This is a genomic window from Legionella santicrucis, from assembly GCF_001468135.1.
Classification (GTDB): Bacteria; Pseudomonadota; Gammaproteobacteria; order Legionellales; family Legionellaceae; genus Legionella; species Legionella santicrucis.
Genome location: NZ_LNYU01000091.1, coordinates 341,193 through 394,077, shown reverse-complemented (window position 1 = coordinate 394,077; position 52,885 = coordinate 341,193). Strand labels below are relative to the sequence as shown.

Sequence of the window (52,885 nt, the reverse complement as noted above, 5' to 3'; positions counted from 1 at the left end):
ACAAACTCATTGTTAGAGCAAACCAAATTGCTTGGCAGGAGCTCAAAAATATGACCGCTTAAAACTGAGTGTGCGTAACATGAGTAAAGAGGCAAGCTTCTTTTCTGTCTCTTGTAGCCTTGCTGCCACGTCACGAATATTGTCATTAAACTGGCTGGCAATGGCTTCATTAAGATTATTAGGATCAACTTTCTTTTCAGTAATGTTTTCAGTGTGATGCCCATTTAGCAAAACCAATGTCGTTACTGCAATAACCGATCCTGTCAGAAGTTTTAAACCAAGGTGTTTTTTCATCGTACATACCCTCGACTGGCGTTAAAAGCTTCATGGAAAGGTCTATCAGAGACTAAAAATACCGTCGTCGTATCCTCTTTACCTCGTGGTCCTAGCGTATTGGTGGGATAGAAACTTGCTGTTTGCCAATGACCCACCATGCGTCTTGGGTCGACAATCACTTCTTTATTAAGTAGATTTTTTAATTCAATTGCAGTGACGTAAAAGGTACTTGCATGCCAAGAAATAAGTGGTCTTGCTTCAATGCTGACACCATAAAACAAAGGGATCTGCCGCCGAGTTTGCATGGGCGTTCGGTTAACGCCTTCGGGGATAACTAGTAGCCTCTCAGGTGAATATAATGATTGAATAGCAAAACGTGTTAACGAGATGGCATTAATGTCATAATCACTATTATTATCAGATGCAGGCTCGGTTTTTTCTTCTAACATTATCTCGATAGGAAGATTTGTGCTTTCTGACTCATCAGCTGTAAGGGAGAGGATGATGACATCACCCTCTGGCATTAATTGGACTAATAAACGTTGCTCAGCAAAAGCGTTTTTTGCTCTGAGATAAAGGGTATCTTGAACTTTTAAAACAGCAAGTTTGTCTGATGCTTCACTGTCAACAATACTGATTGCTTGAGGAAAATGAACCATGCGCTCTTTATTAAGTGTGAGGTTAACAGTAATAGGTTCTTTTTCCCAAAGCACATGCTCTGATTCAAGACAATACGCATGACAGCTACAAAGGAAAGTAAGGAGATAAGCGAGTTTTTTCATGGTGTTTTTTCTCCAGAAGAGGACGCTAATAAATCACGCACTAAATTTTCTGGTTGGCTGTAGCCATCCAGTGCTAGTTGAAAGGGATTTTGTAAGCGCGATAAAGTGACTTTGACGACACGAACATGGTAGTCGACGATTTTGTCTGCTATGACCATAGGATTATCGTCATTAATACGCTGCGTGATACGCAAAACCACATGGACTTCCCACGTGTTTTGACCTAATACTTTGACATCACTGTCTTCCATAAATCGATAAAGACTGGCGGTTTGCGAACGGTTAAACAATTGTGCTTCTTTGTATTTTGTAAGCGTTTGTTCCATCAAATCTTGATGTCTAGGAGTAAAGAAATAATGATATCCAGCAAGATTGGTTGCAAATTCATTCACACCTGATTTAGACCAAGTATTCAGCGTGGGAAATAAAGAGGCGACAAAACCCTGCACATATTCTTTGGAAATTTGACCTTCTTTTAATAATCCACCGTCTTGAGCCATGCTGGGGGTTAGCCAAAATTCATAACGATTGGGAAGGCTTGCAATGGTGAGCAACAATCCAAAAACAATCAGTGTAAGAATTGCGATAAATGTCAGCAATAATCGATTTATATGATGGAGACTATCGATACGTTTCCAATACTTAAACATGCTTTTCACCTATGATTGCTGCCATTTGCCAAAGACCTCGATGATGCAAATAAGGGGAGCGCTTCAAACCATAATGAGACAAGAGGAGTATCCATTTTTTCATTAAATATCCATGAGGTTTACCCGCTTTGATTCGAGCTGCTTGTCTAGGGCAAATGGTGATAGACACAATAAATCCTACGACAAATCCTATACATGCTAAGGCAAGTGGATAGCCCACAATAAACCCTAACAAAGCAAAGGAAATGCTAATTATAGGAGTTGTGATAACAGCGATGTAAAACAACTCCCTAAGGCTTAATCCTTTATAAGCCTCATAATCATGGGATAAATAACGAGAAGAAGGTTGCTGCATGATGCTCTCCTATATCTTAAATTTGGTGATCATGGTGTATCCGACATATCCCGCAACAATACTGATTGCAAGATAGGTGATCCCCATTACTGCAAAAGTACCAAACGCAACCATAGAGCCTTCGTTTTTCTTTGATTCTTCAATCCCATGCTGAACGGTAGTGATGAACTTAATAAAGCTGATGACTGCAGTAATAAACAGCAACAATCCCAAGCCTTGTTTCACATAATTGCCAGTAACGGTCATTAAGCTTTTATTCCCATCGCTGATATCATCCGCATTGGAAATTTTAGGAAACCAACTATCAGCCCATAATGCTGGCGCATAGTTGAGAGCCATAAACCCTGAGGCAAGTCGTGTAGTCCATTGGGTAACAGTTGTTTTAAGTGTTGACATGGTTAATTCCCCTTTACGATTAAAATCAAAATAAATAAGCAAAGTCCTATGACAATGCGGATAAGTCGAGAGCCGAGATGAATGAGAAAAGCGTTATCACTACGCTCTTCTTTTCCCATAAAATGATTTACTGCCCACATGGTCGCGAGAATGACTAGAGCAATGGCTGCAAATCGAATAAAGCTAGAGTAAGTTGCCGCACTGATATTGCCTGAAGCATAGCGAAAACTATCTGCAAATTGTTTGGCTATATCTGCTTTGCTCATGTTTATTGGCCTATAAAATCAAGTGCTAAGGGCTTGATGGTTTTGGGCGCTATGGCTGGTTTATTGATGTAATCAATCAAAGCATTTCTAATAGTGAATAAATCACTACGAAGACCAGAATGTTTTTTTCCATCAGTACCTTCAAAGCTTTCGATGTGTAATTGGATGCGCATATTAGGTTCAATTTCAGTCTGTGCTTCATCCAGCAGAGGCATGATGGCATTGATTTGATTGATGATACGTACCAAGGTTTGATTTAATGCGGTTTCAGATGCAAAACTTGATTGAAAACTCAGAATCAGCAAGCAAGTAAAAATAAATCGTTTCATATGTTCTCCTTACAAATATTTTTTAAAGCGACAGGCAGTGATAGAAACCATCACACTCAGCACAATGCTAAGTGGAACAAACAAAATGGCTGGGTTAATGCTTATGGGAAGGGCAAGCCAAACAGCTAAAATCCAAATAAATCCACGTTTGAAAAAACGATTTACTTGATGAAAAACGTAGGAAGATTCTCGTCCTAATGAGTAAGTGCGTATGGCGCGCTGATTAAGGCCATCTACAAGTCCAGCGGTCATGGTTAATGTGAATAAGGGTATAGCTGCGATTAAGATACTGAGCTTGATGATCATTAATTGAGTGGTTAAACGTATCAATGTCCAAAGTTGCAAGCTGAATAAATAAGCGTCTGTTAACGCTGGCGGCAATGAGGTTTTTATCTGAGTGAAATCGATGCTGGATAAATATTCAGTTGGTAAAACAGGGTGATACACTACTATCAGTTGGGTTTGCTCGCGTAATAATTGATTGATGACATGACAAGTTTTTTCAAATCCGAATAAAGTCCAGCGAGTCATTGTCCATGCCAATAACAATAACCAACCTAAAAAGAGTATGACAAACCAACTCATGATAAATCGTTTAGATTGCTTACGATTAGGCACTGTCATTGCCACACCTCACCCTGATAAACAATCAATGGGTAGTGACTAGAACCAATCAGATTTAATAGGTCATCAATATTTGCTGGCAGCAATGGCAGACCAGCTAAGGCTTGTAGCGCTTCAAATTGTTGGTGATCTTTGATATTGGTGATAAATCCAATGGCCTGATATTTTTTCAGTACATCAAGATGTTTCACTAACCAATTTTTTGAGTCGGCATCTCCGCCAATAATAAAAATGGTATTGGAAAATGCTAAACTATCTGTTTTATGTCGAGTCACAGTGCCTGGGGTTGCTTGACTTTTAGCGGGTAGACGTACATCAGTGGCTTCTTTTAGTGATAATGACTCTTGAGTAAGGGATTCTATTTCATAGATTTTATAGGCATAACAAGAGAACACCATCAACATACTTAAAGTTATGCTAATAACTTTAAGTATGTTAAACCCGTTCGCGGTGAGGAGGCGCAAATCGCCGTCTCGAACCGCCTTCACTAACATACCTTGCATATTAAAACCTCCCTATATCAACAATATGAGCATCGCTCTGATTAGCCAAAATCAATAACGGCGTTGCTTTTTCTGCGATACTAAGCGCTTGAAAATTCATCTCCCCATGATTTAAGGAGACATGCCCTTGGCTTACTAATTGTCTTGGAATTTGTTGAAGATTAGCCCACTGTTGAATGGCTAATTCATCAGCATCAATCAACATGATATGCAGTTGGGTATTAGGTGTTTTTTCAATGGCATCAATCAGCTGAAGAAGAATAGATTTAACTGAATCGTATGGTTTGATAAATAAATAAAGACGATCACCTACTGTTAATGTGACTGGTTGATGGGCATACGGAGAATAAGGGCTAGGGTCAAAATCACCTACAACTGGAACATTAGCAAAAAAATTATTATAGGCTTTGTGAAAAGCATTGTTCCAAGCAATGTTTTTTGTGACCTTTTGAGCCTCTTGTTCAGCAGCTATCATTGCAAAATGATTACGCTCAGCCTCATCACGTGCATTAATTCCTAAGATATCTAATGGGGTTAGCCGTAATCCTTTGTAATACACGCCACTTCGATTTTGCATCAGTATCACATAACGTTTTTCTTCGTCTAAGGTAAGCCCCCAGATTTTAGCTTCATGCAACTGTTGTTCATTTAACCTGATAGTCTGAATATCCTCATAGATGTCATCATCATTGTTGCTAAGGCCAGTACGAGCAAGTGTCTCATCAGCAAGTATTGAAGATTGCAGATGTTTTTCTTGAAGCATGGGTATTGCGAACTCAGCATGTCCTATGGATGTTATTAATAAGGCAATCAAGCTTATGGTGGGCTTATGCATCTTGTTCACCTTGGGCTTGAGCAAGAGCAACTTGTACATGCTCTTCTTTGTCATTGATAAATTCGGCTTGTTGTTTACTGAAATCCAAATGGGTAACGGTCCATCCTGCCAGTGTGTCGCCTTTTTCTAATGGAATGTATTTGTAATCATAGGTAACTGTTACCACACTGATTTGCTGAATGCTATCGATACTTACCAGAGTAAATGGTAGTGCCGTTAGTGGTAGGTATTTCACTGGATGCTGTTTATCATCCAAAGACTTGATGACCTTTTGTATGGAATCTAATTTATCATCCAGAGAAGTACGGTTTTCAAGCAGCAGTTGATTAATGGCATTCTCATCTTGTGGTTTTAATCCTTTGACCAGAGCTGCTAGGGTACGAATATCTTGGTTAATTGCTGTTAAATCTACTTTTTCCGTAGGTTTAGTAGCTTCATGATGAATTTTATCTAAATAAGTACGAACCTCTTGAAGTTGTGCTGTGATACTGCGTTCTTGAATAAATAATTTTCCTAGTAATACCGTGAGGCTTATTATAAGGACTGAATAACAGATGAAGAGAAATTTAGTTTTCATGCTTTTCTCCTAAAATTAACTTCGCGCAATAGTTGGTCTTGTCCTAAGGTAAATACAGATTTACCCACCAATACCTCCAGACCGTCCTTAACGGTCAGTGGCCCAAGGTTGCGATTCACTTGCGGGATGGGTTGTTTTAAAACAAGTTTTAAGCTGTCAGATTGTTTGTTTGTGGGAGCTAAGTGAAAACCTGAGTATTGCAGCCAATAGAGCAGCGCTTGTTCTATCGTTTGAATATCTTGAGAAAAATGAATTTGTTGAACTGACAACAAAGGATTGATTTGTGCCATTGAGGGTTTATTCTCTACAGTGGCATAACGGTTCACTTGCGTAACATTGGCGGCATTTGCAATCATCGTGAGGCCCATTAAGCCAATGAGTGATAATTTATACATCGATACTCCTTAAAGGGCTTGCGCATTGAAGCCCTGATGCTGATTACTTGTTGTTTGAATCTGGATTTGTTTGTTTGCGTATAAAAATCTCTTTTCTATCAACATCCACATGTTCTGGTGCCGAAAATCCTAATGCCACATTCCCTCTACGGGCATAAATCACCCTCACTTTAATTCGGCCATTGTCTAACCAAACTTCTTCATTTTTACGACGAGTTAATACCAACATCTTTGTTCTCCAGTTAACGAGGGTTCATGTTTAAAATGTGTTTTATTTTTTGCAGATTGAACTCAACCACTTTAGGGTTAGCCTTTTGATACACTTCTTTTTTCACAACAAACTGTCTGTTGCTAATCGCTTTACAGCAATCTACAAATTCAGGAATCGTGGGAGGGTGCTTACGGCTTATCGAACAAGTTCGCACGGCTTCCATGATGATAGGTTCTTGAAATGGATGTAGCGCTTGTAGCCATTCCTTTTTGGCAAATTCCAAGTATTCAGATGACTTAAAAAGCGTTCGCCAAAGATGACCATAAACAACAGAAAACTTTGCAAACATGCTATCAATAAGTGCAACGTGCTGTTTATTCATAATGGGTTTCTCCCGCGGATAATCCTGCTTTGCATGATTCCCAGAGGAAGTCGACAGGTTGTTGTTTTGGATGATGTCCTTGATTGATTTCATGATTATTCTCCTCTAGTACACTCACATCGATTTCATCTTCCCAGCAATGCTGAGCAAGCCAATTGGCTGGAAATTTCCATTTTGGGATCCATAGCCCTCGACTTTTTAAAGCGGTCGTAGCTTTGGTTTGTTCTTGAACAGCTTTGATGATGCGTTGAAAAAGTTCTTCTGATGGTTGGAGCTTTAAGAACTCTTCCCATGCTTTTTGTTTAGCATTCTTTTTGGGGTAAGCTTTCCAAAACGCCTCAAATTGCGCGCTCACACAAACAAGATCTTTTTCAGACTTCTGAGGTATGGCGGCTTGTGATGAGAAGGTGCTGGTGCCTTTTTGATTGTCTAGCTTATTCTCTCTTGAAAATACTGGTGTTTCAGCATGTTGATTTGAGGCTTGATAGACTGGTGGATTAGTGGCTGCTTTATTTTGGGCAGAATTATCCCCTAATACTAATAGACAGCGAATGATCAATTTCCAGTCTTGAGATTCAATATGAATAATTCCGATTCTCTCTAAACTTCTCAGAGCACGACGAATTTGATCTTTACTTGGACTACCACTTTGTATCCCTGGGTGTGGTTCAATATAGAGCTCTTCTGCAATCGATTGATAACTTATCCCTCTTTTAACGCCGACTTTAGCCGTTTGATAGTCGACATAAGGTCTAAGTCCTCTTAGGTAAACCAGTTGTTGTAGGTAGGGCAATCCGCTTAATGCCGACAGTTCCCTGTGATTTATTATCATGTTTGTCATGTCTGGTTGTTATCCTTAATATCAATTGGTTTCCGATTTGTTTTTGTTTGTGTTATGATGAAACACAACGATAGATATAGGAGAATTTTTAAAACGGTAAATTCTTTTTAATCATCAAAATAAAACAATTCGTTTTAATTTGTCTTAGAATATAAAACATATTGTTTTATGTCAATGGATTTTTTAACTATTATTAAAAAAGAGTTAGCATGGATCTAAAAACAGAAATCGGTAATCGTATTACCCAATCCCGAAAAGCATTGGGCATCACCATTAAAGAGCTCGCAGCAAGAACAGGCACGCTTTCAGCCGCTAGAATTAGCAACTGGGAGCAATGCACCCGAAGCCCTGGCCCATTAGAAGCTAAGCTTCTTGCAGATCAGTTAAACGTGTCTGCCTCCTACTTGTTGTGCTTAACCGATAATCCTCATGGTGAACTCCACACCAATAGAAAAGGTGCGAGACAGATCCCTGTCCTCTCAATTAAAGAAGCGATTCATGCTCAAGAAATCATAACAGGCGGTGCAAATCCAGATGCAGAGCAGCGCATAACCGTTGACGAATTTAATAAGTCGCTTGCTAGCACCGATCTTTTTGCTGTGATGATTGAAGACAACAGCATGCAACCTGATTTCCTGGAAGGTAATATAGTCGTGGTAAACTCCGATTTATCTCCTAAACCGGGGGATGTTGTCCTAGTCTATTTAGTTGAGAAAAAACAAACTGTGTTGCGGAAATATCGCGAGACACAAGACTGCCTATATCAATTACTTGCAAGCAATGAACTGTGGGCTATGTATGAAGTGAAAGATGTTAAAGATGCAAAGATATTGGGGATAGTGGTTGAGCATAGGCGCTATTTTTGATCGACATACGTTGCTTGAAATATATGAGGTAGCATGATGGACACAGTTTATGAAGAGTTAAAAAAAACTAGAAGAATCTTTGTGGCTAGAAGAAACACGATTTGATAACGAATATATGGATAAAGTTCTTGATGCTTCTTTCTTTGAATATGGTAGATCTGGAAAAATCTACACCAGAGATGAAATGATGTCTCATCTTCATCAAACAATAGGTGCGAAAATTCCCCTAGAAGACTTTAACGTGCATGATATTTCAGAACATGTAAAACTGGTGACTTATATAAGTGAAGTAGGTTCGGAAAAACTGCGTGCTAACCGAAGCTCTTTATGGGTACATGAGAAAAGGAGTTGGAAGCTAAGATTTCACCAGGGGACCCCTATTGAGTGAAATGAAACCCACGTAAAGAACAAGAGGAATAGATGTTAACAATCGACTACCTAAAAAATCACTCAGACAGCATTGGGGCGCTTGCCAAGATATGGCATGAAGTACTTGGTCAAATTTGGGCACCTGATGTACCCATTTCACGCGTGGAAGAGAATTTGAAAAACCATTTAAACATGGAGCAATTACCGCTTACGTTTGTTGCTTTCCATCAAAATCAACCTGTTGGTATGTGCTCTTTACGTATTAATGATGGTATTCGTCCCGATTTAACTCCCTGGCTGGGTTCCTTGGTAGTATCGCCACACTATCAAAAACAAGGCATTGCACAAATGCTGATTGATAGAACCAAAGAAAAAGCCTTACTGATGGGATATAAAACCCTTTATTTATTTGCTTTTGATTCAACCATTCCTGATTATTACCATCGCTTAGGGTGGAACAAGATTGGAATGGACGAATGTCGAGGCCATCCTGTCACTGTGATGGAGCACTCACTATGAAAAAACTCGGTACCTATCAAAGTCTATGTACAGAAGTATACGATCTCAGCAAACCGACGGCCCCTCAAGATGACTATTCTTTTTATCGTAGTTATGCAATGGAGGCGAACGGTCGCATTTTAGAACCTATGTGCGGCACAGGTCGATTTCTGTTACCCCTTCAAGAAGAGGGCTTTGATGTTTACGGTTTTGATGCAAGTGAAGCAATGTTAACGAGATTAGATGCTAAAGCTAAGGATATGCAGATTAAGCCTAATGTTGGACATGGTTTTCTAGAGGATCTCAGTCAATCGCAAACATATAAACTGATTTTTATCCCCACTGGCTCTTTCGGTCTTATCACAGGCTTAGAAGATATCCAGAAATCAATAAAAGCCGTTTATGATCATTTGGATAATCAAGGATGTTTTGTCTTTGAAGTTGAAACGCAATATGCAGTTCCAAAGGAACTCAACGTATGGCGTGGTTCAAGGTGGCGTTTACCAGATGGAAGAAAGATTTTGCTGAGCCAATTAGCGATACTCGATGGTGAGATTTGCTATTCTTTAGGCAAATATGAGTTAGTAGAGCAGGTATCTGTCATTCAAACAGAAATTGAGGAATATCAAATCCGCATTTACTACGATACTGCTTTTTTGACTAATCTATTGTTTTCAGCAGGTTTTAGTGAGGTGCGACAAGTAAAGGCATTTGACAGGACTAAGTCACCAGATGAAACAGATGAGAGCATTGTTTTTGAATGTAGAAAATAATATTTGTATTCTGAATAACTTAAAGCAAGCTTAAAAATAGAGTGATGATGAAAATATCTACAAAAAATGCGCCTCATTTCAGATGGGGGCAAGATTGTGATGGGTGGTGGCTGAAAAACGAAGGTCATTTTACGGTAGTGTATGAAATCATGCCTGCAGGTAGCGCTGAGTTAAAGCATTATCATCTAGAGACTGAACAGTTCTTTTACTGTTTGCAAGGGCAACTAACCATTGAGTTGGACAGTTTTAGCGAAACACTACAAGCACATCAAGGTCTAACGATTAAAGCGAATATACCGCACCAAGCCAAAAATAAGTCTGGTAAACCTTGTGTTTTCTTGGTGATATCGTCGCCCAATTTATCAGAAGGTAGGATAAATCTTGCGGAGAAATAAGCAAGCGCTTATTAACATTTTGACTGTCATTGTTCTATCCATGCTCTCAATTTTGCAGCAAATCGCCCTTGTCGACTCAATTGTAGAGAAGCAAAAGATTCAACACTTTTTATCAACCGGTATTCACCCAAAACAGCATGTATTGCCCAGCATCGATTGATGAGGTCAATGATATCCACTATATGTTGAGAGGATTCTAGACCGAGCCATTTTTTAAAACAGGATGCCTGCAACTGATTATATTGTTCCTTGGTCAGTTTTAAATATTCTGTAGTGCGAAACAGACAATTGTGAAAAGAGAAGAAGGGATGAGTAATGACAACCTCACCTAGATCAATCAAGGTAGTTTGGCTCGTTTTTGGATTGATCAATATATTTTTATCATGAAAATCAGCATGGCCGAAGGTATCTGGAATATTGTATTGTGCTAATTGCTCACAAATGGCTACCAGTTTTTTATCTAAAGTTTGCAGTTGAGTGATTTCCTCTGAAGTTAACCCGTCGTTTAGCAAGAGTTCTTTTTCATTCAATAACTGGCGATAGAGGGTTGGTAATTGGCATAAGCGCCAATCAGGAACCCCTAATGTTAAAAAGAGCTCGATGTTATCAGCCGATTGCATTTGCAGATCGGTATAATGTTGCAGTGTCTGGATTAAAATATCTGCATTAAAGCCTTGTTTGAATACATCATGAAGAGGAATGCCAGCATCTTGCATTAAAAAGCAATGATGCTCGGTGTTCTCTGCCAAAACCTGTGGAACATGTGCCTTAAATTGTGTTGCCAAGAGCTTGATAACCTGAGGCTCTAAAGCCAAAGCTTGTGGCACTTTTTTAAGATATACCCAACCAAGATCGGTATGAAAACGATATACTTTAGACCACGCCGTTTCCAAAACGATTTCTGGGATGGGGGTTTTAAGAGGGTATCCTAAATCATGTAAAGCTTCAGTCGCCCATTGGATATGATTCATGTGTTTTGCCTATATATGAAATAGGTTATTAATACTCGAAAGATAAAGCCCTAAATCAAAGAAGCACTCAATTTAGCAACTTCTATTGCCAAATCAGGAGAGCTACCATCCTCCAAATGCCAGGCAGCTGATAATCCTGCATAGGCTAATATCCAGTGCAGAAATAGATGATAATCTAAATCTGCCTCCGTGGCGATAATTTTAGCCTGCCTTTCCAATCTTCCAGGCACTAATGCACAAGTATAATCAGGATTACATAAGATATTGGCATAATCATAATATCTATTGCCTAGTAAGCCTTTAGGATCGATCGCTAGCCAACCGCTATCCCCAAAGTCTAATATATTTTGATGATGAATATCCCCATGTAATACCCTTGTTTCGCTTTGTTCTTCTAATAGTTTTTGAGAGGTTATAAGCGCTTGATGGAATATGCCCCCATGTTGTTTTGCAGCTAGCTTTAAGCTTCTAAACCATAAAGATAGAGGAACTATGTTATCAGGTAATGGTCGGTGAGTGACAGCATGTAATTTCTTAACAACTGAACAAATAATAACACTCGCTTCATCATCCTGATTATGTTTAACCATGTTAAACAAAGAGAGAGTTCCAGTAGCACGCGCCATCAGGATAGCAGTATCATCACTAAGCAGCACTTTTGCGGCCCCATGACCATTCCACCAGCGCATCACTTGACAGCCTATTTTCTCTTCTTCTATTAATGGAATTTTTAACATACAGGGTTGATTATCAAAAATAACCGGTAAAAGATGACTACTAGTCGTTAAAATGGGATCCCCATCTTCTATCAAACGCCATTTGGCTAAGTAAGGTAGAAATCTATTCATTCTAGTCTTCATGCTCCGGTTTCAAGGTAGAGGTATGGTAACTGTTTTCAAACTGTTTCCATTTATTTAGAAGCAATATCAATGTAAACACTACTAAACTTATCACAGCGATAATGATGATCCCAATGTTTTGAAACGACCCTCGATAATAAAATCCAGCTATTTGTAGCGTAATGGCACATAAAATGAGCCTGCCCCCTTGAATCATGGCAGAAACCTGGCCCTTGGCTTCAGGTTTATAATGTAAGCAAAGTGGATAAAGAATCGTTGAGGGAATTATCTGACCCACAATAAATGGGAACAATGATAACGTGATGAGCAATGGGTTCGTTGAGTTGACAAGGGTAGTTAATCCTAGACTAACCAGGCTCACGATAAAGGTATAGACAGACAGTATCAACCAGATTTTTTGTTGCAACTGATTCAAAAACCAACTAAACACAAAACATCCTAAAGCAAATACTAGGGCTAATGAGCCTTGATAATAGCCAAAGTGAGTCAAACTAACCCCTAATGCTTTGATATATAATAACGGTGACATCCCTACAAAAATCCAATAAGGAACAATCATTAAAATGATATGACCAATCAATAACATTAAAGGTTTTGACGATAACAATTCAACATAGCCTGATATCAGAGACTGTTTTTTGGATTTGGGTAAAGGATAATGAGGAATAAAAATGCAGGTCATCATCAATACCAATAGGCCTAGCAGAAGTAACGCGATAAAATTTCCCTGCCAGTGAAAATATAAAGCAATATAACTTCCCGCCACAGGAGCAAGCCCCACTGCAATATTCATGACGCCGTTTAACAATGCCATAAATCGTTGTTGTTCAGATAAAGGATAACTATCCGCAATGATCAAAAAGCTTAAAATAGAAGGAGCGGCGACACCAATTCCCTGTAAAAATCGACCGATAAGTAAACAGCCAAAGGTGGGTGCAAAAACACATAATAAGCTTCCCGCAACAAAAAGACTGAGTCCAATCAGCAAGATAGGTTTACGTCCATAGCGATCAGAAAATGCGCCAACAAAAAACAAACTCAGGCAATATCCTATAAAATTGACAGACAATAAGGCCTCTACCCAAAACGAGGATATATCAAACAGTGATTGTAATTCTGGGAAGCTGGGTACAAAGAGATCAAACTCCATTCCCGTGAGCAAATCCATCATGATGACAGAGAGTAATAAAAACAATTTAGACATGGTGATGGTCTCCTGTGGCTAAAACAAGGGTTCCTTGTTCAATGCTATAAGTGGTTTCAATAGAAATCGCTTTTAAAAAATCATTGTCATGTGAAATGATGAGTATGGCGCCTGGGTAAGCCCTTAAAATGTGAATGACATGTGTTCGTGTTTCCAGATCCAGGTTATTGGTCATTTCATCTAAAATGAGTAAAGCGGGAGGGTTTGCTGCGATAGCGCATAAAGAAAGACGTGCTTTTTCTCCCCCTGATAAGTTGGAGATGGAGGCGTCAACTTCTTCATTTTTACGAAATAGAAAGGTATTTAAATGCTTTCGGATGTCGGTATATGTTGTATTTGGCATGCAGGCGGTTACTAGTTGCAACACAGTTTGATCGTAAGGTAGATTTTGATAGTGCTGATCTAAATAACCAATGTTTGAGCGCCTAGGCGTAGTCCAATCGCCAGTTTTGATGACATCTTTATCTTCTAACAGGGCTTTGATGAAGGTTGATTTGCCAGAGCCATTATCGCCACAGATGGCCACACGCGCTTTAGGAGACAGATGGAAATGAATGTCTTTTATAATCACAGCACCATGCGCGTAGCGAATAGTTCCATGGTTGATACTGACGCTTGCTTTTATTTGTGTGCAGGCATTTAATTGAAATTGGGGTTGTATCACTTCATGGCGATAGAGCATTGATAAATCATCTAGCAAGTTTTGTTTTTGGTTCTCAATATGCTGTATGCGCTTATCACCGGTTTTGACGGCATTTGCCAATTTAGTATGAGAACGTACTGTTGGCCACTTGCGCTTATGTATATTTTTTTCACCATTGATTTTCATGCGCTTACCGCGTTCCTGTTCTTTCATTAAAGCCTCATGAGCCTCTCTTTTCTGTTGTTTAAGGTTTGCCAGTTCGTGCTCAATTTTGAGGGTTTTTGCTGCTATTTCTCGTTGATAATCGTCATAGTTTCCATGAAAAACATGGACCATCCCATGTTGAATATGCCAAATGGTATCAGCGATCGTTTTCAATACTTCCACATCATGCGTGACCATAATCAAGGTACCCGTGTAATACTGAAGATGTTTGATTAATGCCCGTCGGTTTTTATTGTCTAAATGATTGGTGGGTTCATCTAACAGCAATAGGTTGGGATCTAAGCTGAGGGACTTCGTAAGTGCTCTATTGAGTCTCTCCCCACCACTGAATGAGCTGTCATTTTCTATGAGTTGTGGAAGATAACCAATACGTAAATCATTGGGTAGAATCAGGGTGCCATCATAGTGAGTATAAGTACCTTGAAGTATTTTGAGTAAAGTTGATTTTCCTTCCCCATTGCGACCAATAATAGCAATTCTGCTGCCATATAAAATGTGGCTGTTAAAGTCAGAAAAACAGGTTTTATGAGGAAAAAATAAACTGAAATCTATCAGTTGAATAGGCTTATGCATACGATGATACTCTTAAATATGAATGAGGGTGAGTCCAAAAACGGTTACCCAAACTTGGGTATATTTAAGCGTTGATTTTCATCGGATTTCAAAAGCCTCGTATGAGATGTGTACAATCAAAGAACAATGATATAATAAATGGCGATAAAATTCAAATAATATTGCAGGCCATATTCTACAAATGAATAGCTATAATTAAAAATACCTTATGCAAAGTGATGTTATAGATATGACGATTGCACAGGATTTTATTAAAAAATTACAAAATGCCACAGGGGAGGATCTCTTACCCAAAAAATTTTGGGAAGATTTTTCTAGTGATATTGATATACCTACATTTCAAGATGCTTTGGATAAATATGCTGAATACTACAGAAGTTTGTCCCAATCCCAAAAAAAAGAAATGTCTAAGATATTTTGGGAGCAAATTAAAGCTCTTGGTACCCCTATCGTTGAAGCAAATTCCGATGGTCAATCACAGGTCTATTTTCTATTTCCTAGAGATAGGTTGTCAGATAGTGAAGAGGGTATAGGTACAAAAAAAGAGCTTTATCTTCAAGGTGATTTTCATGGATATGGTTCGACGCTAAAAGAAACTCAGGAGTTACTACAACTGCCTGGTACTGATGTCATGTCGCGTAGTAACACAATGCCGAAAGATTCGTTGGTAACTTATTATTATGTACAACTAGAGCCTGAGCATGGTAATAAAGAAGCAACGCATTTTTATGGAGATGTAGCCTATCAACCGCCTTCATTTTTTCCTGTAAAACTTAGTGATCTGCCTGCAGATAAGCCTCCAACAAAAACAAAAGAAGAATTAGAAGCAGCAGATGCATTATTTAACGGCCCTCAAAGTGTACTTATTGATGAGTTTAGTAAATATCACAAAATGTATGCCCTCAGAGACAGTTTTTTTTGTGCTGATCCCAATAACGAAATGTCACATTTAGGTTTACCTGCTAAGGATAACAGTATCTGGGGTTTTTTGTCTGATTTAGAAAAAAAAGCCAGGGTTTGTCTGGTAAGTAAAGATGATGAGGTTATGGAATATCCATCTAATTCAACAGATCTTTCCAAATTTTCTCGCTCAATCCATGTTTTCGCACCGCCGGGTAGTGATGACATCGATCAAGTTATCATCATTAGTGATGGTAAGTTTTACCAATTAGGCAATGCGGTAGATCGTCTCGACAAACTACTCAGTCAAAAAACCGCTGTAATATTTATTTCAGCAGAAGAAGGTATTTTAGAAGAAGCAACAAAGAAAGGTGTTGAGTTTGAAGCAACAGATGCATTGGCTGGCATGGGGTTAAGGACCGTTGACTTTAAATATAGAACAGATGAATATGCCGAGTTTATTCATCAAAAATTGCTGCCAGCATTAGTGGATCGTGGAATCAAAATACCAGATGATCCTAATAAAAGAGTATTGGTGGGTGCCAGTTTAAGTGGAACTGCTAGTCTTTATATGGGAATAACCCATCCTGAATGGTTTGGTAAGGTCGTAGCACAGTCGCCCTCAATCGACAATAGAGGACAACTTGAAGAAATAATTACTAGTGGAAAAAAACTGCCACCACCTGACATTTTTCTAAGTTGTGGCGAGTTTGAAAGCCCCAAATACGCCAAAAATTTAAATATTCCTTTTGCTGAAGAATTAGCAGGACACTTAGGTATCAAGTTACACAGATACTATCACGGCCATCAAATGGAAGGATGGAGCCCTCAACTAGAGGAGGCATTGCCTGCGCTTGGTCTTAGCATTGAAGCAGATCAAAACCTCGGATCAACATTATCTCCTGAGGTTGCTCGAGAAATTAGTCAACAATATAGGGGAGCTTTAAAAGACGCCAAAACTGCGTCAGTGGATGAGAATAAAGCACTTTCTCCTTTTCAAATTACACTAAAACCCTCAGACGACTCATGAAATATAATTGGTTTGATAAACTAATTTCATAACAGAGCTTCCCTTTGCCAAGCCCTCTCCATTGCACCTTTTGGTAAAAAAATGGATTGCAGATATTCAAATGATTGCATTCGATCTTCACCGCCTTCGTCAGACAGAAAGATATATTCGCAATATTCGGCTATGTCTTGGATGATGCGTTCAAACCGATAGTAGCAAATGGCCTCATGATTTATCTTGGTTTTGCCATAGCCTTGATAAAAAAGATTTTCCTCGTCAAATGGTAAACGACCGCTATCACTAATACCAGCGCCGATAAACATGAGATCACGTTCTTTGGGGGCAAAGATGAGTGTATCCCAATCAACAATATAAAGGGCGTCTTCTTTATCAACAAGCAAATTCCAGCCATGGATATCTGCGTGGCATAAAATATATTCAAGCGGTTGTTTGTGGAGTGTGATGGCGAGATTGCCAGCACGTTCAATAAGCTTGAGTATTTGGCTACTTTCAGATTTAAGGAACAATGCCATTTTCGCCGCAACAGACTCCTCAAAAACTTCATTTTCAATGAGTTCAAGAAATGCTTTGACGGTTTCCCTCCATGTAGAAGAGAATGTTTCTCGAAGTACACCTTTTGTTATGATGCTTGGAATATCTATGCTGTGAAACTTTTTCATTGTTTGACCAAACTCAACCCATTGCTTATCTGATAGTTTGACCTCCACTCCATTACACCCCTCCACATAGGGGTAGAGAATGACTTTGAAGGATCCCAGGCTTGTCAAAAGTTGGTTTGTTTTGCTTACAAGAGGGGAGATCACTTGTTTGATACCCAATGAAGCCAAGTATTGTGGAACTAATACCGAAGCATCAATAAACTCACCGCGTCGTAATTTTAAAAAGTAATCTTTTTCGCTGTTTGTTGTGACCTTGTAAACAGCTGTATTAAAATCGGCACCAATTGGAAGGAATGAGATTTTTTCTACACTCAGTCCGTAGGCATTTTGTACACAACTGGCAATGTCTTCATCTTTGAGATTGGGTTTTATCAGCATGTTTATTGTGAATATGTTGTTGTGTTTGTCATGTTGATATCGATATCTGAAGGAGCGGGTGCAAAAATGCTTTGCTCTGCTAAATCGGATATTTTTTCAAGCGGATTAATTGTACCATTTCCTAGAAGCCCTGGAATATTATCTAGCTCATTAATGACAACTACTTTCTGTCTTGACATGGTAGTAAATGACTTAAACGATTTGATATTATCAGATACAAAGGCATAATATTTAACTGGCAATGCTGTGTCTGCATTTGTATTAACAGTGACTGATGAAGAGCGAGGCGTTATAGCTTCTCCGCCGCAACCTGTTGAGCTAATCTTTGAAATTACTATCAGCTGTTCATTTACTTGATAGACGTCTTTTATTTGAAGCTTAAATGATGTATCTCTAAATGTGATTGTACAGTTAATGGCTTGGCGCATAAAATTCTCCTGTTGGTAACAGCCTGTATACCTTCTATTCCAGAAACCATCATATAATAAAATTGACTTCAAAGAGATACAGTATAACTACAGTATTGAATGACTCGCGATTATTGTTTACTTTTAATATTGAGCACCATTTGATGATAATATTGACGAATGGTAAACCTAGGATGATAGATGCAACATTGCACGAGCTCCAGGAAGTATCCGTTGAAAGTGCAACTATAAAGTTAAGCTAATCATATTGAGTCAAGCAAATGAGCACCCATGCAAGTCGAGGGATGTTATTAATGTTTTCGCGTTTTTTTAAAGTAAAACAACAACCTGATTATTATGAATTAGGTGGACCACGTAGTTACCATAAATTTAGGTATCAAAATACTTCAGTAATATTAATTGGTGAAGTTCATAACCCAATATCTCTTGATTTGGATCATGAATATATAAGTATTTTTAACAACTATGTGGCAAATAATAGGGTGATTTTATTCCTAGAAAGTGATGGTACTCCCCGGCCAAAAGGCACTCATGGCATTGACTTTATGAAATCGTTAGAACAATTAACACCCTCACCTAATTTGGAAATGGTATTTGCAGAAAAAAGAAGTGAATTTTGCGATGAAAAATATGTGTATTTGTGGCTTTTTCTAGAGAAGATAGAGGATATTGAAAAATCAATTAATCATAAAAAAACAAAATCCCATCAAACCTTTTCAAATACCACTGAATTTATGCATTCGGAAGCCTTGGATGATATAAGCCTACTTTATTCTCAATGCTGTTCTTTCAGAGAATTGAGAGATTTCCTTGTATCTGAAATTACTGCATTGGATAGCATGGCAGATAAATACATTAATAGTAATCCACAAATATATGCTTTTATTGGAGCGAGTATTCTAAATGTAAATGAGGCATTGGGATTATTGATAGAACTTGAGGAAGAGTATCGCTCACTACAGCTTGAGGAAACAAACCTTGAACAAAACAATTTAGTGAGTGTCTGTGTTGAAATGATGAAAAAAATTTCTTCATTTAAGCCAGCCTCGAAGTTACGTGATATTTACTTAAACTATTTATCAAGCTTTCATGATGCTACATTGCTCTGTGATATATGGGATAGGTTAGAAAAGAATCAAGAGCAGAGCACACTCATGGTGGTGATGGGAGATGGTCATATTGAAAGATTATCATTGCTATTGAAAACAATAGCTATAGAAGAAGCTTCAATATTTGCTGATCGTAAAGGGAGAGTAATTGCGCCGGGCACACTTGATAGGTTTCTAAAGAATAATTTTGAAGAAGCTTTGCATCAAGAGAAGGTTTGTTTGGTGATGTAATTATGCTTTTAAAATTTACACAATTGATTGTTCTGACACTTACACTGTTTTTATCAAGTGCTTATGCGATGCAAATAGCGATTACCTTAGATGATCTACCAGAGAATGGATTATTAACTACTGGAATCACTAGAGTGCAAGTTGCCGATAAGATAATGAACACTCTGCAAAAGCATCATATTCAAGGTGTGTATGGATTTGTAAATGGTAAACCATTAATATCCGATCCAGAAAAGTTTACTATTTTAAAAAATTGGATAGCATCGGGACAATTACTCGCAAATCATGGTTATAGCCATCTAGATCTTGCCAAAACCAGTGTTGATGAATACCTTCTCGACCTTGAAAAAAATGAACCTATTCTTTCGACATTCATGGGAGAACAAAATTTTCATTTTTATAGATATCCTTATTTATCTGAAGGAGATATTAAATAAAAAAGAGATGCTGTCAGGGATTATTTAGAACATCATGGTTACAAGATTGCTCAAGTTACAGTAGATTTTTTTGAATATGAGTGGAATGCACCTTATACACGTTGTATTAATCAACAAAATGAGATGGTATTACGTTGGCTTAAAAATAACTACTTACTACAAGCAGAAAATGCTTTAATCATCGCACAAACCTTATCCAACTATCTTTATCAGCGAGAGATTACCCACGTGCTCCTGCTGCATATGAATGCGTTTACTGCAGAGATGCTGGATGAGTTGTTAACCCGTTATGAGCAAAATGGGGTTCAATTTATTGGCCTAGAAGAGGCGCTGAGCGATGAGGTTTATGATTTTAATCCAGATATTGCTAAAGAGCGTGCTTATACGTTTCTGAATCAAGTAAGATTGAAAAGAGGATTAGACAACCCTAATACAGTTCAGAAGCTTTATGACAGTTTTCCTGAAGAAGTATTGGCTAAGTTATGCCAAGAAAATGAGAGTAATCACGGCTAGCAGTGTTTTTAACTTGCAAATCATCATGGTGGGATAAATGAAGAGTAGTCTTCAGCATTATATTTTTCTAGCCATATATTTTTTTGTATTTATTACAGATATATGGGCAGGTGAAAGTTTAAATAATAACAAAAATAATGAAGTCATTGAACGTGTTAAAAAAGCAAAAACCTTTATTAAAGAGGTAGGAAAAGAAAAAGAAATTTTGACGTTTAGAATGACCTCCAGTCGCATTTTTGCTATTAACTTTGATGGTAAGGTTTTAGCATCTCCATTACATCCTGAGACAATTGGAACTAATCAATTTGATTTTAAAGATGCCTCAGGATTATTAGCAGTACAGGAAGAAATAGCAAAGGCAAAAGTCGGAGGTGGATGGCTTCAAGGTCGTTTGCGACAAAATCATGCAACAGGGAAATTCGCATGCAGAAAAATCTATATTCTGCCGATGCAAGGCAACTATTTAATTGGTTCTTGGTATTATTATCCTGCTGATAAAAAAAAGAGATGTTTAATTTAGGGTGTGTTAACAATAGTAAAAGGTATCTGGCTAATGCATTTCAAACAAATTTTGGTTGTAAAAGAAACACACGAGAATGAAAAGCGGATTGCATTAACACCGCAAAAAGTATCTCTGTTAGTGAGCAAAGGGCGTCGAGTTTTGGTGGAAGCAGGAGCTGGTTTAAGTGCGGGTTTTACCGATTCAGATTATATCCAATCTGGTGCCGAAATTTATTCATTAAATATCTCAGGATTTCCTCCTAATACACTGATTGTTAGAGTTCTTCGTCCTAGTAAAGAGCGCGAGCTGATGGAGTACAAGCTCTTTCATGAAAATACAGCTATGCTGGGATTTTTATTTCCATTTGTACCAGATAATCATATTGCCGCATGGCAAGCATTAGGATTGACTACGTTATCATTTGATTTGTTTAAAAGTTTGTCAATCTATGATCCCAAGAATGCTCAGGCTGCAATGAGTCGTATTGCTGGTAGGTTAGCTTTTTACGGTGCTCTCAATCATTATCGAGGCAAGTTACCCATAAAGTTGACTGTACTGGGTACAGGTGCGGCTGCAACAAGAGCTGCTTTTGAAGCGTTAAAAAATCATATTCCTGTTCAGGTTTTTGGTAGAAGAGAATATTATCGAGCCGAGCTAGAAGCGGCTGGAATGACATATTTTGTGTTACCCGAAGAAGGTAATCAAGCCGATGCCATTAAACCCTATTTGTTTGAACAAAGCATAATTATTGCTGCGGCACGTACACCTGGAAAAAAAGCACCTTTGTTAATTGATGAAGAGAGCTTAATGTTGTTGCCCGCCAATGCAGTAGTAGTTGATTTGGCAATAAGTAACGGTGGAAATGTGGTTGGCAGTAAATATGATCAGTGTATTACTGTAGAAAATGGGGTAACCATCATGAATGTGTCTGGATATCCAAAAGCAGAACCAAAAACCTCCAGTGAAGTCTATGCGGATTGTGTATGGAGTTTGCTTGAAGAGATTATGTCTGAAGAGGGTGAGGTATTGTTTGAGAATAAATTAGTCCAAGAAATTTGGGTAACACATCATAAGAAACGACATGATTCACTTTACGCAGACTTTAAATGTAATGAAAAGGAGTAAGCATGTTCCACGACATATCACCAGCAATCTTACGCAGAATGAGTTACTTAGAAAACAGGGATAAACTTGAAATGTTAGGGCAAGTTGAAATAAAGCACTTCAATAAACTGCGCCAAATTCCTCCTGAAACTGGGCGATTTATTAGTCTCTTGGCAGCCAGTGTTCCTGATGGAAAATGGCTAGAAATAGGCACCAGCGCTGGATATTCAACTTTATGGCTATCATTAGCATGCAAATATTTAAAAACGAACATAACGACATTTGAGTTAGACCCACAAAAGATTGCTCTTGCAAAAGAGACATTTGCATTAGCAGAAGTGGAAGACTATGCAGAGCTCATTGCTGGTGATGTCTTTGAACATTTAGAAACATACAAAGACGTATCTTTCTGTTTTCTTGATACCGAAAAAGAATTGTACACGGATTGTTATGAAATCGTGATCCCTAACATGGTCCCTGGGGGAATTTTATTAGCAGATAACGTTGTTTCTCATCAGTCGGATCTTCAACCGATGATTGATCGTGCACTGGGAGATAATAGGGTAGACGCTTTGATTGTTCCTATAGGACAAGGTGTACTGCTATGTAAGAAATTGTAATTATTTTAATAAAAAAGAAACTGATAATGAAAATATCCTATGCTAATCAAATCAATGAACGTAAAAACAGCGAAGTATGCGTTGTCACTGAATATCCCCAACTGGACGATGAGCTTGATTTTGCCATCGTGAACATTTCTGGTCGTTACCCAGACAGTAACCATGCAATGAACACGAAATGTAAAGAAATGGTTTATATACAAGAAGGGACAGGGAGTGTCACAGTGAATCATATCAAACATATTTTAAATCCAGGTGACATTGTTCTTATAGAGGCGGGCGAAACATTTTTTTGGGAAGGCAACATGACGCTTTTTATTTCATGTAGACCCTCTTTTAGTGTTGAACAGCATGTGCTGATATAAAAACATTGCAAAAAAATATTAGGAGTTATTGTTGTAATGAGTCGATGGAGGTGTATACGTGAGTCATTTTAATCAATCGCATGAGGAGATGATTAATGCAATTATTGCTTATCATTTTAATGAAGTTCCCCAGTCAATTACCCGTATAACCATAGGCATTTGTAACGAAGTTTACTGTGTTGTTCTTAGTAATACGGAACTTATCGTTCGTTTAAGCCCAACCAGTAAATACTTATATGGTTCGCATGTGCATATTCCTGAGTTTAAATCCCTAGGGATAAAGGTGCCCGACATATTGAAAGAAGATTACAGTCAAACCCTTATTCCTTTTTGTTATCAAATACAAAGTAAAATAGCAGGGCAAGATTTAGGGGTGGTTATAGAGGCATTAAGTGCCTCCCAATTGATTGCCTTGGCAGGAGAGATTGCTACTATTTTTAAGAAAGTGGCTTCAGTACCAGTAACTTCACAGTTTGGAGTAATTTGGGGTGGCGATAATGATGTTAGTGATAGTTGGTCAGAGCGGATGAAAATATGGGTACAAGAGTCCATTGACAGAGGCAGAATCACAGGTGTGATGGACGATGAAATTGAATCGATAGCCACGCATTTTTATTCTGATTTCGAATCCTATTTTCATTCTATTAAACCCACCATGTACTATGGCGATATTTGCTCAAAAAATGTAATGATTTGTGAGGGAGCTTTCAACGGACTGGTGGATTTGGACGGTTTAACACAAGGGGATCCTCTTGAAGCCCTTGGACGTATTAAACTCAGTTGGTATGGTACTTCTTATGGGGAGCTCTATAGCAATGCGATCATGAGCAAACTGAATCTAGATAAACAACAACGACGATTAATAGCGATGTATGCGCTGTTAAATCAAATATCATGGATGTGTGAAAATGGTATACAATTTAATCAAAATACCAAGCCTATTGTGGATTGGGAAAAAGCCAAAAATGATAAGGTAACATTGATCGAGTTAGTCAAGGAACTTGAACAATAAGTGGGAAATAAATCATGTCGGACAAACTAGAACAACGACTCATTCAAGTGGTTGCTTATGATGTCAATTGGCCTATGCAATTTAAGCAGGAAGCTCAAGTGGTCAAAGAGGCTTTAGGCAATAATTGTATTGAGATTCACCATATAGGTTCAACCTCAGTACCGGGTTTGGCAGCAAAACCGGTGATTGATATGATTCCAGTTGTCTCTGATCTCCATCACGTGGATAGTGCCAATGATTCATTACTCAAATTAGGGTATGAAGCAAAAGGCGAATTTGGCATCCCCTTTCGTCGTTATTTCCAAAAAGGGGGTAACGAAAGAACTCATCAACTGCATGTTTTTGAGCATGATAATCCTGAAATTGAACGACATTTAAAGTTTCGAGATTGGATGCGAAGCCATGTTGAAGACAGAGAAGCTTATGCGCGATTAAAACAGTCATTAGCAGAGCAATTCCCTTATGACATAAATAGTTATTGTCTAGGAAAAGAAGAATTTATTGCAACCATTGACAGACAAGCAGGTTTCACGGGGTTAAGGATGGTCAAGGCGCTGACTACGCGAGAGTGGAATGCTGCACGCCATTTTAGGCAATTTTATTTTTTTGACAAAGCCGGGCTATCTGATCCTTATACCTGGACGTTTGAGCATGAGGCGCATGTGCATTTTGTGTTATACCAGGGTGCTGAGATCATAGGTTATACACATTTACAATTATGGCCTCATCATCGCGCTGCTTTGCGTATTGTTGTCATTGATGAAACCAAACGCAATTGTCAGTATGGCCGCTATTTTTTAGGGTTGTGTGAGAAATGGCTTAAGTGTGCAGGGTTTAGAAGTCTGCATATTGAATCCTCGCCTTCAGCATTAGCATTTTATCGGAAGCACGGATACATCGACATGCCGTTTGAGGATCCTGATGGTTATGAAGGTGACCCTCAGGATACTGCAATTGGGAAAATACTTTAGGAAAATATTTTGAATTTAAAAGCAATGCAATCAGCTCTTCATATTGAACAGGCTACATTAGATGATTATCCTATCATTCAAAATATGGCAAGATTTTATGTATATGATTTATCACGTGAGTGTGGTTTTATTTCTGAGGATTGGGCGTGTCCTGTTGATGGCCTTTATGAAAGTTTCGACTTTCAGAATTATTTTGTAGAGCCAACAAGAAAGGCGTATTTGGTAAAGATGGGGAAGGAGCTTGCCGGCTTTGTGCTGCTTAATCAGCAAGGCCACTTCTCTGAAACCAATTGGAATATGGGTGAGTTTTTTATTCTTGCTAAGTTTCAACATAAAGGGTTAGGTTATCTTGTAGCCCAGCAAATTTGGCATCAGCATGAGGGGCAATGGGAAGTCTCAGTCATTCCAGAAAATAAAGCAGCGCTAGCTTTTTGGCGTAAAGTGATAACCTATTTTACGCAAGGACAATTTACAGAAACACTTGAAACCGTCGATTACGATAAAGCACAGCCTAAACGCTATATTTTTTCCTTTAATACCTCTATTCAGATAGACCAACATCTAGATGAACCTTATCACATAGCATTTGTAGATGAAATTGATGAAGAGACTGAAAAACGCATGACAGCTGATTTAATTGCTTATGAAGCCAGTCATGGTATAGACGTAAATTATCGGCGATTTTCTATCACTCTCACTAATCATCAAAATACAATTATTGGTGTTTTGAATGCTTACACGGCGTTTGCTGAAATTTATGTCGATGATATATGGGTTCATAGAGATTATCGCCATAAGGGATATGGCAAGCAATTATTATCAGCATTAGAAGAACAGTTTAAGGGTAAGGGGTTTAACAATATAAATCTTTGCACCAGCGCCTTCCAAGCGCCGGTGTTTTATAAAAAATGCGGGTTTATTAAAGAATTCACTCGCATTAATCAGGTGAATCCACAATTAACCAAAACTTTTTTTGTGAAATTTTTCGATGATCAAAATCAATATCAAGGGCTTTTGTAATGAGCAATGATTTTCAAATTAGGTATACACCGAACCCATCCGCTGAAGAAATACAAGTGCTATACGATGGTATAGCAGGATTTGCGCAAGAAAAGAAAAATCAACCTCCCATTGAATGTTATGGTTTTTTTATCCATGATGACAATGACAACATTATCGCTGGATGCAATGGGTCAATGTATTATGGCTGTCTTTATATTGATTCGTTATGGGTGCATGAGTTATTGCGAGATAAAAACCTAGGTACGCACTTAATCCAGTCAGCAGAAACGCTTGGCAAAGAAAAAGGATGTTTATTTTCTACTGTGAATACCATGGATTGGGAAGCACTTGGTTTTTACCAAAAATTAGGATACTCGATTGAATATCAACGAACAGGTTATTTTCATCAATCAACGTTATATTTTTTAAGAAAATCTTTATTGGAAACTGACATTATCATCCGTCAACTAAGTGAAATTGACATAGATTTGTTATTTACAACATTTCAAGCACATCATTGGCTGAAACCAAGAGCTACTTTCGAACACTATTGGCAAGAGCAAATGGATGAAGAGCGATGTATGTGGCTTGCTTTTGATAAACAGGCGCTTGCAGGGTATATTACTTTGAAATGGCAGTCTTGTTATCAATCCTTCCTAGAGCAATCTATTCCTGAAATCATGGACTTAAATGTTTTACCCCCTTTTCGGAGCCAGGGAATAGGAGGTTTGCTATTAAAAACCGCCGAAGATGAGGCACGTAAAAAACATGAGGTAGTGGGGTTGGGCGTAGGGTTATACCGAGATTATGGCCATGCCCAACAACTCTACATTAAGAGAGGCTATCTCCCTGATGGCCAAGGTATCACCTATGACTACCAACTGATTGAGCCAGGAAATAGCGTTTGTCTTGATGATGATTTAATACTTTGGTTTACAAAGAAGCTTAAGTGAGCTTACGCATATCTTGATAGCTTTATAAAAAAAGCTTATCTAAATTAAGCTCGCTAGCCCAGCAATCGGCAACATCCACTTTTTTAGGTGGAAACAAATCGTTTAAAAGACGCGAAGCATGTTTAATGTTCTGAGAATTGGCTAACGAGGTTTCAAGTTTACTGGGTTTATGACCGCCATTAGCCGTTATTAATTCGTTAATTTGCTCAAAAGTTAGAAAATTATAATCATATTCTTCATCGCCACAGATTTTTTTGAATGTCTGTAAAAATAGGGTGTTATCATGAATAGATACCGCCTCTAAATATCCATTGCTTGAGTAATAAAGTTGTTTATCTTTCTCATGAAAAATATAAGCATCTTCTCCTTTACTCATCTTTAGCATCATTTCAAAGAGTTCTTTTTGATTTAAGTAAGGATTTTCTGGATGTATAAAGTAAATTTTATGACCCAATTCAGCAAGTGGTTGGCTACCTTCATAAGGGACTGCAAAGTAGCAATCATTGCGCTCGTCATATCCATAAGCAGAATATTCCTGCTTTTCGACAGCTTCAATGAATTCTTTACTGGGAGCCAGTGATTCAGGATAATTAGGTTTGTCTGTCTTTCCATTTTTCATGTGTGTCCTCCTGACGCATTTTATTTTTATGGAACAAATTCTAATAGTTGTAAAGTTATGGTGTTACAACTTAAATAAAACATCCGCAAGCTCATCTAACGTAGCAATATCGTCTAATGATAAAAGATCTGGTAATTTATAAAACACATCAAATGAATTATGTTGTGTAAGCCCCACGGCTTGCCTGTATAGCGCAAGTCCTAGGCATTGCTTAGAAAAATTCTTTTTAACAGGCCAATTGGATGCATCTATCACCGTTCTAAGTAATCTTTTATCCCAGTCGAATGTATCAAGTAATTTGCCTAATTCATAATGTCTATCTGTTATGGTGGCATCTCCCCAGTCAATGATACCCGTTAAGTGGCCATTTTCTACGAAAACATGCATATCAACCATATCGCCGTTTACAAAGCATCTGTCAAAGTCATCAAGTTTTGCAATAAAACTATCTACTTGAGGTATAAGATGCTTAGGAAGTATACTTTTTTCGACGGCACTGTTGAAATTCAATGTTGACCATTCATGATCGTGTTTAAGTCGACTATCGGTTGGTAGCGCATGGATTTTGCGTAGTTGTTGCCCTATCTCCATAGCAATATTATTTTTTTCCTCATGGGTTAAAGGTGTGTTTAACCAAGATTGGCCCGAGATTTTCGTGGAAATAATATAAGGCCAAGGATTATCTGTATTGGCAAATAGCTGGCCTTTTGCCAATATGTGTGGAGCTTGAATGGTTTGATCTTGCAGCAAATATTCGTGTGCTGCACATTCGGTATTAAAAGCGTTACGCCAATAGGGACGATGTCCAAAGAACTTAACTACAATATCCTGAATAAGAAAAACGGGGTAGGTTGAGTTAAAACCACAGACTGCAATTGAACGTTTGGCAGTATCAGCAAGGTGATGTTGCTCCAATACGTTAGCAATATAAGGCCACCAAAAATCAAGATCCGCCCGATACAAACAGTATTCGTCCTCTGCGGCAAAGACGAATGGGTTATTGGTGATAATATTTTTTTTGGACATTTTAGTATTTACCCTTGAAGCGCTTTCATTATTTTATCAACATCTTCCTCAACAGAAATAGAGTCGAGTGTTAGTGACGCTACTTTTTCAAATAAGCTATCACGCTCAAGATGTTGCTTATCTAGAAATGCTTTGAGATCGTCGATGGGAAGTAATGGAACGCGTCCGTCCTTCATCCGTTCAATTTGAACGGGTGTTGAAACTTTTAAATAAACAACACACTGTGAAGATAATAATTTTCTATTCTCTTCTGTGGCAATGACAGCTTCCTCCAATACTACAACGACATGTTCTTTGCCAATATAATGAGAAATTATTTCAGCTTCACATCGATGAAATGCCTCTTCACCTTCTTTACCTATAATGTCATATAAGTTTCTTCCGATATAGCGTTCCAAACTGGGATTAGCATCGATATATTGCCATCCAAGTTTTTTTGCTAAAGATTCAGCCAGTAAGGCTTTGCCTGCACCCATGTGACCAATGATGAAAATACGGCTAGGTTTAGTCATTCAATTTTCCAGGTTAAAGTTATATAAAACAAACATTAGCTCATGCATAGTATAGTATGAAATTTAATCATGGGCGATACAGTATAAATACGGTATCACAAGAGACTCAAACTACTCCATATCAAGCAGTTGTTTCAACTTAAACAATAAATCAGTTTTGTTTTGGCATCCAAGTTTGTTTTTTAAATGGGATAAATAGAATTCGACAGTACGGTAGGATAAACCAAGTTGTTGACCAATTTCTTTTGCAGTTAATCCGTTGATTACTAATTTTGCTACTGCCAACTGTTGCTTTGAAAGTGAATTGACACCAGAATGAACCATATTGGAAGACAAAAGACCTAGTTCAGAAATACATTGAAGAGCTTTATCCAATGGGTGCTTTCCTAGTACAATAGAACAGCCAAATATCCCGACAATTTTCTGCTCCTGGTATAAGGGGGATTTAATTGTTAGATATTGATAATGAATACCATTGGAGTGTTCAAGTTGATGTTCTAAAATGTTAATAGTCCTATCCTGCATAGCTATTTTATCTGCTTCTACTGCGAAATGCGCACTTTCCTTACTTAAAAAATCAGAGGCAATTTTACCAACTGCAGAGGACTCTGAGTCGAATTGACAATTAGCAGCACAGGTAGAGTTTATTTTACTAAGACCATAATGTTCGTTAACAAAATAAATGCTAAAGGGCTGTTTAAAAATAGTTTCAACGCTTAGCTGAGTTTTTTCTGGGCACGAGTCAGGTGGTAATAATTGGATACCATTTTTATAGCGAGAAAGGATGAGCTCGTTGCTGATCATATCTGATTTGTCAAAAATTAATGTATTCTAGTAAGCGTATTATAACAAAATGTATTCTATTTGACCATGTGCCAACAGAGTATTGTCATGATTTTCTCAAGCAAATTATGGTGAGAGGAGTTGTTCTTGCCATTTATTTTCTATAGAGCAATATTCTATTACATCAGATAATTCATCGGTTCTATAAGTATAAAAAACCATGCGTGATGGGATGAGTCTAAAGCCACAGTAATAGTCACTCACAGGTAGAGGCTGATCTTGTTGCGCTAACTTGTTGCGTTTGTCCTCAAGCAGTTGCTTGTTGGTTATTGGTTGTGCTGAAGTTGGGGCATAACTATGAAACCTAATTTGTGCCACAGGCGAATAAGTATTCCAATAATTTTCATTTTCAATGGCTGACAATGCAATGATGCTGCCATCAATCATGACTTCTCTTTCAAACAGCTCAAACCAAAAAGTGATGGAGGCGAGAGGGTTGCTGGTGAGCTCTACATATTTTCGTGTGTCTTTTTGAGTAAAAAACAAGAATCCGTTATCATTAATTTCACGAATAGCGACTACACGCCCATGAGGAACTGAATCAAGATTGGTTGTAGATAATACTGCTTGTTTGGGATCGGGAGCCCCTTTTGTTCGCTCTTCATCTATCCAGGATAATAAAATATTAATGGGATTGTTCATAATTATAATCGATTTGTATCAAAGCGCGCGTAGATGAGCTCATCGACTGGCTTTTGAGTTAAGCAATCTAATCTAAAGTGATGGAGTGTAGCCTCTAATATAAAACCACATTTTTCGGCAACACGTATGCTTTTGGTGTTTTCTTTCTGCATGCAGATTTGCACCCGAATAGCATTTAGTTTTTCAAACGCATGGCGTGTCAATGCTTGCACCAATTCCGTAGCTAATCCCAGCCCTACATAGGTTGTATCAAGCCAATAGCCGATTTCAAACATGGGGACTTCAAAATTACTTTTTTCATTATAACCGCTACCACCGATGATAAGGTTATTTTCCCTCAATACAACGACCATCGGAAATTGAGTGGGATGAGGGGCCTGCCATTGTGTAACAGCATCTTTGACAAAAATAGCAGTTGTCTCAAGACTGGGATCTGTTGCCCATGGCATCCATCGTTGTAGTGCCTCTAGTGATCGGTTAACCGCTTGATTCAGAGGTAATGCATCCCCTATTTGAGGTGGTCGTAGTATCAAGCGGCTAGTTTCAATCATCATCTATTTCGGCAGTCGTTATAATGCTAATTTAATCACCAAATGCGATTAAAAACAATTTAGCAAGTTCATCTGCTTTATCATCTGGCAAATAACTGACACCTTGGTGCACCTTGGCTAAGCGTTCTTGAGGGATATCTAGTAGATAGGCTAACTGTGCGATATCTTTGTTAAAGCAATGTTTCAATGCTTCAACCCAGACTTTCTGTAAATACTTGTTTTGAGCAAAATTAAATCTTATACCTTCTTCAAATTCAACGATACAAACCATGTTACAACTCCATGTACAAAATGTTTAACTTACATAGAGAAGTATATTGGACATGCAGAAGAAGCATATCCCCAAATTTGGGTATTTTATAAAAGTCCAGCTCTCAATGCTTTGGATACAGCTTCTGTAATATTGTAACAATCAAGCTTGCTTCTAATCGATTTAGCGTGGGTATTCACTGTTTCGTTGGAGAGATGCAGATGGTCGGCAATTTGTTTTACGCTCATTCCTTGAGAAATTAAACTGAGGCAATGGTGTTCTCTTTGCGATAGTTGAACCGTATATGCGGAGGTTGCTTTACGGGTGAGCACTTTTTTTCTATAGGTATTATCGGTAAGTATTTTAAGCCATTTCTGTTTAGGTAGTGCTGTTGTAATTTCGAGTATCATTGAATCGATGAACTGGCTAATAAATTGCTCAAATTGATCTCGTACTTGAAAATAAAATTTATAAGGATCAGCTATTTTTTCAGTGTTATAGACTTCGATAATAAAATCGCATTCATCACATTGGCGCACCATAGCAAAAGTAGTGCTCAGCTTATACCTTTCCTCTAAAATCTGTATGATGGGGATTTGCATTTCATCATACTTTATTTCACGCTGAATGAAGAATTCTTTACCGTCATATAAATCATAATCATGGTCAATATCACCTCGGTATAACCCTTCAGTACGATAAGGAATAGCCCATAGGTACATGTTAGAGAGATAATAACGTTGATTATTTTTGAAAAACATTGCGATGGAAAAATTTGAAATGTCTTTTGGGCAATCTAGCTTTTTGACTAAGTGATCAATTTTATCTCTAAATCTAATCGATTCTGACAGCTCGTTATAGTCATTGAGATTAACACAAATATTTCCATTTTCATCGAGGCTATGCATTTACACTTTTCCTGAACTACGATACAACTTACAACCAAGCATTCAATATTTGATTCATCTTTTCTGGTTGTTCAAGCATAGCCATGTGGCCACAGCTTTCTATAGTGATTAACTCAGCGTTTTTGATATGAGATGCCAGATGCTCCGATTGCGCTTTAGGCATTACCACATCCTGTTCTCCCGCGATGAGTAAAGTGGGGCAAGATATGCTAGCGAGCAATAAGGAATGATCAGGCTTATTCAGCATAGCAATCAGCTGCTTTTTATAGTTTTCTGTACCAACCTCATAGGCCATAGATTGAAAGATGGGCATCAAAAAATCCTGTTTTTCTTTGTCACAAATAGAGTTTTTAAAAATGAGCTTGATAAGAAACTCAAATTTTCCTTTATTAATCAAATCTAAAGAACGTTCTCGCTCGAGAACACCTTTTTTAGACATGACGTTTGCAGCAGAGTTGATTAGGATAAGTTTTTCGATGTTTTCAGGTAGTTGTCTATAGAGTTCTAGAGCGACATACCCTCCCATTGAAAACCCAACTAAGGTAAATTTTTTAGGTGCAATTTGAGCATAACGCGAAGCCATTTCTACAATACTGTCGCTATTTAAAACATCAACAAAATGAACCTTTTTTTGTTGAAACAAAGACATTTGTTGAGTCCATAGCTTTGATGTGTTCAAAGCGCCTGGAATAAGCACTATATCCATGATAATGACCATATTATTTACATCACCCTTAAGGATACTTTATAGTGGCAATAATTCAAGCAAAACCTCGCTTAAGGCCGTTTCGGAGCATTTTTAATGAACAAATATTTTTCAAATAAAGCACTGTTCGCTGGCGTTGCCGGTACTGCATTACAGTGGTATGAGTTTGCGATTTTCGGATATTTTGCACCTATTCTTGCGACTACCTTTTTTCCTGAAAACAATACATTCGTCGCATTGCTCAGTGCATTTGGTATTTTTGCGGTGGGCCATTTGTTAGCACCACTAGGCTCAATTTATTTTGGTTATATCGGCGATAGGCTTGGACGAAAACGTGCTTTGAGCTTAAGTATTATAGCCATGGCTATTCCTACTGCATTGATGAGCTTTATCCCTGGGTATGCAATGATCGGTATTGCTGCTCCCATACTGATGACATTGTTGAGATTAATTCAGGGATTTGTGGCGGGTAGCGAATTTACGGGATCTGCTATTTTTCTGGTAGAGCATGCGCCTCACCATAAAAAAGCGTTTTATGGATGCTTAACGAGTTCTGCCTATAGTGGGGGAATGATGTTAGCAGGAATTGCTGCTTCTTTCTTCACAGCCAGCTTTATGCCGCAATGGGGTTGGAGATTAAATGGCATCGTTGCACTTGTGGGTGCTCTGGTCATTTATTATTTACGTACCCAAGTAACAGAAACACCTGATTTTCAAAAGATCCAACAAAAACAGCAAATGAGCCTGCCGTTTATGATGGCTTTAAAAGAAGCCCCTTACACTGTGTTGGGAGTTATTGGCATAGCCTGGCTGGTCGGTATCATGACGTTTGGTACGTATTTATATACCGTTACCTATTTGAACCATTATGTCCACGTTGCCTTAAGCGATGCGAGTTTCATTATCACTATTGCACTGGTAGTAGACGCGTTACTTGAACCTTTCATAGCCATACTTGCAGATAAAGTGGGATTGCTGTGGATCATTATTGTGGGGATGGTGACAATGTTGCTGCTCAGTATTCCTATCTTTTATCTGCTTTCTACAGGCCAATTTTCACTGATGATGATTGGACTAACACTGATGTCAATATTAATCGCAATCACATATGCGCCAATGAATGCCTATATGGTTTCCTTATTTCCAAAAGAGTATCGATATACAGGGTTTGGCTTTGCTTTTAACTTAGGGGCTGCCTTGTTTGGTGGTACCACTCCAATGATTATGCTTTGGTTGATACATCAAACGGATAATCTATTATCGCCAGCTTGGTATTATATGTTTGGCACGATAATTGGCTTAGCTTCTTTAGCATTATGTGAGTATGGAAGGCAAAGGATCCAAACTGCAAACTCTGTTTTAGTATATTAATCGTTGAGGTTTTCATCATGTTATTTTTTAGTACGGCAAGACACCCATTAGTTTTTAGAAAGTTATCCGAATGTCCAGAGCTCCTCCCTATTGCAGCACGATGGGCTGAAGAAGAATGGGGATATATACGTAATAAAGGCTTGGACTATCGTATGGAAGTGTTAACCGCCTTAAAGGAAGAAACCTATATTGGAACATTTAATGGTCAACCAGTAGCGATGTTTGCTCTATTCAATGATCCTGCAGAGGTATCAGAAAAAAAATTCAAACCTTTTCATTCTTATGAATTGATGTATGTTTATGTTGACAAGGATTATAGAAGCCTTGGGTTTGGAAAACAGATTGTACAAAAGGCAAAAGAGATAGCAAGGACTTCTAACGTGGAGTCAATTGTCCTCGATACCCTTAAACCCAGTTTAAATGGTTTTTATAAAAACCATGGTGCTGAAGTAGTTTGTGAGGGGGGGTTATTTTCCCATCCTACAGATGTTCTTCTCTTAAGGGCTTAAAAAAATTAGTGCTTGATCCAATAAAACACTTTGTGTTTTAATAAATAAAACGAAACGTGTTATTTTGTTTTGAGAATCAATTCCATTCGTTTTATAAAAAGGAACAAGCATGAGTAGTATCACAATCCTACCTAGACTGATTCGTCTAAGAGACGCTCCCGCTTATTTAGGCATGGAGCGCCATCGTTTTAATGATGAGGTTAGGCCTCAAATCATAGAAATCCCCATTGGTTCACAAGGAATTGCTTTCGATAGACTTGATTTAGATGCTTGGGTAGACGATTATAAGCAATGTAGTGGTCGTCCCGCGGCAAAGAAGAAAAGAGGTATGGAAATATGGGACGAAAACGAACGCCAGGGATCTATAAAAAAGGTAGTCACTGGCAAATTGATAAACAGCTCTTTGGATACCGACTTTGCGAAAGCACTGGCACTGGCGACCTCGAAGAAGCCGAAAAATATTTAGCAAGACGTATAGAAGAAATTCGGCTTGCTAATGTTTATGGTGTCAGACCGAAGCGAAGTTTTACAGAGGCGGCAACAAAGTTTCTAATGGAAAACCAGCATAAACGTAGTATTGAAGATGATGCTGGGCGTTTACGTGAATTGGTTAAATACATTGGGAAATTGTCGCTGGAATCCATTCATATTGGCTCGTTACAGCAGTTTATTGAAGGTAGGAAAAAAGATGGCGTATCTACCAGGACCATTAATCATGGTTTAAAAGTGGTACGACGGATTTTAAATCTGGCTGCAAGTGAATGGATGGACGAGTTTGGATTAACTTGGTTGGCTAATGCACCAAAGATAAAGCTTTTGCCGGAATATGATTTACGCAAGCCTTATCCGCTTAACTGGGAAGAGCAGCACTGTCTCTTTGATGAATTACCTTCTCATCTGGAAAAAATGGCATTATTTGCTGTAAATACTGGGTGTAGGGATCAAGAGATTTGTGAATTGCGTTGGGAGTGGGAAATCAGTATTCCCGAGCTGCCGCATATTATGGTGTTTATCATTCCTGCTGAGTTGGTTAAAAATGGTGATGAACGACTGGTAGTTTGTAATGAAACGGCCAGATCGATTGTGAACAGTGAACGAGGAAAGCATTCTACACATGTGTTTAGCTTTAGAGGAAGGCCGTTAGCCAGGATGTTGTCAACGGGTTGGCAACAAGCCAGAGTGAAAGCTGGCTTACCTCAGGTAAGAGTACATGATTTGAAGCATACCTACGGTCGGCGGTTACGAGCGGCTGGAGTAAGTTTTGAGGATAGACAAGACTTGCTTGGCCATCGTTCAGGGCGGATCACAACGCATTATTCATCAGCTGAGTTACAGAATCTTTATGAAGCATCCAATCGAGTTTGTGAAAAGCAAAAGAGTGGGGTAGTGTTAACACTTTTACGTAATACAAACTCTAGAGCTAAGCAGGTTGAAGTAAAGCGTGCAAATGTAGTTTCGTTGTGACTTCTGCACGTAGGTCCCGAAAAAGTCCCGAAGGGGATTTTTCAGGGTTTAGGATATCAAGGGTAACTTATTGATTTTAAAGGGTTAAATTGGTGGGCCCACTAGGACTTGAACCTAGGACCAACGGATTATGAGTCCGCTGCTCTGACCAACTGAGCTATGGGCCCGGAGAGGGGGTCATTTTAAACTTAATTTACTTAATGTGCTAGTTTTTTTTTATTTTTTTTGGATATTCTTATCCTTATTTTTTAAAATGAGGATAAGCAATTTAAGTTGTCTTTATCCTCATTTTGAATTTATGAGTTTATCCTTCATCCCCTTCGAGGAAACTTCTTAGTTTTTCTGAGCGTGAAGGATGACGTAGTTTACGTAATGCCTTGGCTTCAATTTGGCGAATACGCTCACGAGTTACGTCAAATTGTTTTCCTACTTCTTCCAGAGTATGGTCGGTATTCATTTCGATACCAAAACGCATACGAAGTACTTTAGCTTCACGTGGTGTCAGCGTTTCCAAAATTTCCAGAGTCGCTTCGCGTAGTCCTTCGGCAGTAGCCATATCAATAGGTGATTCAATGTTGTTGTCTTCAATAAAATCACCTAAGTGTGAGTCATCATCATCGCCAACTGGGGTTTCCATGGAAATCGGTTCTTTAGCAATTTTTAAGACTTTACGAATCTTGTCTTCGCTCAATTCCATTTTTTCGGCAAGTTCTTCTGGAGTTGCTTCACGTCCTGTCTCTTGAAGAATTTGTCGAGAAATTCGATTGAGTTTGTTAATGGTCTCAATCATATGAACCGGTATACGAATAGTCCGTGCTTGATCAGCAATGGAGCGAGTAATTGCTTGCCTAATCCACCAAGTAGCATATGTAGAGAACTTATAGCCGCGGCGGTACTCAAATTTATCTACAGCTTTCATTAAGCCTATATTTCCTTCTTGAATTAAATCAAGGAATTGTAAGCCACGGTTAGTGTATTTTTTTGCTATGGAAATTACTAAGCGTAAATTTGCCTCAACCATTTCTTTTTTGGCACGGCGTGCTTTTGCTTCACCAATAGACATTTTACGATTAATTTCTTTAATTTCAGAAATTGATAAGCCGTATTCTATTTCGAATGCAACTAATCGAGATTGAATGCGTAAAATTTCTTCAGTATTGTCCTGAATACGATTCATATCAAGTTTTTTGCTGTATTTCGCTATAATTGTACTCAACCACTCAAGATCGGTTTCTTGGCCAGGGAAGGTATCTATAAATAACTTCCTTGGAATACGTGCTTTTTCAATGCAAAGACGCATAATACCACGTTCATGTTCTCTGATGTGATTGCGTAATTGACGGAAATGACGGGTTAAGCGATCTACTTGTCTTGATGTGAGCTTAAGCTTTAAGAATGACTCCGACATTATCTCTAATGCTTTAATGGTCTTAGCATGAGTTCTGCCATGTTCTTTTAATGCGACTAGTGCTACCTCGTAAGTTTCACGTAAATCATCAAAATAAATTTTCGCTTGTTCGGGGTTAGGGCCATCGTCAACTTCAGCCATGCCTCCTTCACCATCTTCATCCTCTTCATCATCAGATAAAAGAATTTCCTCTTCTTGTTGCTGATCTTCATCAAGCATAGAGCCAATACTTGAAGCAGGAGCTATTTCATCTTCAACATCAGCAAAGCCGCTAATGATTTCATTAAGACGAATTTCTTGGGCATTGAAACGCTCATAATCATCAAGAACAAGTTGTACTGTTTCTGGATAATGAGCCAAAGACTTCAGTACTTGATAAATGCCTTCTTCAATGCGTTTAGCAATACGGATCTCACCCTCGCGGGTCAATAATTCTACGGTTCCCATTTCGCGCATATACATACGTACAGGGTCTGTAGTTCGACCGGTTTCCTTGTCCACAGAGGCGAGTACCATCGCCGCTTCTTCAATATCAGGTACTTCTTCAGTATTCAGCAGAAGCGCTAATTCATCATCGCTTGGTGGTAGCTCAAACACTTTGATATTCATGCCTTCTAGCATGCTAATAATGACATCAAAATGTTCCGTGTCGACTATATTCGGCAGTAAGTCATTGATTTGACTGTAAGTCAAATAACCCTGCTCTTTTCCTAGGCTAATGACTTTGGTTATCTGTGAGCTTTGCTGTTCTTGATCATTTATGGTCATAGACACTTCTCTAGGGACAATTGGAAAAAATCCTAAAAAAACAATTCAATCCTTAGCATTAAGGCTATTGATTGAGGTTTGATTGTTTTTTTAGGATTACAAAATCTTATAATTATAAACTGGGTAGCAGCAACATACCAGTAATTTTTCATTGCTTTTTTTGGGTTTTCCTAATTTTTTGTAATTAATTAAGTATATAATTGATTCAATCAATTATGTCTTTCTTTTAACATTTCTTGTAATTTCATTTTTTCTGCTTCGTTTAAACCATGCTGGCGTGATTTATTAATGAGCTGGCGTATGAGCAATTCTCGATTTTGTTTTTGCAAAAAGAACATGATATCAATAAATTCTTTGACAAGCTCTAGTTCAGGCACTTGATGATCCCATGCTGCTAATTTATTGATAAAATCAAAATAGGGATGATTTCGCCATGCTTCAATCAACGTTGCTGTATTTGCCTTGGGGTTTGAGGCTAATTGATTTAAGACTTGGAGCAGTATCCCATGTTCTTGGGCATCGAAAAGTTCAAGATTCATTTGTGACATACTTTGTGTATAAATTTCTGGATGCTGTAGTAAAAGAGCTATGGCAATACGCATGGGGGTGCGTGCAATAGTCATCGTCATCATGGGTTCTTGAGAAGGATTTTTAGAATGATCTGTAATAAGTTGATTGAGTCTGTGGGGTTCAATATGCGTCAAGCGTGCAAGATCCTCAATGAGTATTTGCTTGTATGATCCTTCACTCATCTTTTGTAAAAAAGGTTTAGCTAAATTAATGAGTTGCGTTTTTCCGGCTGGTCTGAACAAATTCAGATCTTTTGCCAAACTGTCAAAGAAGAAGCGATTTAGGGGAGTCGCTTGTTTTATTCGATTTAAGAAATTTTCTTTCCCCTCTTTTCTAACAAGACTATCCGGATCGTGGTCATCAGGTAAAAACATAAAACTGACGTCCAAACCTAGATTTAAATGAGGTAAGCTACTTTCCAGTCCACGCCATGCAGCTTGTTTTCCTGCATTATCTCCATCGAAGCAAAAAATTAGAGATTGAGTATGTTTGCTCAGCAACTGAATATGATAGGTGCTCGTTGCTGTACCTAATGTGGCTACTACATTTATAATTTCATGCTGAGCTAGGGCTATGACATCCATATAACCTTCAACAATAATTATATAATCTATTGATTTTTGTTGGCTTAAAATTTGATGTAATCCGTATAATTCTCTACTTTTTTGAAAAATTACAGTTTCTGGGGAGTTGAGGTATTTGGGTTTTTGTTCTGAGTCTAAGACACGTCCGCCAAAACCAATAATACGCCCATGCCGATCATGGATAGGGAACATAATCCGATTACGGTAGCGATCATAAATTTTGCCCTCTTCATTTTTAATAAGCATGCCTGTTGCAATCAGTTCACGTTGATTGCGAGGAAATGCTTTTTCCAAGTGATGCCATCCTTCGGTTGCAAAGCCTAATTGATAAAGTTTAGCGATTTCTCCACTTAAACCTCGATCGCGTAAATAATTAATGGCATATTGTCCTTCATGTTTTAATTTTTTTCGATAATAAAGACTCACTGCTGCCAAGAGTTTATAAAGATCACGAGATGTATTATCTCTTTCAGTTTGTTTTTCTCGAGGGATAGTTAAGCCAATACGTGTAGCAAGGGTTTCAATGGCATCAACAAATCCCTGATTGCAGTAATTCATTACAAAACTAATTGCATTTCCCGATGCGCCACAACCAAAACAATGATAAAACTGTTTTTTGGCAACGACATTAAAAGAGGGGGATTTTTCATTATGAAAAGGACAACATGCAACATGGCTGTTCCCTCTTTTTTTTAAGGGAACATAACTGTCAATAAGTTCAACCAAATCCGTGCGTTGTAGGAGATCATCAATGAATGGCTGAGGGATTAAGCCAGACATGATGCTCCTTAACTTAATTTAGCCTTAATTAATACGCTAACTTGTGCCATATCAGCACGCCCTTGTAAATTTGGTTTTAACAAAGCCATGACTTTACCCATATCCGCCATTTTTGTGGCACCAGTTTCTGCAACGGCATCATTAATCATTTTTTCGATTTCTGCAGCAGATAATGGTTCAGGTAAATAGTTCTTTAAAATATCCAGCTCAAATTGTTCTTGTGCTACTAAATCATCACGATTTGCTTTTTCATATTGTGCTATGGATTCTTTTCGTTGTTTACTCATTTTATCCAAAATCACCAACATGCGCTCATCATCTACTTCAATGCGTTCATCGACTTCAACTTGTTTCACCGCAGCAGTAATTAAACGTAACGTAGCGAGTAATTCTTTCTCTTTGGCTCGCATAGCTTCTTTGATGTCATTATTGAGACGTTCTTTAATAGTCATTTTTAATTCCTTAAAAAAGAAAAAGGTCACATTCAATACAACACTTTAGTCAATCTAGTTGTGACCATGCGCAGTATATGTGACCTTAGTAAAAATACAGGACAGAGAAAAATCCTATTTACGTCGGCGTTTTGAACCTTGTTGTCTTGCAGAAGCGTCACGAGAAATTTTCTTTAAATGACGTTTTACTGCAGCAGCTTGCTTGCGTTTGCGCTCAGCGGTTGGTTTTTCATAAAATTCACGACGGCGTAATTCGGTTAAAATACCGGCCTTTTCACAAGAGCGCTTAAATCGGCGCAATGCATATTCTGGGTTTTCGCCTTCTTTGACGCGAACGGTAGGCATTAAACTGGTCCTCTGGTTATTTGACTTATTAGGTGGGCAATTCTAGTGCTAGTTGAAGCACTCGTCAAGTTTTAAATAGATAAATTTATTAATGCTTAGTCTATCTAAGATATCTATATAATCACGAAGGCCATTTTTTAATCCTCAAAGAGAGATAGAAGTCTTCTTACCGAATTAATGTGTTATAATGGTAAGTTTGATTTAATCTTCATCTTTGGATTAGGTTTTTTATGTTCGTTTTAGGCATTGAGTCTTCTTGTGATGAAACTGGTGTAGCTCTATATGATTCAAATACTGGTTTGTTAGCCCATGCTTTGCATTCACAAATTGAAACACATCGAGTGTATGGAGGAGTGGTACCTGAACTTGCTTCACGTGATCATATCAACTATTTGATTCCCTTAGTCGATGAAGTTCTTCAACGAGCTGGACTTGATAAAAACTCTTTAGATGGGATTGCTTATACAGCGGGCCCTGGTTTAATTGGTGCTTTACTGGTGGGCTCTTGCTTTGCAAAAAGTTTAGCCTATGCTTTACAGATTCCTGCATTAGGCATTCATCATTTGGAAGCACACGTATTGGCTGCAAAAATGGAAACACCCTCTCTTGGATTTCCTTTTATTGCTCTTTTAGTATCAGGTGGTCATTGTCAATTAATTGAAGTCAACGATTTAGGCGTATATCGGTTACTTGGGGATACAATGGATGACGCTGTAGGCGAAGCGTTTGATAAAACTGCCAAACTTATGGGCATTCCTTATCCAGGAGGACCAGTATTGGCGGCACTTGCAGATCAGTGTGAGTCAACTCCTTATCGTTTTCCACGACCTATGACAGACAGACCAGGACTTGATTTTAGTTTTAGTGGTTTAAAAACATATGCATTAAATACATGGAATCAAAGTACAAAAGATGAGCGTGCGCGATCGGAAATTGCTAAAGCATTTCAACACGCTGTTATCGATACTTTAATGATTAAATGTAAAAGAGCACTTCAAGAGTCTTCGTACAAGCAATTAGTGGTTGCAGGTGGTGTAGGAGCGAATAAGTCATTACGCACGGGCTTACAGCAATGGATGCAAAGTATTGGTGGAACAATTTATTTTCCTGCTTTGGAATATTGTACCGATAATGGAGCAATGATTGCTTATGCAGGATGCTTACGGATGTTAAGAGGAGAAAGGGACTTAAACTCTGGAATAGAAGTTAGGGCAAGATGGCCATTGGCATGATCAAAATTTCTTACCCTATCACTATAACTATTCTTCTTTTTCTTTCTTTATCTTAGGTTTTGATGGAGCAGATTTTTTTGTTGTTCTTGTTTTCTTTTCGGATGTATCTGCTGGTTTATTCTTTGCTTTAAGCGCTGTTTCTGCTTTAGTTGTTTTAGGTTTTTCGATTATTGTTTCTGTAATTGTTACAGTTTCTATTTCAATTTCTATTTCTGGGGGTGAGGGAGGAGTAGCTTGTTGTTTCCTATGATGATGTACTGGCTTATGTTCTTCCTCCATGATTTCTTCAATAACATTTTGTTTTAGCCTGATTTTAGATTCTGTTCCATCAATTAAACGAGTAATATTATCTTTGTGTTTATAAAGGATGAGTAAAGCGATAGCAAAGATGGGTAGAAAAACGTTCAGGTGTTGGATAAGTAATAGCGAATAAAAAGGCGCTAAACCAATAGATGTTATCGATGCTAATGAAGAGTAACGAGAAAATTTAGCTACTAATAGCCAGGTTGCAGCAACAAAAACACCAACAAGAAAATGCAAACCTAATAATGCACCTATAGCGGTAGCAACTCCCTTGCCTCCTTTAAATTCAAAAAAAACGGGGTACATATGTCCAACCACTGCTGCTAAAGCAGTAAAACTTACTGTTACTGGATCGGCATCTAACATTTTAGCGATTAGAACTGGAATAGTCCCTTTGAGAAGATCTGCTGCCATCACTAATGCGGCATATTGTTTACCCGCCAGTCGTAATACATTAGTCGCGCCAGGATTTTTTGAGCCTTCCGTGCGTGGATCGGGAAGAGAACACGCTTTGCAGATAATGACTGCAGAGCAAATAGACCCCATTAAATAGCCAAGAACTACCAAAAATATAGGTAATATCACTGCTTGCTCCTTTTTCGGAAAGTATTTTAATTATTGATTAATCTTTATTTACACGCAAGTGGCTTTACTTTATAACTTTAAAACATGCTCATTATTTATCAAAGCTATAAGTATAATGCTTGCAGATCATTGGTATAACGTCGTCCTAAAGGAGTGACTTGCCAGTGTGTTTCTGTCAAAGTAATTAATTTTTTCTTCTCAGCCATTTCAAGTTTGGGGAGTAGCTCTGTGAGTGCTAGTCCTGTGGTTTGTGAAAATAGAGCTAAGGGGATGGTTTGTTCAAGACGTGTTGTATTGAGCATAAATTCAAAAAGAAGCTCCTTTGTATTTACGGTTTCTATGTGTGCTAAAAACTGTTTTTGAGGGTCTAAATATTCTTTGGGTTGGCGGTGTTTCCTTGTTCTTAAAACTCCATTTTTAGTAGTGATCTTTCCATGAGCTCCTGCACCTATACCTAAGTAATCACCAAATAACCAATAATTTAAATTATGGCGAGACCGATGATTCGTTTGAGCAAAAGCAGAAATCTCATAACGTTCAAAACCCGCTGTTTTGAGTAATGCTAATCCTTCTTCTTCCAGGAGAAAAGTTTCATCTTCCGAAGGTAATGTAGGTTTTGTTTTATAAAATAGGGTGTTTGGTTCTAAAGTTAATTGATACCAAGACAAATGCTCTGGTTGGTGGGTTAATGCAGAACGTAAATCCTCTATGCCTTGGATAACGCTTTGTTGTGGTAAGCCGTGCATAATATCTAAATTTAGGTTAGTAAATCCGGCATTTCGTGCTGATTCAATGGCTCGGTGTGCTTGCTGACCGTCATGAATGCGGCCTAATGCACGCAAATGTGCATGATTAAAGCTTTGAATGCCTAAGGAAAGACGATTAATGCCTAATTGTCGGTACTCTCTAAAACGTTGTTGCTCCACAGTGCCGGGATTAGCTTCCATAGTGATCTCTATGTCTTGGGCAAAGGACAAAAGGCACTTGAGTTCGGTAAATAAAGTTTCATAGGCTTGCGCGGAGAGTAAGCTAGGAGTACCGCCTCCAATAAAAATAGAGCAAATGTCCCGGATTTCAAAACGCTGTAAATCAGCCTTTAGGTCTGCAATAAGTGCTTGAATATAACTTTGTTCCGGCAGAGTATCGGGGCTTTTATGTGAATTAAAATCACAGTAAGGGCATTTACGAATGCACCATGGAATATGAATGTACAGCGATAAAGGGATCATTATTCTTTTGGGCTGGCTTGTTTGATCATGCAATAGTATACTTCGCTCCGCTACAATTTGAAGTTTTTATCTAAAATGCTATTTGCGAAAAACTTCAAATTGTAGCGGAGCGAAGTATATCATATCGTACGCTTTATCACAAAAATTATAATTATTCATTTTACTTTTTCTATAAATAGAATAAGAATTTGAGATGTTATACCTAATAAAAAAAGGAAATCACATGGCGAATAAACGAGTAAGAGTAGCTGTTACTGGAGCAGCAGGGCAAATTGGTTATGCTTTATTATTTCGAATTGCTTCTGGGCAAATGTTTGGTACAAATACAGAAGTCGAATTGAATTTACTTGAGCTTGAAGCTGCTCTTCCCGCTTTGGAAGGGGTTGCTATGGAACTTGATGATTGTGCTTTCCCCTTATTAAAGCGAGTGGTTTGTACTGCAGATATGAATAAAGCGATGGATGGGGTAAATTGGGCTTTATTAGTAGGTTCTGTTCCCCGTAAACAAGGAATGGAACGTTCTGATTTATTGCAAATTAATGGTGGGATATTTACCAAACAAGGTCAGGCAATTAATGAGCATGCAAGTGATGATGTACGTGTGTTTGTAGTAGGTAATCCCTGCAATACAAACTGCTTGATTGCTATGCACCATGCTAAAGATGTACCCAATGATCGTTTTTATGCAATGACTACTTTGGATGAATTAAGATCGCGTACTCAATTAGCTAAAAAAGCCGGTGTTGATATTACTGCTGTGACTCAAATGACCATTTGGGGTAACCACTCTTCTACTCAATACCCTGATTTTTATAATGCAAAAATCAATGGTGTTTCTGCGGCACAAGTTATTGATGACACTTGGTTGAAGGATACTTTTGTTTCTACAGTACAGCAGCGAGGTGCTGCGGTAATTAAAGCGCGTGGTTCTTCTTCTGCTGCTTCTGCGGCAAATGCTATTATTACTGGTGTGAATCATTTAGTTAATGATACTCCAGCAGGAGAATCATTTTCTATGTGCCGTAGGTCGCAAGGTGAGTATGGTGTTGATGAAGGATTGATTTTTTCATTCCCTTGTCGTCGTGAGCAAAGCCAATTAACAGTTGTTGAAGGCTTAAGCTTTAATGATTATGGCCGTGACATGTTTAACAAAACCTTAGATGAGTTAAGACAAGAACGTGATACCGTTAAATCTTTAGGTTTATTGGATTAGAAATTATTTCTAATTCGGGTATTGTATGAAAGTGAAGCTTAAATTAAATGAGGTTCTCTGACTCTTATTTTCTATATCCTGTGATTTGTTCACGGGATATAGAGTTTTCTCAAGATTATCAGCCTCTGTGGATGTGTGGGCATAGAGTTGGATTTATAATTTAGGCTTTAAATGATCCTCTTCGGCTGTGAGTATTGGTGGTTGCTGGCGATTTTTGTATTCATCTGTTTGATAGATACGAAAAAATTCCGAACCTTCCAAAATTGATTTGGCTTCCGCATTACGCAAAAGAGTCGAAATAGAGCGCCCGTTAGATAATATTTCATTGATTTTATCCACTAATTGCTCTACTTGCATGAATGTGTTTGGGCATTCTTGTAGCAAATTAGGTAAGTACTTGATTATTGCGCTAGCTATCTGTTCATCAGTTAAGTAAAGGATGAGACGCGTATTAGCAATTTTAATGAAATCACTTTCTGATTTCATAATCAAACGGGATAAAAACCCTGGATCTTTTTCTAAATGTGCTCTTAATTTTTGACTAAAGCCAAGATGCTCTCTATGTGCAATTAAGATAAGAGTTTGTTCACTTGATGCAAATTGGGTGAATACTTTTCCTGATTGGATATTTAGCCAAGGGATAAGTTCAGCATCTTGCTGCTTAACAGCTAGGGCATTAAAGGGAAATCTTGATGAAGTCTTAGAGTGAGGCAAAAATTTATCCCAATTAACTCGGGGCATTTGATGTGCTGCCGCCATTAAATCAAGCGAAGTTTTTACAGCTTCGAAATTAACTCTTAGTTTCTCAAAGTGAGGCAATGCTGCTCCTATTGCTTTTACCAAATGAATAAACGTTACTTTTTGCCCCATGTTGTAATTGACGCAGGCTTCTTTTAAATGCTGGATTTCAGGATAAGTATATTTACCGTTTCTCGTTGGTACGGAATGAAATGCGGACTCTAATGCTGTTTTAAGCGCAGAAAAAGGGTCATCCATCAAATTATCCTCTGTAGGCCCTTATTTAAAAGTAGTTTATAAAAACGCAAATGCCAAGATTTTTTGCAAATTGACTGCGATTAGTCTTCATGTTTCAAAAAAAATCCTTTTTAAAGCGATTCTAACGCGCAAGAGGAATGCTCTTTTTTCTTGTTGAATATGATCCTGTCAATGTGTTATGAATAAACGCCCTGAGAATTTTGCTGATAACGGTATGATGATGCTTGCCCTAACAAAGTAGGATGCGTTGATTGATATGGAAGGAGCAGGGGCAGTTCGATATAAACATGATGTATTTTTATTGTCGAGTTCACATTAATGAAGTAAGGACAAAAGTATCTATAAGGACATTGGTTATGAATAAGCTGTTTGTCGATCCAGATATCGAAAAAGCATCTACTTTACCCGCACATTTTTATACTTCTTTAGATTGGTATGAGCAAGTAAAAGAAAAAATATTTGCAAAAACATGGCAGTTTTGTTTCAGTACTGAAAGCTTACGTTTGAATAAACAACTTGTTCCTTTTACTTTATTACCAGGACTACTCGATGAGCCTTTATTATTCGTTCGTGATGAACAGAATAAACTGCATTGCCTAAGTAATGTTTGTACCCATAGAGGTAATCTTCTTATTGATGCTCCTTGCTCAGCAGAAAAAATAAAATGTTCTTATCATGGTCGAAGATTTAATCTTTGTGGTGAATTTTTGCACATGCCTGGATTTGAGAAAACGTGTAATTTTCCATCAACAAAAGATAGTTTAGCGCAGATTTCATTTGATTGTTTTGAGCCATTTCTTTTTGCTTCTTTAGCCCCGAAAGTGTCTTTTAGTGAAGTTTTTAGTGATATTAAAGAGCGTCTTTTCTGGTTACCTATGGAAAAAATGCGTCTTGATAGTAATTGCTCGCGCGATTATCTCGTCAAAGCTCATTGGGCATTATACTGTGAAAATTATCTTGAGGCACTGCATATCCCATTTGTGCATCATTCATTGAGACAAGTGATTGATTGCTCCACTTATACAACAGAACTTTATCGTTATTGTAATTTACAATTGGCTTTAGCGAGCCACGGTGAGGAACATTTTATTTTGCCAAAAGACTCACCAGACTATGGAAAACAAGTAGCTGCTTATTACTACTGGATTTTTCCTAATACAATGCTTAATTTTTATCCTTGGGGATGTTCAGTAAATGTAGTAAAACCATTAGGACCTGAATTGACTAAAGTATCGTTTTTAACTTATGTCCTGGATGAGACTAAATTAGGTAAAGGTGCAGGTGGTGATTTGGATAAGGTTGAGCGTGAGGATGAGGCTGTGGTTGAATCAGTTCAAAAAGGAATTCGTTCACGCTTTTATGATTCAGGGCGATTTTCAGCCACAAAAGAACAGGGAACTCATCATTTCCAACGATTACTCTGTGAGTTTCTGAATGATTGATAAGTATTAACTTTTTTATTATTCCCTTTTTCTTTTCAAAGATTGAATAATGGATGATTTTACCCAAGAGCCTTTACTGCAACAAAAACTCAATGTTTGTATATTAAGTATGTTGGTGAAATGGCTCATTTATACCAACGTTATTCTAAATTCTGCTAAAATAAGTACATTTATTTTGTACGGATGTAAATGATGCAGTCTTTCAAAGTGGTTTTTGTTGTTATTATTGCAATTATCTTGTGGGCTTCAGCATTTATTGGAATACGAATAGGATTAGCAGATTATTCGCCAGGAGCACTTGCACTATTGCGATTTATGATCGCATCACTTTGTCTTTTAATTATTTACTATAGCTTAGGCATAAAAAAACGAGTTGCATGGAAAGATCGTATCCAGTTGCTTATTGCAGGAATGGCTGGAATAGGCATTTATAATATTTGTTTAAATTATGGTGAACTTAGTGTTTCTGCGGGGATAGCCAGCTTTGTGATTGGTTTTATGCCTGTGATGACCGTGGTTTTATCGCTTATCTTTTTGCAAGAAAAACTAAACCGTAGTGTTTGGTATGGTATCTTAATTAGTATATTAGGTCTGGTGCTATTAATGGTTGGCGAACAGTCAGTTCCAGGAATGCAACAAGGCGTTTTAGCGATTTTAATTTCTGCTTTAATGGGCGCTATTTTAACAATTGTGCAAAAGCAATTTGTACGTGTTTATCATCCAGTTGCGATTATTGCTTGGGTAATGTGGGGTGGGACTTTATTGTTGGTTATTTTTCTACCTGATTTACTGCTGCAAATCAAGATTGCCAATATTCAGACTACCATAGCAGTTGTTTATATGGGAATTTTCCCCGCAGCCATTGCTTATCTGGCTTGGGGATATGCATTGAAATATTTATCCGCTTCCAAAGCTTCTATTACTTTATATGCACTTCCTATTGTATCTACTTTAATGGGATTTTTATTATTACATGAACAACCTTCACTTCTTTCTTTGATTGGATGCAGTATTACTTTATTTGGTGCTTTTATTGCTAGCCGTTCTCAAGCAGGGCCTTCTATAACTTACAAGACACCTCTCAAAATAGAATAGTTTTCTTTATAACTTTAAAGTTGTTAATTAATTCTCTGTAAAAAGCTTCAAACAGGGTTTATACTTTTTATTTTGAAGTTTTTGGCGAAATGCTCATGGAATTGAGAATTGATAACACTCCGTTTAAAGCCTTATTTCAGTCTTTGGATTTAGGTTTTACTCAATTAAAAAATCGTTTATTAATGGGATCGATGCATACTGGTCTTGAAGAAGATAAGGACAGTTTAAATCGGTTAGCCCAATTTTACAGAGAAAGAGCTCTTGGCGGTGTAGGATTAATTACCACTGGTGGTTTTGCACCAGATCGAGCAGGGCGTTTGGCTCCTTTTTCTGCTAAATTGACAAACAGCAAAGAACAACAACGGCATGAATTAATCACTCATACAGTGCATGAGGCAGGAGGCAAAATTATTCTGCAGGCCTTACATGCTGGACGTTATGGTTTTCATCCTTTTATTGTTGCTCCTAGCGGAATCAAATCACCGATTAGCCCATTTAAACCCTGGGTAATGAGTAAATATCGAATTAAAAAAACCATCAAACATTTTGCCCGTTGTGCCCGACTTGCTCAATTGGCTGGTTATGATGGGATTGAAATTATGGGTAGTGAAGGCTATTTAATCAATCAGTTCATTGTTACTCATACCAACCAACGTCAAGATGAATGGGGTGGTAGTTATAGTAATCGTATTCGTTTTCCTATTGAAATAGTACGGGGAGTACGCGAAGCAGTGGGTGAGAAATTTATTATAATTTTTCGTTTGTCCATGCTTGATTTAATTGCTAACGGTAGTAATTGGGAAGAAATTGTGATTCTTGCTAAAGCCATAGAAGAGGCTGGTGCAACTTTAATTAATACGGGTATTGGCTGGCATGAGGCACGGATTCCGACTATTGCAACTATGGTTCCTGAAGCTGCATTTACTCATTTAACCCAGCATTTAAAACCAGAAGTGAAAATACCTGTGATTACTTCTAATCGTATTAATACCCCGGAATTAGCCAATCAATTAATTGAGTCAGGCGTTGCTGATATGATCTCTATGGCCAGACCTTTTTTGGCAGATCCTTTATTTGCGGAAAAAGCCAAAAAAGGTGAAAGTGAAGCAATCAATGTATGCATCGCATGCAATCAGGCTTGCCTTGATCGCGTTTTCGTGAACAAAACTGCCTCTTGCTTGGTGAATCCTCGAGCATGTAATGAAACTGAATTGGTTTATGAGGTTACTGCAGAACCCAAATCAGTTGCTGTAGTAGGTTCTGGTCCTGCAGGGTTGGCTTTTGCCGCGGTTGCTGCTGAACGTGGGCATAAGGTAACTTTATTTGAAAAGAATGCGCAACTAGGTGGACAATTTAATTTAGCAAAAAAAATCCCAGGCAAAGAAATTTTTCAACACACACTGGATTATTTTACTTATCAATTACAGAAATTTGAGGTAACAATTCACTTAAATACAGAAGCAACAGTGGAGCATTTGCTGGATTTTGATGAAGTAGTTTTGGCGAGTGGCATTAAGCCGCGAATTCCAGAAATTCCAGGCATCGATCATCCCAGCGTCGCCAGTTATATTGATGTAATTACTGGAAAAAAGGAAGCAGGTAAGCGAGTTGCAATCATTGGCGCGGGCGGGATTGGTTTTGATGTAGCTGAATTTTTAACTCATGAACATCAGGCTTCTAAAGAACAGTTTTATAATGAATGGGGTATTGATGTATATGGCAAATATCGAGGTGGGATTAAGCCTCCTGAAAGTACGCCCAGCCCACGTGAAGTTTATTTATTACAGCGCAAAAATGAAAAAATGGGTAAACGCTTGGGAAAAACAACCGGTTGGATTCATCGCGCAAGTCTAAAACACAAGCATGTTAAAATGATTTCTGGGGTGAGTTATGATGCTATTGATGATCAAGGGTTACACATACGCATTGATGAAACCTCCCAAGTTATAGCGGTTGATACAGTGGTGATCTGTGCCGGACAAGTCGAGTTAATGGAACTGTTTACCCCGTTAAAAGAGGCAAAAAAAATTGTCCATTTAGTAGGCGGAGCGTATAAAGCATTGGAGTTGGATGCACGCCATGCTATTGATCAAGCGTGTCGTTTAGCTGCTCTGATTTGAGGTAATTGGTTAATCCTAATCAAAGAACAGGTTTGTTATGGATTCATAACTGTCTGTAAAAAAAGAGGAGTGGCTAAGATTTTTATAGCGGAAAATCTTAGCCACTCTTTTGCTTTATAAAGATTCTATTTTATTTACTAAACTCATCAAATGCTTCTAAAGCTTCTGCTGCGTACATTAGAGATGGTCCACCTCCCATGTAAACAGCCATTCCCAAGGTTTCTAAAAGTTCTTCGCGAGTAGCTTGTAGTTTTATTAAAGTTTGAGAGTGGAAGCCAATGCAACCGGGACATTGTTTTGCAACAGCTAAAGCCATAGCAATTAATTCTTTAGTTTTTTTATCTAAAGCACCATCTTTAGTTGCAGCTTGAGCTAGGGCTGAAAATCCAGACATTACTTCTGGCATTTCTTTGCGCATTTTAGCTAATTGAGTGCTGATATCTTTAGTAATATGAGTAAATTTATCTGACATTTGAAAGAGCTCCTTTTTTAATTACTCATTCTTATGGGGTAACATAACAACATAGTAAGGTTAAGTAATTATTTTAATGTAAGGCCAAATAGGCGCTCCTAATTTAACTCATTACTTAATTTAGAAAAAGATCTCAGATAACCGTTCTATAAAAAACAATGAGTTTTTTTCTAGAAGGAGACAGCTCGATTTAATGTTTCTTTTGCTACCGTTAAACGTCGTTCGACTTCTCCTAATTCAGCTTTTAAATTCAAAAGTGAATTAGAGTCTTGTCGATGCTGTAATTGTGCTAAACTTTTTATCATTGCTTGCTGTTGGGTCGATAAAGCTTTGATTTCTATTTCAAGATCATTTATCCATTGTTGCCGGGTACCTAACATTTTGATGCCAAAATAATTTTTTCCCTCGGGCTCCTTTTTTCGATGATGTATTTGGCATAAGACCACTAACACATTGATCTTTTGACGAATACATTCCGCTAAGTAAAAGGCACTACGTTTGTTCGTTTGTTTGGATAATGCATGTATGTCTGCTTTAATTTCAGCAATAAACATTGCAGCAGTTGACTCTGAAGTAGTACGAAATAATCCTCTAGGTAAGCGATGACTTAAAAAAGGCATGCCTAAACTATTTATTTTCCATTCTAACTCAGGGAGTCGATCAATTAATTGATTGAGCAACTCATCGGGTTCAAGTAACATAGCAATAAAGACCCTGCTTAATCCAAAATGGGCTCCATTTCTGTTGTTTTCCCTTGTATCCATGAACTTATAAAGGGTGGCGAACACATTAAAATTAACCCCCCAATTAGAGTCAATTCATAACGGACTAAACTACCTACATTAATACCCTCTGGTGGAATAAAACTTACTCCTAA

At 38.0% G+C, this 52,885-nt stretch carries 65 protein-coding genes, 1 tRNA gene and 1 pseudogene (1 of these 67 running past the window's edge); 26 read left to right on the top strand and 41 right to left on the bottom strand.

Annotated elements, in window-relative coordinates:
- Positions 1-42: 42 nt before the first annotated feature.
- Genes Lsan_RS19575 through Lsan_RS19505 form a run of 15 tightly spaced genes read right to left on the bottom strand, consistent with a single transcriptional unit; the run spans position 43 to position 7,422 of the window.
- Positions 43-294: a hypothetical protein gene (locus Lsan_RS19575; RefSeq protein WP_058515783.1), complete on the bottom strand. Its 252-nt coding sequence runs from the start codon at positions 292-294 to the stop codon at positions 43-45.
- Positions 291-1,058 (bottom strand): TIGR03749 family integrating conjugative element protein, encoded by a 768-nt coding sequence (locus Lsan_RS19570; protein WP_058515782.1) that lies wholly within the window; start codon positions 1,056-1,058, stop codon positions 291-293. Before Lsan_RS19570 ends, Lsan_RS19575 begins: the two co-directional genes overlap by 4 nt.
- Positions 1,055-1,708 carry a DUF2895 family protein gene (locus Lsan_RS19565; RefSeq protein WP_058515781.1) on the bottom strand — a complete coding sequence of 218 codons (654 nt, stop codon included), beginning with the start codon at positions 1,706-1,708 and terminating at the stop codon, positions 1,055-1,057. The genes Lsan_RS19570 and Lsan_RS19565 overlap by 4 nt, the downstream gene beginning before the upstream one ends.
- Positions 1,701-2,063 carry a TIGR03750 family conjugal transfer protein gene (locus Lsan_RS19560; protein ID WP_058515780.1) on the bottom strand — a complete coding sequence of 121 codons (363 nt, stop codon included), beginning with the start codon at positions 2,061-2,063 and terminating at the stop codon, positions 1,701-1,703. Before Lsan_RS19560 ends, Lsan_RS19565 begins: the two co-directional genes overlap by 8 nt.
- 9 nt (positions 2,064-2,072) lie before the next feature.
- The gene (locus Lsan_RS19555) at positions 2,073-2,459 is read right to left on the bottom strand and encodes a hypothetical protein (RefSeq protein ID WP_058515779.1); all 387 of its coding nucleotides are present in this window, start codon (positions 2,457-2,459) and stop codon (positions 2,073-2,075) included.
- 2 nt (positions 2,460-2,461) lie between these two features.
- The gene (locus tag Lsan_RS19550) at positions 2,462-2,725 is read right to left on the bottom strand and encodes a hypothetical protein (RefSeq protein ID WP_058515778.1); all 264 of its coding nucleotides are present in this window, start codon (positions 2,723-2,725) and stop codon (positions 2,462-2,464) included.
- Between the two features lie 2 nt (positions 2,726-2,727).
- On the bottom strand, positions 2,728-3,054 hold the full coding sequence (locus tag Lsan_RS19545; RefSeq protein ID WP_058515777.1) for a hypothetical protein: 327 nt from the start codon (positions 3,052-3,054) through the stop codon (positions 2,728-2,730).
- A 9-nt stretch (positions 3,055-3,063) separates the two neighbouring features.
- Entirely contained in the window at positions 3,064-3,678 is a 615-nt protein-coding gene (locus Lsan_RS19540; protein ID WP_058515776.1) for an IncC plasmid conjugative DNA transfer DtrJ family protein, read from the bottom strand.
- A complete protein-coding gene (locus tag Lsan_RS19535; RefSeq protein ID WP_058515775.1) occupies positions 3,675-4,181 on the bottom strand; it encodes a PFL_4695 family integrating conjugative element protein in 507 nt (168 codons plus the stop codon). Before Lsan_RS19535 ends, Lsan_RS19540 begins: the two co-directional genes overlap by 4 nt.
- A gap of 1 nt (position 4,182) precedes the next feature.
- Complete coding sequence (locus tag Lsan_RS19530) at positions 4,183-5,016, bottom strand: TIGR03759 family integrating conjugative element protein (protein ID WP_058515774.1); 834 nt, start codon at positions 5,014-5,016, stop codon at positions 4,183-4,185.
- On the bottom strand, positions 5,009-5,593 hold the full coding sequence (locus Lsan_RS19525; RefSeq protein ID WP_058515773.1) for a hypothetical protein: 585 nt from the start codon (positions 5,591-5,593) through the stop codon (positions 5,009-5,011). Before Lsan_RS19525 ends, Lsan_RS19530 begins: the two co-directional genes overlap by 8 nt.
- Complete coding sequence (gene pilL2, locus Lsan_RS19520; RefSeq protein ID WP_058515772.1) at positions 5,590-5,988, bottom strand: PFGI-1 class ICE element type IV pilus protein PilL2; 399 nt, start codon at positions 5,986-5,988, stop codon at positions 5,590-5,592. The genes Lsan_RS19525 and pilL2 overlap by 4 nt, the downstream gene beginning before the upstream one ends.
- Positions 5,989-6,031: 43 nt before the next feature.
- Positions 6,032-6,217 carry a carbon storage regulator gene (locus tag Lsan_RS19515; protein WP_058515771.1) on the bottom strand — a complete coding sequence of 62 codons (186 nt, stop codon included), beginning with the start codon at positions 6,215-6,217 and terminating at the stop codon, positions 6,032-6,034.
- Positions 6,218-6,230: 13 nt separating this feature from the next.
- On the bottom strand, positions 6,231-6,581 hold the full coding sequence (locus Lsan_RS19510; protein WP_058515770.1) for a hypothetical protein: 351 nt from the start codon (positions 6,579-6,581) through the stop codon (positions 6,231-6,233).
- A complete protein-coding gene (locus Lsan_RS19505) occupies positions 6,574-7,422 on the bottom strand; it encodes a hypothetical protein (RefSeq protein WP_058515769.1) in 849 nt (282 codons plus the stop codon). The genes Lsan_RS19510 and Lsan_RS19505 overlap by 8 nt, the downstream gene beginning before the upstream one ends.
- A 209-nt stretch (positions 7,423-7,631) precedes the next feature.
- On the opposite strand from Lsan_RS19505, the gene Lsan_RS19500 reads away from it, so the two are divergent.
- The 5 genes and pseudogenes from Lsan_RS19500 (at position 7,632) to Lsan_RS19480 (ending at position 10,323) form a co-directional block, all read left to right on the top strand.
- A complete protein-coding gene (locus Lsan_RS19500; RefSeq protein WP_058515768.1) occupies positions 7,632-8,288 on the top strand; it encodes a LexA family protein in 657 nt (218 codons plus the stop codon).
- A gap of 76 nt (positions 8,289-8,364) precedes the next feature.
- Positions 8,365-8,676: pseudogene (locus Lsan_RS19495) on the top strand (nuclear transport factor 2 family protein); the annotation flags it as partial.
- 32 nt (positions 8,677-8,708) lie between these two features.
- Complete coding sequence (locus Lsan_RS19490) at positions 8,709-9,176, top strand: GNAT family N-acetyltransferase (RefSeq protein WP_058515766.1); 468 nt, start codon at positions 8,709-8,711, stop codon at positions 9,174-9,176.
- Positions 9,173-9,928 carry a class I SAM-dependent DNA methyltransferase gene (locus Lsan_RS19485; RefSeq protein ID WP_058515765.1) on the top strand — a complete coding sequence of 252 codons (756 nt, stop codon included), beginning with the start codon at positions 9,173-9,175 and terminating at the stop codon, positions 9,926-9,928. Before Lsan_RS19490 ends, Lsan_RS19485 begins: the two co-directional genes overlap by 4 nt.
- A gap of 47 nt (positions 9,929-9,975) precedes the next feature.
- Positions 9,976-10,323, top strand: a complete 348-nt coding sequence (locus Lsan_RS19480) for a cupin domain-containing protein (protein WP_058515764.1) — start codon at positions 9,976-9,978, stop codon at positions 10,321-10,323.
- Between the two features lie 26 nt (positions 10,324-10,349).
- On the opposite strand, the gene Lsan_RS19475 is transcribed toward Lsan_RS19480, so the two are convergent.
- Genes Lsan_RS19475 through Lsan_RS19460 form a run of 4 tightly spaced genes read right to left on the bottom strand, consistent with a single transcriptional unit; the run spans position 10,350 to position 14,799 of the window.
- Positions 10,350-11,294 (bottom strand): phosphotransferase, encoded by a 945-nt coding sequence (locus tag Lsan_RS19475; RefSeq protein WP_058515763.1) that lies wholly within the window; start codon positions 11,292-11,294, stop codon positions 10,350-10,352.
- A 50-nt stretch (positions 11,295-11,344) separates the two neighbouring features.
- The gene (locus Lsan_RS19470) at positions 11,345-12,142 is read right to left on the bottom strand and encodes an aminoglycoside phosphotransferase family protein (RefSeq protein WP_065236326.1); all 798 of its coding nucleotides are present in this window, start codon (positions 12,140-12,142) and stop codon (positions 11,345-11,347) included.
- 1 nt (position 12,143) lies between these two features.
- Positions 12,144-13,358: an MFS transporter gene (locus Lsan_RS19465; RefSeq protein WP_058515761.1), complete on the bottom strand. Its 1,215-nt coding sequence runs from the start codon at positions 13,356-13,358 to the stop codon at positions 12,144-12,146.
- Positions 13,351-14,799, bottom strand: a complete 1,449-nt coding sequence (locus tag Lsan_RS19460) for an ATP-binding cassette domain-containing protein (RefSeq protein WP_058515760.1) — start codon at positions 14,797-14,799, stop codon at positions 13,351-13,353. Before Lsan_RS19460 ends, Lsan_RS19465 begins: the two co-directional genes overlap by 8 nt.
- A gap of 208 nt (positions 14,800-15,007) precedes the next feature.
- Between Lsan_RS19460 and Lsan_RS19455 the strand changes: the two genes are divergently transcribed.
- Positions 15,008-16,729, top strand: a complete 1,722-nt coding sequence (locus tag Lsan_RS19455; RefSeq protein WP_058515759.1) for an alpha/beta hydrolase-fold protein — start codon at positions 15,008-15,010, stop codon at positions 16,727-16,729.
- A 26-nt stretch (positions 16,730-16,755) separates the two neighbouring features.
- Here Lsan_RS19455 and Lsan_RS19450 read toward each other — a convergent pair whose 3' ends face one another.
- Both Lsan_RS19450 and Lsan_RS19445 read right to left on the bottom strand, forming a co-directional pair.
- Positions 16,756-17,766 (bottom strand): phosphotransferase enzyme family protein, encoded by a 1,011-nt coding sequence (locus Lsan_RS19450; RefSeq protein ID WP_058515758.1) that lies wholly within the window; start codon positions 17,764-17,766, stop codon positions 16,756-16,758.
- A 2-nt stretch (positions 17,767-17,768) separates the two neighbouring features.
- Positions 17,769-18,194 carry a hypothetical protein gene (locus tag Lsan_RS19445; RefSeq protein WP_058515757.1) on the bottom strand — a complete coding sequence of 142 codons (426 nt, stop codon included), beginning with the start codon at positions 18,192-18,194 and terminating at the stop codon, positions 17,769-17,771.
- Between the two features lie 260 nt (positions 18,195-18,454).
- Between Lsan_RS19445 and Lsan_RS19440 the strand changes: the two genes are divergently transcribed.
- The 11 genes from Lsan_RS19440 (at position 18,455) to Lsan_RS19385 (ending at position 27,013) form a co-directional block, all read left to right on the top strand.
- Positions 18,455-19,534: a hypothetical protein gene (locus Lsan_RS19440; protein ID WP_058515756.1), complete on the top strand. Its 1,080-nt coding sequence runs from the start codon at positions 18,455-18,457 to the stop codon at positions 19,532-19,534.
- 2 nt (positions 19,535-19,536) lie between these two features.
- The gene (locus tag Lsan_RS19435) at positions 19,537-19,971 is read left to right on the top strand and encodes a polysaccharide deacetylase family protein (RefSeq protein WP_133134194.1); all 435 of its coding nucleotides are present in this window, start codon (positions 19,537-19,539) and stop codon (positions 19,969-19,971) included.
- Positions 19,972-20,094: 123 nt separating this feature from the next.
- Positions 20,095-20,484, top strand: coding sequence for a polysaccharide deacetylase family protein (locus Lsan_RS19430; protein WP_058515754.1), 390 nt, complete (start codon positions 20,095-20,097; stop codon positions 20,482-20,484).
- 37 nt (positions 20,485-20,521) lie between these two features.
- Positions 20,522-21,004 carry a cache domain-containing protein gene (locus tag Lsan_RS19425; protein WP_058515753.1) on the top strand — a complete coding sequence of 161 codons (483 nt, stop codon included), beginning with the start codon at positions 20,522-20,524 and terminating at the stop codon, positions 21,002-21,004.
- A gap of 33 nt (positions 21,005-21,037) precedes the next feature.
- On the top strand, positions 21,038-22,111 hold the full coding sequence (locus Lsan_RS19420) for a Rossmann-fold NAD(P)-binding domain-containing protein (RefSeq protein ID WP_058515752.1): 1,074 nt from the start codon (positions 21,038-21,040) through the stop codon (positions 22,109-22,111).
- 2 nt (positions 22,112-22,113) lie between these two features.
- Positions 22,114-22,710 (top strand): O-methyltransferase, encoded by a 597-nt coding sequence (locus Lsan_RS19415; RefSeq protein WP_058515751.1) that lies wholly within the window; start codon positions 22,114-22,116, stop codon positions 22,708-22,710.
- Between the two features lie 26 nt (positions 22,711-22,736).
- Positions 22,737-23,075, top strand: a complete 339-nt coding sequence (locus Lsan_RS19410) for an AraC family ligand binding domain-containing protein (protein ID WP_058515750.1) — start codon at positions 22,737-22,739, stop codon at positions 23,073-23,075.
- Between the two features lie 58 nt (positions 23,076-23,133).
- Complete coding sequence (locus Lsan_RS19405; protein ID WP_058515749.1) at positions 23,134-24,087, top strand: phosphotransferase family protein; 954 nt, start codon at positions 23,134-23,136, stop codon at positions 24,085-24,087.
- A 14-nt stretch (positions 24,088-24,101) separates the two neighbouring features.
- Positions 24,102-25,058: a bifunctional GrpB family protein/GNAT family N-acetyltransferase gene (locus tag Lsan_RS19400; RefSeq protein ID WP_058515748.1), complete on the top strand. Its 957-nt coding sequence runs from the start codon at positions 24,102-24,104 to the stop codon at positions 25,056-25,058.
- A 9-nt stretch (positions 25,059-25,067) separates the two neighbouring features.
- The gene (locus Lsan_RS19395) at positions 25,068-26,078 is read left to right on the top strand and encodes a GNAT family N-acetyltransferase (RefSeq protein ID WP_058515747.1); all 1,011 of its coding nucleotides are present in this window, start codon (positions 25,068-25,070) and stop codon (positions 26,076-26,078) included.
- The gene (locus Lsan_RS19385; RefSeq protein ID WP_237762217.1) at positions 26,078-27,013 is read left to right on the top strand and encodes a GNAT family N-acetyltransferase; all 936 of its coding nucleotides are present in this window, start codon (positions 26,078-26,080) and stop codon (positions 27,011-27,013) included. The genes Lsan_RS19395 and Lsan_RS19385 overlap by 1 nt, the downstream gene beginning before the upstream one ends.
- 22 nt (positions 27,014-27,035) lie before the next feature.
- Here Lsan_RS19385 and Lsan_RS19380 read toward each other — a convergent pair whose 3' ends face one another.
- The 9 genes from Lsan_RS19380 to Lsan_RS19340 form a co-directional block, all read right to left on the bottom strand.
- Entirely contained in the window at positions 27,036-27,632 is a 597-nt protein-coding gene (locus Lsan_RS19380; RefSeq protein ID WP_058515746.1) for a hypothetical protein, read from the bottom strand.
- Between the two features lie 63 nt (positions 27,633-27,695).
- On the bottom strand, positions 27,696-28,658 hold the full coding sequence (locus Lsan_RS19375) for a phosphotransferase (protein ID WP_058515745.1): 963 nt from the start codon (positions 28,656-28,658) through the stop codon (positions 27,696-27,698).
- A gap of 8 nt (positions 28,659-28,666) precedes the next feature.
- Entirely contained in the window at positions 28,667-29,170 is a 504-nt protein-coding gene (locus Lsan_RS19370; protein ID WP_058515744.1) for a shikimate kinase, read from the bottom strand.
- A 111-nt stretch (positions 29,171-29,281) separates the two neighbouring features.
- Positions 29,282-29,974, bottom strand: coding sequence for a helix-turn-helix domain-containing protein (locus Lsan_RS19365; RefSeq protein ID WP_058515743.1), 693 nt, complete (start codon positions 29,972-29,974; stop codon positions 29,282-29,284).
- Positions 29,975-30,079: 105 nt separating this feature from the next.
- Positions 30,080-30,661, bottom strand: coding sequence for a pyridoxine/pyridoxamine 5'-phosphate oxidase (locus Lsan_RS19360; protein ID WP_162265636.1), 582 nt, complete (start codon positions 30,659-30,661; stop codon positions 30,080-30,082).
- Positions 30,658-31,209 (bottom strand): GNAT family N-acetyltransferase, encoded by a 552-nt coding sequence (locus tag Lsan_RS19355; protein WP_058515741.1) that lies wholly within the window; start codon positions 31,207-31,209, stop codon positions 30,658-30,660. Before Lsan_RS19355 ends, Lsan_RS19360 begins: the two co-directional genes overlap by 4 nt.
- 28 nt (positions 31,210-31,237) lie before the next feature.
- Positions 31,238-31,477: a hypothetical protein gene (locus Lsan_RS19350; RefSeq protein ID WP_058515740.1), complete on the bottom strand. Its 240-nt coding sequence runs from the start codon at positions 31,475-31,477 to the stop codon at positions 31,238-31,240.
- Positions 31,478-31,563: 86 nt separating this feature from the next.
- Positions 31,564-32,364, bottom strand: coding sequence for a response regulator transcription factor (locus Lsan_RS19345; protein ID WP_058515739.1), 801 nt, complete (start codon positions 32,362-32,364; stop codon positions 31,564-31,566).
- 28 nt (positions 32,365-32,392) lie between these two features.
- Positions 32,393-33,073 (bottom strand): alpha/beta fold hydrolase, encoded by a 681-nt coding sequence (locus Lsan_RS19340; RefSeq protein ID WP_058516087.1) that lies wholly within the window; start codon positions 33,071-33,073, stop codon positions 32,393-32,395.
- A 93-nt stretch (positions 33,074-33,166) separates the two neighbouring features.
- On the opposite strand from Lsan_RS19340, the gene Lsan_RS19335 reads away from it, so the two are divergent.
- The 4 genes from Lsan_RS19335 to Lsan_RS19320 all read left to right on the top strand — a co-directional run bounded on the left by Lsan_RS19335 (position 33,167) and on the right by Lsan_RS19320 (position 36,414).
- Positions 33,167-34,441: an MFS transporter gene (locus tag Lsan_RS19335; protein ID WP_058515738.1), complete on the top strand. Its 1,275-nt coding sequence runs from the start codon at positions 33,167-33,169 to the stop codon at positions 34,439-34,441.
- A 17-nt stretch (positions 34,442-34,458) separates the two neighbouring features.
- Positions 34,459-34,950, top strand: a complete 492-nt coding sequence (locus tag Lsan_RS19330) for a GNAT family N-acetyltransferase (RefSeq protein WP_058515737.1) — start codon at positions 34,459-34,461, stop codon at positions 34,948-34,950.
- A gap of 109 nt (positions 34,951-35,059) precedes the next feature.
- A complete protein-coding gene (locus Lsan_RS19325) occupies positions 35,060-35,416 on the top strand; it encodes a hypothetical protein (RefSeq protein WP_058515736.1) in 357 nt (118 codons plus the stop codon).
- Between the two features lie 86 nt (positions 35,417-35,502).
- On the top strand, positions 35,503-36,414 hold the full coding sequence (locus Lsan_RS19320; protein ID WP_058515735.1) for a tyrosine-type recombinase/integrase: 912 nt from the start codon (positions 35,503-35,505) through the stop codon (positions 36,412-36,414).
- A gap of 90 nt (positions 36,415-36,504) precedes the next feature.
- Here the strand turns inward: Lsan_RS19320 and Lsan_RS19315 are convergent.
- The 5 genes from Lsan_RS19315 to rpsU form a co-directional block, all read right to left on the bottom strand.
- A tRNA-Ile gene (locus tag Lsan_RS19315) sits at positions 36,505-36,581 on the bottom strand.
- 137 nt (positions 36,582-36,718) lie between these two features.
- Positions 36,719-38,590 carry an RNA polymerase sigma factor RpoD gene (gene rpoD / locus Lsan_RS19310; RefSeq protein WP_058515734.1) on the bottom strand — a complete coding sequence of 624 codons (1,872 nt, stop codon included), beginning with the start codon at positions 38,588-38,590 and terminating at the stop codon, positions 36,719-36,721.
- Positions 38,591-38,799: 209 nt separating this feature from the next.
- Positions 38,800-40,524, bottom strand: coding sequence for a DNA primase (gene dnaG, locus Lsan_RS19305; protein ID WP_058515733.1), 1,725 nt, complete (start codon positions 40,522-40,524; stop codon positions 38,800-38,802).
- A gap of 8 nt (positions 40,525-40,532) precedes the next feature.
- On the bottom strand, positions 40,533-40,976 hold the full coding sequence (locus Lsan_RS19300; protein WP_058515732.1) for a GatB/YqeY domain-containing protein: 444 nt from the start codon (positions 40,974-40,976) through the stop codon (positions 40,533-40,535).
- A gap of 114 nt (positions 40,977-41,090) precedes the next feature.
- The gene (gene rpsU, locus Lsan_RS19295) at positions 41,091-41,321 is read right to left on the bottom strand and encodes a 30S ribosomal protein S21 (protein WP_003634990.1); all 231 of its coding nucleotides are present in this window, start codon (positions 41,319-41,321) and stop codon (positions 41,091-41,093) included.
- 230 nt (positions 41,322-41,551) lie between these two features.
- Here rpsU and tsaD point away from each other — a divergent pair, with 230 nt between their 5' ends.
- Positions 41,552-42,553: a tRNA (adenosine(37)-N6)-threonylcarbamoyltransferase complex transferase subunit TsaD gene (gene tsaD, locus Lsan_RS19290; RefSeq protein ID WP_058515731.1), complete on the top strand. Its 1,002-nt coding sequence runs from the start codon at positions 41,552-41,554 to the stop codon at positions 42,551-42,553.
- A gap of 27 nt (positions 42,554-42,580) precedes the next feature.
- On the opposite strand, the gene plsY is transcribed toward tsaD, so the two are convergent.
- Complete coding sequence (plsY, locus tag Lsan_RS19285) at positions 42,581-43,441, bottom strand: glycerol-3-phosphate 1-O-acyltransferase PlsY (RefSeq protein WP_058515730.1); 861 nt, start codon at positions 43,439-43,441, stop codon at positions 42,581-42,583.
- Positions 43,442-43,545: 104 nt separating this feature from the next.
- Positions 43,546-44,670: a radical SAM family heme chaperone HemW gene (gene hemW / locus Lsan_RS19280; protein ID WP_058515729.1), complete on the bottom strand. Its 1,125-nt coding sequence runs from the start codon at positions 44,668-44,670 to the stop codon at positions 43,546-43,548.
- A gap of 223 nt (positions 44,671-44,893) precedes the next feature.
- Here hemW and Lsan_RS19275 point away from each other — a divergent pair, with 223 nt between their 5' ends.
- Positions 44,894-45,883 (top strand): malate dehydrogenase, encoded by a 990-nt coding sequence (locus Lsan_RS19275; RefSeq protein WP_058515728.1) that lies wholly within the window; start codon positions 44,894-44,896, stop codon positions 45,881-45,883.
- A gap of 153 nt (positions 45,884-46,036) precedes the next feature.
- Here the strand turns inward: Lsan_RS19275 and Lsan_RS19270 are convergent, their stop codons facing one another.
- Complete coding sequence (locus tag Lsan_RS19270; RefSeq protein WP_058515727.1) at positions 46,037-46,879, bottom strand: hypothetical protein; 843 nt, start codon at positions 46,877-46,879, stop codon at positions 46,037-46,039.
- 356 nt (positions 46,880-47,235) lie between these two features.
- On the opposite strand from Lsan_RS19270, the gene Lsan_RS19265 reads away from it, so the two are divergent.
- The 3 genes from Lsan_RS19265 (at position 47,236) to Lsan_RS19255 (ending at position 51,536) form a co-directional block, all read left to right on the top strand.
- Positions 47,236-48,321 (top strand): SRPBCC family protein, encoded by a 1,086-nt coding sequence (locus Lsan_RS19265; RefSeq protein ID WP_058515726.1) that lies wholly within the window; start codon positions 47,236-47,238, stop codon positions 48,319-48,321.
- Positions 48,322-48,510: 189 nt separating this feature from the next.
- Positions 48,511-49,416, top strand: a complete 906-nt coding sequence (locus Lsan_RS19260) for a DMT family transporter (protein ID WP_237762216.1) — start codon at positions 48,511-48,513, stop codon at positions 49,414-49,416.
- A gap of 95 nt (positions 49,417-49,511) precedes the next feature.
- Positions 49,512-51,536, top strand: coding sequence for an NADPH-dependent 2,4-dienoyl-CoA reductase (locus Lsan_RS19255; RefSeq protein WP_058515724.1), 2,025 nt, complete (start codon positions 49,512-49,514; stop codon positions 51,534-51,536).
- A 130-nt stretch (positions 51,537-51,666) separates the two neighbouring features.
- On the opposite strand, the gene Lsan_RS19250 is transcribed toward Lsan_RS19255, so the two are convergent.
- The 3 genes from Lsan_RS19250 to Lsan_RS19240 form a co-directional block, all read right to left on the bottom strand.
- Entirely contained in the window at positions 51,667-52,008 is a 342-nt protein-coding gene (locus Lsan_RS19250; protein WP_058515723.1) for a carboxymuconolactone decarboxylase family protein, read from the bottom strand.
- A 170-nt stretch (positions 52,009-52,178) separates the two neighbouring features.
- A complete protein-coding gene (locus tag Lsan_RS19245; protein ID WP_058515722.1) occupies positions 52,179-52,709 on the bottom strand; it encodes a hypothetical protein in 531 nt (176 codons plus the stop codon).
- A gap of 17 nt (positions 52,710-52,726) precedes the next feature.
- Positions 52,727-52,885 carry the final stretch of an APC family permease gene (locus Lsan_RS19240; RefSeq protein ID WP_058515721.1) on the bottom strand. 1,248 nt of this gene lie beyond the right edge of the window, so only the last 159 of its 1,407 coding nucleotides appear in the window; its start codon lies beyond the right edge, outside the window; the stop codon is at positions 52,727-52,729.

Bases quoted from the DNA above. Each gene is read 5' to 3' on its own strand.
- Lsan_RS19575 (WP_058515783.1), bottom strand. From the start codon at position 294: ATGAAAAAACACCTTGGTTTAAAACTTCTGACAGGATCGGTTATTGCA.
- Lsan_RS19570 (WP_058515782.1), bottom strand. From the start codon at position 1,058: ATGAAAAAACTCGCTTATCTCCTTACTTTCCTTTGTAGCTGTCATGCG.
- Lsan_RS19565 (WP_058515781.1), bottom strand. From the start codon at position 1,708: ATGTTTAAGTATTGGAAACGTATCGATAGTCTCCATCATATAAATCGA.
- Lsan_RS19560 (WP_058515780.1), bottom strand. From the start codon at position 2,063: ATGCAGCAACCTTCTTCTCGTTATTTATCCCATGATTATGAGGCTTAT.
- Lsan_RS19555 (WP_058515779.1), bottom strand. From the start codon at position 2,459: ATGTCAACACTTAAAACAACTGTTACCCAATGGACTACACGACTTGCC.
- Lsan_RS19550 (WP_058515778.1), bottom strand. From the start codon at position 2,725: ATGAGCAAAGCAGATATAGCCAAACAATTTGCAGATAGTTTTCGCTAT.
- Lsan_RS19545 (WP_058515777.1), bottom strand. From the start codon at position 3,054: ATGAAACGATTTATTTTTACTTGCTTGCTGATTCTGAGTTTTCAATCA.
- Lsan_RS19540 (WP_058515776.1), bottom strand. From the start codon at position 3,678: ATGACAGTGCCTAATCGTAAGCAATCTAAACGATTTATCATGAGTTGG.
- Lsan_RS19535 (WP_058515775.1), bottom strand. From the start codon at position 4,181: ATGCAAGGTATGTTAGTGAAGGCGGTTCGAGACGGCGATTTGCGCCTC.
- Lsan_RS19530 (WP_058515774.1), bottom strand. From the start codon at position 5,016: ATGCATAAGCCCACCATAAGCTTGATTGCCTTATTAATAACATCCATA.
- Lsan_RS19525 (WP_058515773.1), bottom strand. From the start codon at position 5,593: ATGAAAACTAAATTTCTCTTCATCTGTTATTCAGTCCTTATAATAAGC.
- pilL2 (WP_058515772.1), bottom strand. From the start codon at position 5,988: ATGTATAAATTATCACTCATTGGCTTAATGGGCCTCACGATGATTGCA.
- Lsan_RS19515 (WP_058515771.1), bottom strand. From the start codon at position 6,217: ATGTTGGTATTAACTCGTCGTAAAAATGAAGAAGTTTGGTTAGACAAT.
- Lsan_RS19510 (WP_058515770.1), bottom strand. From the start codon at position 6,581: ATGAATAAACAGCACGTTGCACTTATTGATAGCATGTTTGCAAAGTTT.
- Lsan_RS19505 (WP_058515769.1), bottom strand. From the start codon at position 7,422: ATGACAAACATGATAATAAATCACAGGGAACTGTCGGCATTAAGCGGA.
- Lsan_RS19500 (WP_058515768.1), top strand. From the start codon at position 7,632: ATGGATCTAAAAACAGAAATCGGTAATCGTATTACCCAATCCCGAAAA.
- Lsan_RS19490 (WP_058515766.1), top strand. From the start codon at position 8,709: ATGTTAACAATCGACTACCTAAAAAATCACTCAGACAGCATTGGGGCG.
- Lsan_RS19485 (WP_058515765.1), top strand. From the start codon at position 9,173: ATGAAAAAACTCGGTACCTATCAAAGTCTATGTACAGAAGTATACGAT.
- Lsan_RS19480 (WP_058515764.1), top strand. From the start codon at position 9,976: ATGAAAATATCTACAAAAAATGCGCCTCATTTCAGATGGGGGCAAGAT.
- Lsan_RS19475 (WP_058515763.1), bottom strand. From the start codon at position 11,294: ATGAATCATATCCAATGGGCGACTGAAGCTTTACATGATTTAGGATAC.
- Lsan_RS19470 (WP_065236326.1), bottom strand. From the start codon at position 12,142: ATGAATAGATTTCTACCTTACTTAGCCAAATGGCGTTTGATAGAAGAT.
- Lsan_RS19465 (WP_058515761.1), bottom strand. From the start codon at position 13,358: ATGTCTAAATTGTTTTTATTACTCTCTGTCATCATGATGGATTTGCTC.
- Lsan_RS19460 (WP_058515760.1), bottom strand. From the start codon at position 14,799: ATGCATAAGCCTATTCAACTGATAGATTTCAGTTTATTTTTTCCTCAT.
- Lsan_RS19455 (WP_058515759.1), top strand. From the start codon at position 15,008: ATGCAAAGTGATGTTATAGATATGACGATTGCACAGGATTTTATTAAA.
- Lsan_RS19450 (WP_058515758.1), bottom strand. From the start codon at position 17,766: ATGCTGATAAAACCCAATCTCAAAGATGAAGACATTGCCAGTTGTGTA.
- Lsan_RS19445 (WP_058515757.1), bottom strand. From the start codon at position 18,194: ATGCGCCAAGCCATTAACTGTACAATCACATTTAGAGATACATCATTT.
- Lsan_RS19440 (WP_058515756.1), top strand. From the start codon at position 18,455: ATGAGCACCCATGCAAGTCGAGGGATGTTATTAATGTTTTCGCGTTTT.
- Lsan_RS19435 (WP_133134194.1), top strand. From the start codon at position 19,537: ATGCTTTTAAAATTTACACAATTGATTGTTCTGACACTTACACTGTTT.
- Lsan_RS19430 (WP_058515754.1), top strand. From the start codon at position 20,095: ATGGTATTACGTTGGCTTAAAAATAACTACTTACTACAAGCAGAAAAT.
- Lsan_RS19425 (WP_058515753.1), top strand. From the start codon at position 20,522: ATGAAGAGTAGTCTTCAGCATTATATTTTTCTAGCCATATATTTTTTT.
- Lsan_RS19420 (WP_058515752.1), top strand. From the start codon at position 21,038: ATGCATTTCAAACAAATTTTGGTTGTAAAAGAAACACACGAGAATGAA.
- Lsan_RS19415 (WP_058515751.1), top strand. From the start codon at position 22,114: ATGTTCCACGACATATCACCAGCAATCTTACGCAGAATGAGTTACTTA.
- Lsan_RS19410 (WP_058515750.1), top strand. From the start codon at position 22,737: ATGAAAATATCCTATGCTAATCAAATCAATGAACGTAAAAACAGCGAA.
- Lsan_RS19400 (WP_058515748.1), top strand. From the start codon at position 24,102: ATGTCGGACAAACTAGAACAACGACTCATTCAAGTGGTTGCTTATGAT.
- Lsan_RS19385 (WP_237762217.1), top strand. From the start codon at position 26,078: ATGAGCAATGATTTTCAAATTAGGTATACACCGAACCCATCCGCTGAA.
- Lsan_RS19380 (WP_058515746.1), bottom strand. From the start codon at position 27,632: ATGAAAAATGGAAAGACAGACAAACCTAATTATCCTGAATCACTGGCT.
- Lsan_RS19375 (WP_058515745.1), bottom strand. From the start codon at position 28,658: ATGTCCAAAAAAAATATTATCACCAATAACCCATTCGTCTTTGCCGCA.
- Lsan_RS19370 (WP_058515744.1), bottom strand. From the start codon at position 29,170: ATGACTAAACCTAGCCGTATTTTCATCATTGGTCACATGGGTGCAGGC.
- Lsan_RS19365 (WP_058515743.1), bottom strand. From the start codon at position 29,974: ATGATCAGCAACGAGCTCATCCTTTCTCGCTATAAAAATGGTATCCAA.
- Lsan_RS19355 (WP_058515741.1), bottom strand. From the start codon at position 31,209: ATGATGATTGAAACTAGCCGCTTGATACTACGACCACCTCAAATAGGG.
- Lsan_RS19350 (WP_058515740.1), bottom strand. From the start codon at position 31,477: ATGGTTTGTATCGTTGAATTTGAAGAAGGTATAAGATTTAATTTTGCT.
- Lsan_RS19345 (WP_058515739.1), bottom strand. From the start codon at position 32,364: ATGCATAGCCTCGATGAAAATGGAAATATTTGTGTTAATCTCAATGAC.
- Lsan_RS19335 (WP_058515738.1), top strand. From the start codon at position 33,167: ATGAACAAATATTTTTCAAATAAAGCACTGTTCGCTGGCGTTGCCGGT.
- Lsan_RS19330 (WP_058515737.1), top strand. From the start codon at position 34,459: ATGTTATTTTTTAGTACGGCAAGACACCCATTAGTTTTTAGAAAGTTA.
- Lsan_RS19325 (WP_058515736.1), top strand. From the start codon at position 35,060: ATGAGTAGTATCACAATCCTACCTAGACTGATTCGTCTAAGAGACGCT.
- Lsan_RS19320 (WP_058515735.1), top strand. From the start codon at position 35,503: ATGGAAAACCAGCATAAACGTAGTATTGAAGATGATGCTGGGCGTTTA.
- rpoD (WP_058515734.1), bottom strand. From the start codon at position 38,590: ATGACCATAAATGATCAAGAACAGCAAAGCTCACAGATAACCAAAGTC.
- dnaG (WP_058515733.1), bottom strand. From the start codon at position 40,524: ATGTCTGGCTTAATCCCTCAGCCATTCATTGATGATCTCCTACAACGC.
- Lsan_RS19300 (WP_058515732.1), bottom strand. From the start codon at position 40,976: ATGACTATTAAAGAACGTCTCAATAATGACATCAAAGAAGCTATGCGA.
- rpsU (WP_003634990.1), bottom strand. From the start codon at position 41,321: ATGCCTACCGTTCGCGTCAAAGAAGGCGAAAACCCAGAATATGCATTG.
- tsaD (WP_058515731.1), top strand. From the start codon at position 41,552: ATGTTCGTTTTAGGCATTGAGTCTTCTTGTGATGAAACTGGTGTAGCT.
- hemW (WP_058515729.1), bottom strand. From the start codon at position 44,670: ATGATCCCTTTATCGCTGTACATTCATATTCCATGGTGCATTCGTAAA.
- Lsan_RS19275 (WP_058515728.1), top strand. From the start codon at position 44,894: ATGGCGAATAAACGAGTAAGAGTAGCTGTTACTGGAGCAGCAGGGCAA.
- Lsan_RS19270 (WP_058515727.1), bottom strand. From the start codon at position 46,879: ATGGATGACCCTTTTTCTGCGCTTAAAACAGCATTAGAGTCCGCATTT.
- Lsan_RS19265 (WP_058515726.1), top strand. From the start codon at position 47,236: ATGAATAAGCTGTTTGTCGATCCAGATATCGAAAAAGCATCTACTTTA.
- Lsan_RS19260 (WP_237762216.1), top strand. From the start codon at position 48,511: ATGATGCAGTCTTTCAAAGTGGTTTTTGTTGTTATTATTGCAATTATC.
- Lsan_RS19255 (WP_058515724.1), top strand. From the start codon at position 49,512: ATGGAATTGAGAATTGATAACACTCCGTTTAAAGCCTTATTTCAGTCT.
- Lsan_RS19250 (WP_058515723.1), bottom strand. From the start codon at position 52,008: ATGTCAGATAAATTTACTCATATTACTAAAGATATCAGCACTCAATTA.
- Lsan_RS19245 (WP_058515722.1), bottom strand. From the start codon at position 52,709: ATGTTACTTGAACCCGATGAGTTGCTCAATCAATTAATTGATCGACTC.